The organism is Comamonas squillarum (assembly GCF_025309455.1).
In the GTDB taxonomy this organism is placed as follows: Bacteria; Pseudomonadota; Gammaproteobacteria; order Burkholderiales; family Burkholderiaceae_C; genus Comamonas; species Comamonas squillarum.
The window spans coordinates 170,577-228,247 of the sequence record NZ_CP104377.1 but is presented as its reverse complement, the minus strand read 5'-3'; the positions used below and the strand labels follow the sequence as shown (position 1 = coordinate 228,247).

49 protein-coding genes, 4 tRNA genes and 1 riboswitch (2 of these 54 cut by a window edge) are annotated in these 57,671 nt (G+C 64.5%); of the genes, 27 read left to right on the top strand and 26 right to left on the bottom strand.

The annotated features are described in order from the left end of the window. The 5 genes from cyoC to N4T19_RS01020 all read left to right on the top strand — a co-directional run. Positions 1-395: the 3' portion of a cytochrome o ubiquinol oxidase subunit III gene (cyoC, locus tag N4T19_RS01040; RefSeq protein WP_021026722.1), read on the top strand. It extends 229 nt beyond the left edge of the window; the window shows 395 of its 624 coding nt (coding positions 230-624); the start codon falls outside the window, past its left edge; the stop codon is at positions 393-395. After that, complete coding sequence (gene cyoD / locus N4T19_RS01035; protein ID WP_116925060.1) at positions 396-824, top strand: cytochrome o ubiquinol oxidase subunit IV; 429 nt, start codon at positions 396-398, stop codon at positions 822-824. A 69-nt stretch (positions 825-893) separates the two neighbouring features. Next, the gene (locus N4T19_RS01030; RefSeq protein ID WP_260719210.1) at positions 894-1,649 is read left to right on the top strand and encodes an SURF1 family protein; all 756 of its coding nucleotides are present in this window, start codon (positions 894-896) and stop codon (positions 1,647-1,649) included. Between the two features lie 106 nt (positions 1,650-1,755). Beyond that, positions 1,756-3,114, top strand: a complete 1,359-nt coding sequence (locus N4T19_RS01025) for an ATP-binding protein (RefSeq protein WP_243419264.1) — start codon at positions 1,756-1,758, stop codon at positions 3,112-3,114. Further along, the gene (locus N4T19_RS01020; protein WP_021026719.1) at positions 3,077-3,619 is read left to right on the top strand and encodes a response regulator transcription factor; all 543 of its coding nucleotides are present in this window, start codon (positions 3,077-3,079) and stop codon (positions 3,617-3,619) included. The genes N4T19_RS01025 and N4T19_RS01020 overlap by 38 nt, the downstream gene beginning before the upstream one ends. A gap of 18 nt (positions 3,620-3,637) precedes the next feature. Here the strand turns inward: N4T19_RS01020 and N4T19_RS01015 are convergent, their stop codons facing one another. Then, positions 3,638-4,537 (bottom strand): LysR family transcriptional regulator, encoded by a 900-nt coding sequence (locus tag N4T19_RS01015; protein WP_260719209.1) that lies wholly within the window; start codon positions 4,535-4,537, stop codon positions 3,638-3,640. 167 nt (positions 4,538-4,704) lie between these two features. Between N4T19_RS01015 and N4T19_RS01010 the strand changes: the two genes are divergently transcribed. Together N4T19_RS01010 and N4T19_RS01005 are read left to right on the top strand one after the other, a co-directional pair. Continuing rightward, on the top strand, positions 4,705-5,796 hold the full coding sequence (locus N4T19_RS01010; RefSeq protein WP_116925058.1) for a YeiH family protein: 1,092 nt from the start codon (positions 4,705-4,707) through the stop codon (positions 5,794-5,796). A gap of 118 nt (positions 5,797-5,914) precedes the next feature. Continuing rightward, entirely contained in the window at positions 5,915-7,198 is a 1,284-nt protein-coding gene (locus tag N4T19_RS01005) for an O-acetylhomoserine aminocarboxypropyltransferase/cysteine synthase family protein (protein WP_182345344.1), read from the top strand. Between the two features lie 98 nt (positions 7,199-7,296). Here N4T19_RS01005 and N4T19_RS01000 read toward each other — a convergent pair whose 3' ends face one another. From N4T19_RS01000 to mntP, 3 genes are all read right to left on the bottom strand, one after another. After that, positions 7,297-7,908, bottom strand: a complete 612-nt coding sequence (locus N4T19_RS01000) for an OmpW/AlkL family protein (RefSeq protein ID WP_182345343.1) — start codon at positions 7,906-7,908, stop codon at positions 7,297-7,299. Between the two features lie 288 nt (positions 7,909-8,196). Next, on the bottom strand, positions 8,197-9,192 hold the full coding sequence (locus tag N4T19_RS00995) for a DUF808 domain-containing protein (RefSeq protein ID WP_260719208.1): 996 nt from the start codon (positions 9,190-9,192) through the stop codon (positions 8,197-8,199). 442 nt (positions 9,193-9,634) lie between these two features. Beyond that, on the bottom strand, positions 9,635-10,204 hold the full coding sequence (mntP, locus tag N4T19_RS00990; protein WP_116925055.1) for a manganese efflux pump MntP: 570 nt from the start codon (positions 10,202-10,204) through the stop codon (positions 9,635-9,637). Positions 10,205-10,223: 19 nt separating this feature from the next. Then, a riboswitch (yybP-ykoY riboswitch) is annotated at positions 10,224-10,387 on the bottom strand. 419 nt (positions 10,388-10,806) lie between these two features. On the opposite strand from mntP, the gene N4T19_RS00985 reads away from it, so the two are divergent. Further along, on the top strand, positions 10,807-12,339 hold the full coding sequence (locus N4T19_RS00985) for an NCS1 family nucleobase:cation symporter-1 (RefSeq protein ID WP_260719207.1): 1,533 nt from the start codon (positions 10,807-10,809) through the stop codon (positions 12,337-12,339). A 15-nt stretch (positions 12,340-12,354) separates the two neighbouring features. Next, positions 12,355-13,089: an aspartate/glutamate racemase family protein gene (locus N4T19_RS00980; protein ID WP_021027627.1), complete on the top strand. Its 735-nt coding sequence runs from the start codon at positions 12,355-12,357 to the stop codon at positions 13,087-13,089. An 81-nt stretch (positions 13,090-13,170) separates the two neighbouring features. On the opposite strand, the gene N4T19_RS00975 is transcribed toward N4T19_RS00980, so the two are convergent. The 13 genes from N4T19_RS00975 to N4T19_RS00915 form a co-directional block, all read right to left on the bottom strand. Continuing rightward, complete coding sequence (locus tag N4T19_RS00975) at positions 13,171-14,292, bottom strand: VWA domain-containing protein (protein WP_232539663.1); 1,122 nt, start codon at positions 14,290-14,292, stop codon at positions 13,171-13,173. Positions 14,293-14,408: 116 nt separating this feature from the next. Beyond that, entirely contained in the window at positions 14,409-16,970 is a 2,562-nt protein-coding gene (locus N4T19_RS00970; protein WP_260719206.1) for a DUF5682 family protein, read from the bottom strand. 47 nt (positions 16,971-17,017) lie between these two features. Next, a complete protein-coding gene (locus N4T19_RS00965) occupies positions 17,018-18,100 on the bottom strand; it encodes an ATP-binding protein (RefSeq protein ID WP_260719205.1) in 1,083 nt (360 codons plus the stop codon). Positions 18,101-18,143: 43 nt separating this feature from the next. Further along, entirely contained in the window at positions 18,144-19,865 is a 1,722-nt protein-coding gene (locus N4T19_RS00960) for a DUF5691 domain-containing protein (protein ID WP_260719204.1), read from the bottom strand. Next, positions 19,862-21,274, bottom strand: coding sequence for an SWIM zinc finger family protein (locus N4T19_RS00955; RefSeq protein ID WP_260719203.1), 1,413 nt, complete (start codon positions 21,272-21,274; stop codon positions 19,862-19,864). Before N4T19_RS00955 ends, N4T19_RS00960 begins: the two co-directional genes overlap by 4 nt. Before the next feature lie 127 nt (positions 21,275-21,401). Beyond that, positions 21,402-21,689: a DUF3325 domain-containing protein gene (locus N4T19_RS00950; protein WP_116925050.1), complete on the bottom strand. Its 288-nt coding sequence runs from the start codon at positions 21,687-21,689 to the stop codon at positions 21,402-21,404. Next, on the bottom strand, positions 21,686-23,377 hold the full coding sequence (locus tag N4T19_RS00945) for a PepSY-associated TM helix domain-containing protein (RefSeq protein WP_260719202.1): 1,692 nt from the start codon (positions 23,375-23,377) through the stop codon (positions 21,686-21,688). Before N4T19_RS00945 ends, N4T19_RS00950 begins: the two co-directional genes overlap by 4 nt. Further along, positions 23,374-23,700 (bottom strand): DUF3649 domain-containing protein, encoded by a 327-nt coding sequence (locus N4T19_RS00940; RefSeq protein ID WP_021027639.1) that lies wholly within the window; start codon positions 23,698-23,700, stop codon positions 23,374-23,376. The genes N4T19_RS00945 and N4T19_RS00940 overlap by 4 nt, the downstream gene beginning before the upstream one ends. Then, positions 23,697-24,425 carry a cobalt ABC transporter substrate-binding protein gene (locus tag N4T19_RS00935; RefSeq protein ID WP_182345336.1) on the bottom strand — a complete coding sequence of 243 codons (729 nt, stop codon included), beginning with the start codon at positions 24,423-24,425 and terminating at the stop codon, positions 23,697-23,699. The genes N4T19_RS00940 and N4T19_RS00935 overlap by 4 nt, the downstream gene beginning before the upstream one ends. 117 nt (positions 24,426-24,542) lie before the next feature. Next, positions 24,543-26,888: a TonB-dependent receptor gene (locus N4T19_RS00930; protein ID WP_260719201.1), complete on the bottom strand. Its 2,346-nt coding sequence runs from the start codon at positions 26,886-26,888 to the stop codon at positions 24,543-24,545. A gap of 126 nt (positions 26,889-27,014) precedes the next feature. Next, the gene (locus N4T19_RS00925; RefSeq protein WP_260719200.1) at positions 27,015-28,328 is read right to left on the bottom strand and encodes a sigma-70 family RNA polymerase sigma factor; all 1,314 of its coding nucleotides are present in this window, start codon (positions 28,326-28,328) and stop codon (positions 27,015-27,017) included. 219 nt (positions 28,329-28,547) lie between these two features. Beyond that, positions 28,548-29,348, bottom strand: coding sequence for an anti-sigma factor (locus N4T19_RS00920; protein WP_260719199.1), 801 nt, complete (start codon positions 29,346-29,348; stop codon positions 28,548-28,550). An 18-nt stretch (positions 29,349-29,366) separates the two neighbouring features. Next, on the bottom strand, positions 29,367-29,942 hold the full coding sequence (locus tag N4T19_RS00915; protein WP_260719198.1) for a sigma-70 family RNA polymerase sigma factor: 576 nt from the start codon (positions 29,940-29,942) through the stop codon (positions 29,367-29,369). A 342-nt stretch (positions 29,943-30,284) separates the two neighbouring features. On the opposite strand from N4T19_RS00915, the gene N4T19_RS00910 reads away from it, so the two are divergent. Together N4T19_RS00910 and N4T19_RS00905 are read left to right on the top strand one after the other, a co-directional pair. Next, positions 30,285-31,073: an SDR family NAD(P)-dependent oxidoreductase gene (locus tag N4T19_RS00910; protein ID WP_116925255.1), complete on the top strand. Its 789-nt coding sequence runs from the start codon at positions 30,285-30,287 to the stop codon at positions 31,071-31,073. Between the two features lie 3 nt (positions 31,074-31,076). After that, positions 31,077-31,778 carry a glutathione S-transferase family protein gene (locus tag N4T19_RS00905; RefSeq protein WP_116925044.1) on the top strand — a complete coding sequence of 234 codons (702 nt, stop codon included), beginning with the start codon at positions 31,077-31,079 and terminating at the stop codon, positions 31,776-31,778. A gap of 68 nt (positions 31,779-31,846) precedes the next feature. Here the strand turns inward: N4T19_RS00905 and purL are convergent, their stop codons facing one another. After that, positions 31,847-35,857, bottom strand: coding sequence for a phosphoribosylformylglycinamidine synthase (purL, locus tag N4T19_RS00900; protein WP_260719197.1), 4,011 nt, complete (start codon positions 35,855-35,857; stop codon positions 31,847-31,849). 182 nt (positions 35,858-36,039) lie between these two features. Between purL and map the strand changes: the two genes are divergently transcribed. Then, on the top strand, positions 36,040-36,855 hold the full coding sequence (map, locus tag N4T19_RS00895) for a type I methionyl aminopeptidase (protein WP_021024879.1): 816 nt from the start codon (positions 36,040-36,042) through the stop codon (positions 36,853-36,855). Positions 36,856-37,077: 222 nt separating this feature from the next. Further along, complete coding sequence (locus N4T19_RS00890; RefSeq protein WP_116925041.1) at positions 37,078-39,696, top strand: [protein-PII] uridylyltransferase; 2,619 nt, start codon at positions 37,078-37,080, stop codon at positions 39,694-39,696. A 19-nt stretch (positions 39,697-39,715) separates the two neighbouring features. On the opposite strand, the gene def is transcribed toward N4T19_RS00890, so the two are convergent. Further along, positions 39,716-40,255, bottom strand: a complete 540-nt coding sequence (gene def / locus N4T19_RS00885; protein ID WP_116925040.1) for a peptide deformylase — start codon at positions 40,253-40,255, stop codon at positions 39,716-39,718. Between the two features lie 140 nt (positions 40,256-40,395). On the opposite strand from def, the gene N4T19_RS00880 reads away from it, so the two are divergent. From N4T19_RS00880 to N4T19_RS00845, 8 genes are all read left to right on the top strand, one after another. Beyond that, the gene (locus N4T19_RS00880) at positions 40,396-40,839 is read left to right on the top strand and encodes a YbaN family protein (RefSeq protein WP_260719196.1); all 444 of its coding nucleotides are present in this window, start codon (positions 40,396-40,398) and stop codon (positions 40,837-40,839) included. 75 nt (positions 40,840-40,914) lie between these two features. After that, positions 40,915-40,990, top strand: a tRNA-Asn gene (locus N4T19_RS00875). 46 nt (positions 40,991-41,036) lie between these two features. Then, positions 41,037-41,112, top strand: a tRNA-Asn gene (locus N4T19_RS00870). Between the two features lie 47 nt (positions 41,113-41,159). Then, a tRNA-Asn gene (locus N4T19_RS00865) sits at positions 41,160-41,235 on the top strand. A gap of 49 nt (positions 41,236-41,284) precedes the next feature. Continuing rightward, positions 41,285-41,360 (top strand) — tRNA-Asn (locus N4T19_RS00860). A gap of 132 nt (positions 41,361-41,492) precedes the next feature. Continuing rightward, a complete protein-coding gene (gene aat / locus N4T19_RS00855; RefSeq protein WP_409935143.1) occupies positions 41,493-42,293 on the top strand; it encodes a leucyl/phenylalanyl-tRNA--protein transferase in 801 nt (266 codons plus the stop codon). Further along, on the top strand, positions 42,286-43,044 hold the full coding sequence (locus N4T19_RS00850; protein WP_182345330.1) for an arginyltransferase: 759 nt from the start codon (positions 42,286-42,288) through the stop codon (positions 43,042-43,044). The genes aat and N4T19_RS00850 overlap by 8 nt, the downstream gene beginning before the upstream one ends. Positions 43,045-43,098: 54 nt before the next feature. Next, positions 43,099-43,896, top strand: coding sequence for an IclR family transcriptional regulator (locus N4T19_RS00845; RefSeq protein WP_116925038.1), 798 nt, complete (start codon positions 43,099-43,101; stop codon positions 43,894-43,896). A gap of 69 nt (positions 43,897-43,965) precedes the next feature. Here N4T19_RS00845 and N4T19_RS00840 read toward each other — a convergent pair whose 3' ends face one another. The 7 genes from N4T19_RS00840 to N4T19_RS00810 form a co-directional block, all read right to left on the bottom strand. Then, positions 43,966-45,090 (bottom strand): serine hydrolase, encoded by a 1,125-nt coding sequence (locus N4T19_RS00840; RefSeq protein ID WP_260719195.1) that lies wholly within the window; start codon positions 45,088-45,090, stop codon positions 43,966-43,968. A gap of 117 nt (positions 45,091-45,207) precedes the next feature. After that, complete coding sequence (locus N4T19_RS00835; protein ID WP_021024887.1) at positions 45,208-46,746, bottom strand: 2-isopropylmalate synthase; 1,539 nt, start codon at positions 46,744-46,746, stop codon at positions 45,208-45,210. Positions 46,747-46,889: 143 nt separating this feature from the next. Then, the gene (leuA, locus tag N4T19_RS00830; protein WP_260719194.1) at positions 46,890-48,614 is read right to left on the bottom strand and encodes a 2-isopropylmalate synthase; all 1,725 of its coding nucleotides are present in this window, start codon (positions 48,612-48,614) and stop codon (positions 46,890-46,892) included. Between the two features lie 222 nt (positions 48,615-48,836). Next, the gene (gene pssA / locus N4T19_RS00825) at positions 48,837-49,724 is read right to left on the bottom strand and encodes a CDP-diacylglycerol--serine O-phosphatidyltransferase (RefSeq protein ID WP_116925036.1); all 888 of its coding nucleotides are present in this window, start codon (positions 49,722-49,724) and stop codon (positions 48,837-48,839) included. Positions 49,725-49,930: 206 nt separating this feature from the next. Next, a complete protein-coding gene (gene ilvC, locus N4T19_RS00820) occupies positions 49,931-50,947 on the bottom strand; it encodes a ketol-acid reductoisomerase (protein WP_116925035.1) in 1,017 nt (338 codons plus the stop codon). Positions 50,948-51,300: 353 nt separating this feature from the next. Next, positions 51,301-51,792 (bottom strand): acetolactate synthase small subunit, encoded by a 492-nt coding sequence (gene ilvN / locus N4T19_RS00815; protein WP_021024891.1) that lies wholly within the window; start codon positions 51,790-51,792, stop codon positions 51,301-51,303. A gap of 142 nt (positions 51,793-51,934) precedes the next feature. After that, positions 51,935-53,725 (bottom strand): acetolactate synthase 3 catalytic subunit, encoded by a 1,791-nt coding sequence (locus N4T19_RS00810; protein WP_116925251.1) that lies wholly within the window; start codon positions 53,723-53,725, stop codon positions 51,935-51,937. 305 nt (positions 53,726-54,030) lie between these two features. On the opposite strand from N4T19_RS00810, the gene N4T19_RS00805 reads away from it, so the two are divergent. The 6 genes from N4T19_RS00805 to N4T19_RS00780 form a co-directional block, all read left to right on the top strand. After that, positions 54,031-54,594 (top strand): RNA polymerase sigma factor, encoded by a 564-nt coding sequence (locus tag N4T19_RS00805; protein WP_182345611.1) that lies wholly within the window; start codon positions 54,031-54,033, stop codon positions 54,592-54,594. Next, complete coding sequence (locus tag N4T19_RS00800; protein ID WP_021024894.1) at positions 54,591-55,025, top strand: DUF3619 family protein; 435 nt, start codon at positions 54,591-54,593, stop codon at positions 55,023-55,025. The genes N4T19_RS00805 and N4T19_RS00800 overlap by 4 nt, the downstream gene beginning before the upstream one ends. Further along, complete coding sequence (locus N4T19_RS23255) at positions 55,022-55,957, top strand: DUF3106 domain-containing protein (protein WP_116925033.1); 936 nt, start codon at positions 55,022-55,024, stop codon at positions 55,955-55,957. The genes N4T19_RS00800 and N4T19_RS23255 overlap by 4 nt, the downstream gene beginning before the upstream one ends. 10 nt (positions 55,958-55,967) lie before the next feature. Then, positions 55,968-56,537 (top strand): RDD family protein, encoded by a 570-nt coding sequence (locus N4T19_RS00790; protein WP_260719193.1) that lies wholly within the window; start codon positions 55,968-55,970, stop codon positions 56,535-56,537. Positions 56,538-56,664: 127 nt separating this feature from the next. Then, the gene (locus N4T19_RS00785; protein WP_116925032.1) at positions 56,665-57,111 is read left to right on the top strand and encodes a diacylglycerol kinase; all 447 of its coding nucleotides are present in this window, start codon (positions 56,665-56,667) and stop codon (positions 57,109-57,111) included. Continuing rightward, positions 57,108-57,671: the 5' portion of an LOG family protein gene (locus N4T19_RS00780; RefSeq protein ID WP_116925031.1), read on the top strand. The gene runs 33 nt beyond the window's last position; 564 of the gene's 597 nt are visible here — the first part of the coding sequence; it begins with the start codon at positions 57,108-57,110; its stop codon lies off the right edge, out of view. Before N4T19_RS00785 ends, N4T19_RS00780 begins: the two co-directional genes overlap by 4 nt.

Sequence of the window (57,671 nt, the reverse complement as noted above, 5' to 3'; positions counted from 1 at the left end):
CCTTGCTGCTGCTGTCGTCCATCACCTTCGGCTTTGCCATGCTGGCCAAGCAAAAGGGCTCGGTCAAGGGCACCGTCGTCTGGCTGATCATCACCATGCTGTTTGGCGCCGGTTTCCTGGGCGTGGAACTGTATGAGTTCCACCACCTGATCCATGTGGGCGCTGGCCCGCAGAGCAGCGCTGCGATGTCGGCCTTCTTTGCACTGGTGGGCACCCACGGTCTGCACGTGACCTTTGGTCTGGTGTGGCTGGTGGTGCTGCTGCTGCAAATCGGCAAGCACGGCCTGACCCGTGAGAACAACCGCCGCCTGATGTGCCTGTCGATGTTCTGGCACTTCTTGGACGTGGTCTGGATCGGCGTCTTCTCCTTCGTATATTTGATGGGAGTGCTGTAAATGAGCGCACAACATAACCACGCAGCACACGGCCACGATGACCACGGTCACGACGATGGCCCACACAGCACCTTCTCGGGCTACATGATCGGCTTTTTCCTGTCGATCATCCTGACGGCCATCCCCTTCGCTGTGGTGATGGGCGATGTGTTTGAGAACCGCACCACCACCGTGGTCGTGATCGCCTTCTTCGCGGTCGTGCAGATCATCGTGCACATGGTCTACTTCCTGCACATGAACGGCAAGATCGAAGGCGGCTGGACCCTGATGTCCACCATCTTCACCATCGTGTTCGTGGCCGTGACCCTGGCCGGTACCTTGTGGGTCATGTACCACATGAACACCAACATGATGCCTGGCCACAACCACAACCCGGCCGCCGTGACCCAGCAGCAACCTGCTGCCAGCGAAGGCCACACCAACCACTAAGCTGTTTTGACCAACGAAACGCAACGGAATGCACAGGGCCAGCCCCGGCATTCCGCACTTTTTCAGGCGATGCTCGCAACCGTGGGCATCGCCTTGTTCTTGGGCTTTTGCGCCTTGGGCACCTGGCAGGTCTACCGCCTGCAGTGGAAGCTCGACCTCATCGAGCGGGTCGAGCGCCGGGTGCACAGCGCGCCCCAACCCGTCCCCGCAGTAGCCAGCTGGCCCCAGCTCGACGCCAAGGCGCTGGAATACCAGCCCAGCCAGCTGCAAGGCCAGTGGCTGACGGACAAGACCGTGCTGACCCAGGCCACCACGGCGCTGGGTTCGGGCGCTTGGGTGCTCACGCCGCTGCAGCGTGCCGATGGCAGCCAGGTGCTGGTCAACCGCGGCTTTGTGCCCGACGCCTTGCGCCGTGACTGGGCAGGCGGCCCGCAGCTGACAGCAGCGACGCCCACGAGCGAGGTCAGCGTGACCGGCTTGCTGCGCGCTACCGAGCCCAAGGGCGGCTTTCTGCGCGACAACGACCCGCAAGCCCAGCGCTGGTTCTCGCGCGATGTGCAGGCCATTGCACAGGCGCAGGGCCTGGCGCAGGTGGCACCGTTCTTCATCGACGAAGGCCTGCCCGATGGCAGCGCCGAGCTGGTGGGCGAGCAAAAGCGCAGCAGCGCCAGCGACCTGCAAGGCCAGCAGTGGCCACGCGCAGGGCTCACGCAGGTTCGCTTTGTCAACAACCACCTGGTCTATGCGCTGACCTGGTATGGCCTGGCCCTGATGGTGGTGGGCGCCACCTGGCTGGTTCTTCGCAAACGCAAGGGCGCGCGTTAGCCACGGTGCAGTTACCGGCGCCCGTCGGCGCCGGTAACACTGGCAGGCGCAAGGCCTGCCGACTGCCGCCCATTCCTGCGGCACAGTCCTGCGGCACAATTGCACGGTGCCACTGTCCATCCCCTCCCCGTTTCAGGTCACCCACACCACTGACCGCCAGAACATGCAGCTGCTCATCCAGCTGCGCTGGCTGGCGGTGGTGGGCCAGGTGGTCACCATCTCGCTGGTCCGCTGGGGCTTTGACATCTACCTGCCGCTGTACGAGATGTTTGCCGTGCTGGCCGGCCTGGTCATCACTAACCTGATCTGCGTCTGGTGGCTGCGCTGGCGCCAGCACGACATCTCCTCCAGCGATCTGTTTGTGGCGCTGCTGGCCGATGTGGGGGCGCTCAGCCTGCAGCTCTACCTGAGCGGCGGCGCCAACAACCCCTTCATTACCTTGTTCCTGCTCCAGGTCACCTTGGGGGCGGTGCTGCTCAAGCCGTTCTATGCCTGGGGCATTGTGGTGGTCACCGGCAGCTGCGCGGTGGCGCTGGCCTTTTTCTACCAGCCGCTGCAGATCATGAGCCACCGCAGTGGCGCCATGCATGCGCTGTACCTGCTGGGGCTGCTGATCAGCTTTGGGCTCAATGCGATCTTGCTGGTCTCCTTCATCAACCGCATCATGTCCAACCTGCAGCTGCGCGATGCGCGCCTGGCCGACCTGCGCCAGCGCGCGGCCGAAGAGGAGCACATCGTGCGCATGGGCCTGCTGGCCAGCGGCGCCGCCCATGAGCTGGGCACGCCGCTGTCGACGCTGGCGGTGATTCTGGGCGACTGGCAGCGCATGCCCTCGATCGCGCAAGACAGCGAACTGATGGAGGACCTGCACGAGATGGAGCACCAGGTGCAGCGCTGCAAATCCATCGTCACCGGCGTGCTGCTGTCGGCCGGTGAGACGCGCGGCGACGCGCCGCAGAGCACCACCTTGGTCACCTTCATGGACCGGGTCGCCGCGCAGTGGCAAAGCCACCGCCAGCCCGGCAACTTCGTCTACCGCAAGCAGGTCGCGCGCGATATTCCGATCATCTCGGATACCTCGTTGCAACAGATGATTTTCAATGTGCTGGACAATGCACTAGAGGCCTCACCCGGCTTTGTCCAGCTTGTGGTGGAATGCCCCGCGCAGGACGATGCCCAGCTGGTGCTGCAGGTGACCGACAGCGGCCCGGGTTTCAAGAGCGAGATCCTGGCCCACCTGGGCAAGCCCTACCAGTCCACCAAACAGCGCCCTGGCGGTGGCCTGGGCCTGTTCCTGGTGATGAATGTGGCCCGCTCGCTGGGCGGCCATGTCGAGGCCCGCAACCGCGAACAGCACCTGGGCGGCGGCGCGGCCGTGCGCATCAGCCTGCCGCTGGCCTCCATTGCCCTGGATGACGAACCACACTATGACGCCAACCCAAGAACGCCTCTTACTCCTGGTTGAAGACGATGCCGCCTTTGCCCGCACGCTGCGCCGCTCCTTTGAGCGACGTGGCTACCGCGTGCTCCATGCCAGCAGCGCCGACGAAGTGGCGCAACTCTTGCAGACCGAGCGCCCGCAGTACGCGGTGATGGACTTGAAGCTGGCCGGCCACGCCTCGGGCCTGTCCTGCGTGCAGTTGCTGCATGCGCAAAACCCCGAGGCACTGATTGTGGTGCTGACCGGCTACGCCAGCATTGCCACGGCGGTGGAGGCCATCAAGCTGGGCGCCTGCCACTACCTGGCCAAGCCTTCCAACACCGACGACATCGAGGCGGCCTTCAGCCGGGTCGAAGGCAGCACCGAAGTCGATCTGACCGCCGCCACCACCTCCATCAAGACGCTGGAGTGGGAGAAGATCCACGAGACCCTCGCCGAGACCGGCTTCAACATCTCCGAGACCGCGCGCCGCCTGGGCATGCACCGGCGCACCCTGGCGCGCAAGCTCGACAAGCAGCACGTTCGTTAAGAACCTGCTCAACTGGGCTCAGACAGCGTCCATACAGGCCTGCACCAAGGCCTGCAGCACCGGCGATCGCTGCTTGCCCTGGCGCTGCAGCAGCGAAAACTGGCGCCGCATCGGCGGCAACAGGCTGTGCAGCACGGCCAGCTCGCCGCGCTCGATCCAGGGCTGGGCAATGACGCGTGACAGGCAGCTGATGCCCGCCCCGCGCGCCACCGCCGTGCAAATGGCTTCGGAGCTGCCCAGCACCGCCGCAATCGGCCATTCCCGCAGCTGGGACAGCACGGTAAACTCCACTGCCTCGCGCGTACCCGAGCCCTCTTCACGCAGTAGCCAACGGCAAGCGCCCAGCTGCTGGGCGCTGACAGGGCTGTGGCCGGCAGCGGCCACCAGCGCATGGCCCGGCGCGGCAATCAGCACCAGCTCATCCTCGCGCCAGGGCTGCACCTCCAGCGCCGGCCAGTGGCTCACCCCTTCGATAAAGCCCAGGTCCACACTGGCCTCGCCCACCGCCTCGGCCACCTCGCGCGTATTGCCGATCACCACCTCAAACCGCACCAGCGCATAGCGCTGCATGAAGTCCGCCAGGATGGCCGGCAGCACATGGTTGGCAATCGTGGTGCTGGCCGCCAGCCGCAGCACCACGGGCGCCATCGGCTCGGTCTGCTGCGTGGCCTGCTCCAGCTGCAAGGCCAGCTCCAGCAAGCCTTGCGCTTGCGGCCACAGGCTGCGCCCCAGATCATTGAGCACCAGGCGCTTGCCGCTGCGCGCAAACAGCTGCGCGCCCAGGCCCGCCTCCAGCTGCTGCAAAGCGGCGCTGACCGCTGATTGCGACAGGCCGATGGCCTGGGCCGCAGCGACGGTGCTGCCGCTGTGGGCGATGGCGCAGAAGACCTCCCACTGGCGCAGGCTGAGATGGAGCATATTGATGGCGCACAAGGCGCTTGGGTTGATAAAAAATATCTACCTATTTTATCGGTAGATATTAACCAAACAATTAGTTATACAGATATAAGAATAATTTCTATAGTGATTCCATATCGCCCGGCAGGCCACCGCTTTTGGCCCTGCCAGGGCCTCTGGAACCGCCCATGTCACTCGCCCCCCTCTCCCTCCCCCAACTGCGCAACGGCCACTGGCTCGATGGCGCCAAACGCCTGGCACCGGGCCTGCTGCTGTGTGCGGCCATTGCCTGGCTGGCCAGCACGCTCGCGGCCCTGCCCTGGTTTGGCAGCCATGGGCTGAGCGCGCTCACGCTGGCCATCGTCATCGGCATGCTGGTGGGAAATACTGTCTACGGCTGGGTGCAGGCGCCGGCGGCTGCGGGGGTGGGCCTGTCCAAGCAGCAGCTGCTGCGCCTGGGCATCATCCTCTATGGCCTGCGCCTGACCTTCCAGGACATCGCCGCCGTCGGCGCCAGCGGCGTGCTGATCGATGCGCTGATGCTCGGCAGCACCTTTGTGCTGGCGCAGTGGCTGGGCCAGCGCTGGCTGGGGCTGGATGCCCGCACCAGCATGCTGGTGGGCGCGGGCAGCGCCATCTGCGGCGCAGCGGCCGTGCTGGCCACCGCCCCGGTGGCCAAGGCGCGCGCCGATGATGTGGCGGTCGCCATCGCCACCGTGGTGGTCTTTGGCACCGTGGGCACCTTTTTGTACCCGGTGCTCTACCAGTGGCTCGCGCCCAGCCTGCAGATGAGCGAGTCCGGCTATGGCCTCTGGGTGGGCTCGACCGTGCATGAGGTGGCGCAGGTGGTCGCTGCTGGCGGCGCCATCAGCAGCAGCGCGGCCGACACCGCCGTGGTCGCCAAGATGGTGCGGGTGATGATGCTGGCCCCGTTTCTGATCGCGCTGTCGCTGTGGCTGGCCAGGCGCCCTGGCAGCGCTGCAGCGGTCCGGCAGCCGGCAGCCGGTGGCGCCGTGCAGGCCCGCCAGATCACCATTCCCTGGTTTGCGTTGGGCTTTGTCGCAGTCGCGGGCATCCATTCGCTGGGCGTCATCCCTGCGCAGGCGCTCGCCATCGGTGTGCAGTGGGACAACGCCTTGCTGACGATGGCGATGGCCGGCCTGGGGCTCACCACCCATGTGCGCGCCGTGCGGGCTGCGGGCATCAAGCCCTTGCTGCTGGCCCTGGTGCTGTTTGTCTGGCTGGTGCTGGGCGGGCTGGCGGTCAATACCTGGCTCTGAGGGGGCTCGGGGCTCTGCGGCCTCATAAGCTCATACCCAAAAAATCGTTGGCCCGGCGCGCAAAACTGCTACAACAACCAACGATTCATTCCGCCAAGCACACAAGGATTCCAACACCATGCGCATCGAGACATTGGCCGTTCACGCAGGCTATTCGCCCGACCCCACTACCAAGGCTGCGGCCGTGCCCATCTACCAAACGGTGGCCTACGCCTTTGACAGCGCGCAGCACGGCGCCGACCTGTTTGACCTGAAGGTGCCCGGCAATATCTACACCCGCATCATGAACCCGACCACCGATGTGCTGGAAAAGCGCGTGACCGCGCTCGAAGGCGGCATTGCCGCGCTGGCGCTGGCCTCGGGCATGGCAGCGATCACCGCAGCTATCCAAACGCTGGCCGAAGCGGGCGACAACATCGTCTCGGCCAGCACCTTGTATGGCGGCACCTACAACCTGTTTGCCCATACCTTTCCGCAGCAGGGCATTGAGGTGCGCTTTGCCGATCCACGCGACCCGGCCAGCTTTGGCGCCTTGATCGACAACAAGACCAAGGCCGTGTTCATCGAGTCCATCGGCAACCCCTTGGGCAATGTGACCGATATCCGCGCGCTCGCCGATGTGGCCCACCGCCATGGTGTGCCGCTGATCGTGGACAACACCGTGCCCTCGCCCTATCTGCTGCGCCCCATCGAGCATGGCGCCGACATCGTCGTCCATTCGCTCACCAAGTACCTGGGCGGCCATGGCACCAGCGTGGGCGGCGCCATCGTCGATAGCGGCAAGTTCCCCTGGGCCGAGCACAAGGCGCGCTTCAAGCGCCTCAATGAACCCGATGTGAGCTACCACGGCGTGGTCTACACCGAAGCGCTGGGCCCTGCGGCCTACATCGGCCGCGCGCGCGTCGTGCCGCTGCGCAATATGGGCGCAGCCATTTCGCCGCAGAACGCCTTCCAGATCCTGCAAGGCATCGAGACCCTGGCGCTGCGCATGGACCGCATCTGCGAGAACACGCAAAAGATTGCCGAGACGCTGCAAAAGCACCCCAAGGTGGCCTGGGTGCGCTATGCGGGCCTACCGGACCACCCGGACCATGCCACCTTGCAAAAGCAGTCGGGCGGCCGCGCCTCGGGCATTCTGTCCTTCAGCCTCAATGCCGCAGACGGCGAAGGGCGCGCCGCCGGTGCCCGCTTTCTGGATGCGCTGCAGCTGTTCACCCGCCTGGTCAATATTGGCGATGCCAAATCGCTGGCGACGCACCCGGCTTCGACCACGCACCGCCAGTTGGACAGCGCAGAGCTGGAGAAAGCCGGCGTGAGCGAAGGCATGGTGCGCCTGTCGGTCGGCATCGAGCATGTCGATGACCTGCTGGCCGATCTGGAGCAGGCGCTGGCCAAGGTCTGAGGGGCCGTCGCACGCAAAAAAAGAGCCGCTTTCAACAAGCGGCTCAAACACAGTGCTCTGTGGCTCCTGGATCACCAGGAGCGGGCATGAGGACCTGTTTAGAAGCGGTAGCCCACACCTACACCCAGCAACCAAGGATCCACCTTAAAAGTGCCCACCTTGGTGCCGGCCGAGCGCACATCGGTCTTGATGTAGACCTTCTTCACGTCGACGTTGATCGACCAGTGCTTGTCCAGCATGTAGTCAAAGCCGATCTGCAGCGCCGGGCCAAAGCTGTTCTTCTTGATCGATGGATCGAGCGCGGCCTCAACAGCCGGTGCAAAGTTCACGTTCGAGAAGCGCGTGTAGTTCACACCAGCGCCTAGGTAGGGCTTGAAGGCGCCCATATTGGTGAAGTGGTACTGCGCGAGCAGGCTGGGCGGCAGGTGCTTGAGCGTGCCGATCTTGGCGCCGTCCGAGCGCAGGTCATGCTTTTGCGGGTAGGTCAGCACCAGCTCTGCCGCGATATTGGGCGTGAAGAAGTAGCTCACATCCACTTCGGGAATCGTCTTGTCATTGATCGACAGGCCCAGGCCGGTGGAGTCCTTGTTGGCGCTGTCCAGATGCACGGCGCGCACACGCACTTGCCAGGGGCTTTGCGCCTCTTGCGCCATCGCCGCGCCCGACGCCATTGCATATACAGCTGCCGCTGCCAACATCATTTTTTTCATCGTCATTGCCCTCGCTGCGATCTTGCTCGCATGGATTGAAAAGTAGCTGAACCCAGGCCGCATCTGCATGTCCCCACCCGCGCCAAGCGCCGTATCTGAAGGCGGCAGAGCTGTTTCTGCTGTCCATGTCTGCATCTTCTGCTTAAGCGGGCTGCGCGGCCCTGACCCAGATCAACGAGACAAAACAAGCGATGAAAAAAGGCGGCCCGCTGTTGCGATGCCGCCTTCTGCCTCTTGCTGCGCCGCGCCCGAGGGACGCGGCCAGCAGCCATGCGCTGCTGCTTGCGATCAGTGCCCGCGCAGCTTGTGCCAGGCCTCCACCGCCAGCACCACCAGGCCACCAATGGCTGCGCCAACAGCCACATGCACCAGCGTTGGGGCCAGCAGTGCCACCACGCCACCCATCGGGGCTACGGTGCTCTCCAACCAATGCTCGATCGGGCCCATGCCATGCACCAGCAGGCTGCCACCCACCATGAACATCGCAGCCGTTCCGACAATCGACAGGCCACGCATCAGCCAGGGCGTAAACGCAATCAGGCCCCGGCCCAGGGCCTGGGCTGCGGCACTGGTCTTGCGCATCAGCCACATGCCAACATCGTCCATGCGCACAATGCCGGCGACCAGACCATAGACAAACACGGTGATCGCCAGCGCCACAGCGACCAACACCGCAAACTGCTCGGCAATCGGCTTGCTGGCAACAGTGCCCAGCGCAATCGCCATGATCTCGGCCGACAAGATGAAGTCGGTGCGCACCGCGCCGGCCACCTTGGCCTTTTCATAGGCCACCGGGTCCATGTTCTTCTCGTTGGCCGCTTTGACCGATGAAGGGGCTACGCCCATTTGAGCGGCCTGCGCCGACTCCTTGACGGCATCGTGGGTGTGCTGGGGCTTGTGGAACAGGCTCAGCACCTTCTCCACCCCTTCAAAACACAGAAAAGCGCCACCAATCATCAGCAGCGGTGTGATCAGCCAGGGCGCAAAGGCGCTGATCAACAGCGCGGCCGGCACCAGGATGGCCTTGTTCTTCAGCGAGCCCTTGGCCACGGCCCAGACCACCGGCAACTCCCGGTTGGCCTTGACCCCAGTCACCTGCTCGGCGTTCAGCGCCAGGTCGTCGCCCAGCACCCCCGCGGTCTTCTGCACCGCCACCTTGGTCTGCGTGGCCACATCGTCCAGGATGGCCGTGCTCTTGCCCGCAGCCGTCTTGGTCATCAGCGCCACATCGTCAAGCAAGGTCGCAATATCATCGAGCAACATCAACAAACCAGCACCAGCCATTACGCACTCCCAATCCAAATTCGGTGGCAAATCATAGCGATTTCGCGGTGCAATGCCGTGTCAGACCCTATAAAACGGTGATTTCTACGTTTTGTTGGAGCTTGTTCACAAAACTTTATGCAGGCCTTGTCAACAACTTCAGCGCGCGGCCCGTTGTACACCCATCTACACCAGAAAGGTGAAAGGACTGAAATGACTGAAGTGTTTGCTATTTGGCCTGAAGACGAACGTGACCGTAAGCGTGCTCCTGCCCGCTTCTGATACCAGCGCAGCCTGCAAGCGGTTGAGCCAGAACTAAAAACCCGGCACCCGCAGCAATTGCAAGCCCACTGATCTTTCTCACTTAAGCCCCGCTCTGCGGGGCTTTGTTTTGCCTGTAGCAACGCTCCTACAGCGCAAAACGCAGCCAAGCCCTCTGCCACGCCAGCGGAGGGCTTTGATTTTATACGGCCACCATGTGCTCGTACAGAATCAGCGAGCCAATGGCAATCAGCACGACACCACCCACCGCTTCTGCCCAGCGGCCCGTGATATTGCCCAGAATGCGGCCGACCATCACGCCCAGGGTCACCATCGCAAAGGTGGCAAAACCAATGCTGAGCGCAACGACGGTGATGTTCACATCCAGAAAGGCCAGGCCCACGCCTACCGCCATCGCGTCAATACTGGTGGCAAAGCCCGTGGCGACCAGCAGCCAGAAGCCATGGCGCGCGGGCCGGCTCATCTCGGGCTCATCGGCACTTTGGAAGGCACCCAGCACCATGCGGCCGCCCAGCACCAAGAGCAGCACAAAGGCAATCCAGTGGTCCCAGGCCTTCACATAATCGGCCGCGGCATAGCCCAGCGCCCAGCCCACCAGCGGCGTGATGGCTTCGATGACACCAAAGATCAGGCCGGTGCGCAGCGCCTCGGACCAACGGGGTTTGACAAGGGCAGAGCCTTTGCCAATCGCGGCAGCAAAGGCATCGGTGGACATGGCAAGCGCCAACAGGGAAATGGAAGCAGCGTTCATCGGAGGTTCTTCTAGGACAGTCGGGCATGAGCACAACGGCACGCCACCACTGCCCGACCGAGGTCGTGCTGGCATGCCGATGGTCTCGCCAACCGAAGAACGGATGTCTGCGCCACAGCATGCGAAATGCCGAGTATGTTGACGCAGACGCTTCCAGCGCGGAAGCAGGCTACTCCCCAAGGGAAGCCGCAGTCTAAACGCTGCGCAGCGCTTAGGAGCACATGGCCCCAACCGCGCCAAGTTCTTTAGGAATGGATCGTATTTCCGTCTTGCTGTTGCGGCCTGGACCCAGCAAAACGCCAACCGCTACAAGCCGAAACATGAGCAAGCTCATGTATTGCAGCTCTCCCTTGGCACCCTCTGACAGAGGCAGCCAAGGCGTCTCCCAAGTAACAGCGTGGCACTTCACCCAGGGTTGCCCCTAGTTCATTTTCAGGTGTTTTGTATACACTTAATGTATGCATATGTGCACACAACGCATAGCCATTGAGGCCTGTCTTGTGCTGCACATGCCATGCATGGACCCGCGCACATGACGAGACAAACCCGGCCGCCAGGCCGCTAATAAGGCGCAGCTGGATGCGCCCGATCCAAGGATGTCAATGACCGATCTTGCAGCAGACCAGAACGCAGGCTTTGCCTTCAACCCCGCACAGCAGCGCCCCGCAGCGGCCGGTGCATTGCCCGCCGGCGTATGCCCATCGCTCTACAACAAAGACCTCGCGCCCACCAAGAAAGACAGCCGCTCCTGGGGTGCCTACAGCCTGTTCACGCTCTGGGCCAATGATGTGCACAGCCTGGGCAACTACGCCTTTGCCATCGGCCTGTTTGCGCTGGGCCTGGGTGGCTGGCAGATTCTGACGGCGCTGATGATGGGCGCTGCCTTGCTGTTTGTGCTGCTGACCTTGTCGGGCTTCATGGGCCCCAAGACGGGTGTGCCTTTTCCGGTGATGAGCCGCATCAGCTTTGGCACCCGGGGCGCGCAGATCCCGGCCTTGATCCGGGGCGGTGTCGCGATTGCCTGGTTCGGCATCCAGACCTACCTGGCCTCCAAGGTGCTCGATGTACTGTTGATCACCCTCTTCCCCAGCCTGCAGGTGCTGCTGGCGCACCAGGTGCTGGGCCTGCCGGTGCTCGGCTGGATCAGCTTTAGCCTGCTGTGGGTGGTGCAGACGATGATTGCCTGCTGGGGCATGGAGAGCATCCGCAAGTACGAGGCCTTTGCCGGCCCGGTGATTCTGGTGACCTTTATCGCGCTGGCCGGCTGGGTGCTGTACAGCTCGGGCGGCAAGATCCAGTGGACGGCGCCCAAGCCCAGCACCGGTGCGGCGATGTGGGTGCAGATCATGGGCGCAGCCTCGCTGTGGGTCGCCATCTATGGCACCTTTGTGCTCAATTTCTGTGACTTCACCCGGGGCGCCACCTCACGCAGCGCCGTGGTCAAGGGTAACTTCTGGGGCATCCCCATCAACATGCTGATCTTCGGCCTGATCGTCGTCGTGCTGACCGGCGGCCAGTTGGCGATTGACGGCACGCTGATCCTGAGCCCCACCGACATCGTCGAGAAGATCCCCAACAAGCCCTTGCTGGTGCTCGCCAGCCTGTCGCTGCTGATCCTGACCATCGCCGTCAACCTGATGGCCAACTTTGTCGCACCCGCTCTGGCCCTGGCCAACCTGCTGCCGCGCCAGCTCAACTTCCGCCGCGCGGCCCTCGTCAGCGCCATCCTCGGCTTTGTGATCCTGCCCTGGAACCTCTACGACTCACCGCTGGTGATCCTGTATTTCCTGGGCGGTCTGGGCTCGTTCCTCGGCCCACTGTTTGGCATCGTGATGGCCGACTACTGGCTGATCCGCAAGCAGCGCGTGCATGTGCCGGCGCTCTACAGCGATGACCGCAACGGCCCTTACCATTACGAAAACGGCGTCAACCGCCGCGCCATCCAGGCCCTGGTGCCCTCGGCGCTGATTGCGCTGCTGTTCGCCTTTTTGCCGGCGCTCGAGTCGGTGTCGCATTTCTCCTGGTTTATTGCGGCCGGGCTCGGCGGCCTGTTTTACTGGCTGCTGACCCCCAAGGGCCAGCACTATGAAGACCAGGACGGCGAGGCCATTGCCGTGAACCATGCCCAACATTGAGACGGAGTTTTTTGCATGCGCATTCTGATCGTGAACGTCAACACCACCGAGAGCATGACCGAGGCCATCGGCGCCCAGGCGCGCCGGGCGGCCGCACCGGGCACCGAGATCGTCGCCCTCACCCCGCGCTTTGGCGCAGAATCGGTGGAAGGCAATTTTGAGAGCTACCTCTGCGCCGTTGGCGTGATGGATGCGGTGATGCGCTATGACCAGCCCTTTGATGCCGTCATCCAGGCCGGCTACGGCGAGCATGGCCGCGAAGGCCTGCAAGAGCTGCTGGAAGTGCCCGTCGTCGACATCACCGAGGCGGCGGCATCGACTGCCATGTTCCTGGGCCACAAATACGCCGTGGTCACTACGCTGGACCGCGCTGTGCCCTTGATCGAAGACCGGCTCAAGCTGGCCGGGCTGGATGCGCGCTGCGCCTCGGTGCGCGCCAGCGGCATGGCCGTGCTGGAGCTCGAGAGCCAGCCCGAGCGCGCGGTCGACGCTATCGTGCAGCAGGCGGCCAAGGCCGTTGAAGAAGACCATGCCGAGGTCATCTGCCTGGGCTGCGGCGGCATGGCCGAGCTCGAAGACAAGGTGCGCAGCCGCACCGGCGTGCCCGTGGTCGATGGCGTGGCTGCCGCGGTGACGATCGCCGAATCGCTGGTGCGCCTGGGCCTCAAGACCTCCAAGGTGCGCACCTATGCGCCGCCGCGCGCCAAGCGGATTACCGGCTTTCCGCTGCCCGATTCGCTGGGCCGCTAACCGGACTTCTACCCCACTCTGCTTACTCCAACCGCCCTGCACCGCAGGGCTTTTTTCTGGCTGGATGGCTGCCTGGCAGCCTCATTGGCTGGTCTTGAAGCCCTGGGTTGCCGCCCAGGCCGCGACGTCATCGCGGCGGATCGCAGCGGCCATCAGCTGCGGGAAAGCATCCGGGGTGCAGGCAAAGGACGGCACCCCCAAGGCGGCCAGCTTGGCGGCCAGCGCCGCATCGTAGGCGGGCGCGCCCTCGTCGCTCAGCGCCAGCAAGGTGATGAACTGCACGCCCGACTCCACCAGCTCATTGGCGCGGCGCAGCAGGCCGGATTCCACGCCCCCCTCGTACAGGTCCGAGATCAGCACCAGGATGGTGTTGCGCGGCTCGCTGATCAGGCTTTGGCAGTAGCCCACCGCACCATTGATATCGGTGCCGCCGCCCAGCTGCACGCCAAACAGCACATCGACCGGGTCGTCGAGCTTGTCGGTCAGGTCCACCACGGCCGTGTCAAACACCACCAGCTTGGTGGCGACGGCAGGCAGGCTGGCCATCACCGCACCAAAGATGCTGGAGTAGACGACCGAGTTGGCCATGGAGCCGCTTTGGTCGATGCACAGAATCACCTCGCGCTGCGGGCGGCGCGCCTTGCGGCCGTAGCCGATCAAGGTCTCGGGAACGATGGTTTGGTACTCGGGCTGCCAGTGGCGCAGGTTGGCGCGTATCGTGCGGTTCCAGTCGATCTCGGCATGGCGCGGGCGGCGGTTGCGCTGGCTGCGGTCCAGCGCGCCGGCCACGGCACTGCGCATCGGCTCTTCGAGCTTTTTCATCAGCTCGTCCACCACCTTGCGCACCACCAGGCGCGCGGTGGCCTTGGTGTTTTGCGGGATGACCGAGCCGAGCGAAATCAGGTTGGCCACCAGGTGCACATCGGGCTGCACGTTCTCCAGCATCTCGGGCTGCAGCAGCAACTCGCGCAGCTGCAGGCGCTCCATCGCGTCGCGCTGCATCACCTGCACCACCTGGCTGGGGAAGTACTTGCGGATATCACCGAGCCAGCGCGACACCGAGGGCGACGAATTGCCCCGGCCGCCCTTGCGCGAACCGAGCTGGCTGTCGCCTTCGTAGAGCGCGGCCAGCGCCTGGTCCATCTCCTGCAGGCGTCCTCCCACGGTACCGCAGCTGGCATCGGCCGGGCTGCCCAGCACCATGCGCCAGCGCTGCAAGCGGGTGGTGGGCTGCAGCGCCTCTGCCTCATCAGGCGGCAGGGTTTGTGCATCGTCTTGCGCCAGGCCTGGCGCGGGATGGGCGGCATGGGTCATCGTCATCACTCCAGGGCTTGGTTAGCAGGCGTGGCGGCAGGCGGAATCTGCGCCAGCAACTCGGGCGGCAGCTCCAGCCCCAGCAGGGTGTTGAGCAGCGGCAGCGCCAGCACAGCGCGCGCCTCGTCCCAGGGGGCATCCTCATCGCCCGCCGCCAAGGCGGCAGCAGGCACGGCAGCACCAGCCACCGGCGCGCGCCGGGCCTTGTCGCCCAGGCTCTGGCGCTCATGCTTGCTGAAGTTGGCAAAACTGCGCCGCACCAGCGGCAAGATCTGCGCAAACTGCACCTCACCTAACCCCGCTAGCCAGGCATCGACGGCACCCCAGATGGCCTCGTCGTGCAGCAGCACCAGCGCCTGCTGGTTCAAAAAGCCATCCAGCCAGGCGGCGACATCCAGCGGCGCCGCGCCCAAGGACAGGTTGCGGTTGAACTGCAGCACCACCTCGGCGCTGTCCAGCAGATGCTCATCGAGCAGCAGCCGGCAGGCCATGCCGCGCAGCAAGGCGGCAGCGGCGTCGCCCATCGCCAGGCTGCGCAGCGCAGCGCGCCAGGCGTCGACTGCGGCCTGGGCTTGCGCATCATTGCCACGCAGGCGCAGCGCCTCGTGCGCGGCCAGCACCTTGCCCTTCATCGCAGCGGCCGCGTCTTCGTCCATCGCCATGCAGGCCACCGGCAAGCCAATGGCGGCGCGCAGCACCAGCGAATCGATGACCGTGGCCAGCAAGGCGGTATCGGTTTGGCGCACGCTGCCGTAGCGGTACACATTGGCCAGCGGCGGCAGCGCCTGCAGCAGCTGGGCTACATCGCCGGTGGTGGCCGCGCGCTCGGCCAGGGTGGCGATCAGCGATTCGACCAGTTGCGGCAGATTGGCCAGCAGCGCGTCGTCAATCGCCTGCGCAATCTCGGGCAAGGGCGTATCGGGCGGGAGGCTGGCGCGCAGGCGCGCGGTGGCGGCCTGCGCCACGGTGGCGCCATGCACGCTGGCCTCGATGATGCGCACGGCCAGCTCCGGCTCCCACTGCATCTGCCAGCTCTCGCGGAAGGTGCCACGGTTGCGCTGCGCATCGGCCGCGCGCGTGCCCCAGCCAATGCCCAACAAGCGCAGGCGGTGCAGAAAATGGCTGCGCGCCAGGTCGGTCTCCTTGCGCAGGTCCAGCGCCAGCAGTTTGCTCGCCGCCTCGGGCTTCATGCGCAGCGATTTCTGCTGCTGCTCAATATCGCGCTGCAGCGGCACCTGCGGCACATCGGCGGGCACCGTGCCCAGCACATGGCCGACGGTGAGCTCGTCGTCGATCAGGTTCAGCGGTGCGGTCTCGCCCATGCAGACCACCGTGACGATGGCCTCGTTGATCTCCTGCAGCCCCGGTATCGGCTGGCCGCGCATGGCAGCCAGCCCTTCGGCCAAACGGGTGGCCTCGATGATGTGGGCGCTGGAGCAGTCCAGGTCCTTGTCGCGCAGCAGCCGCGCCACGCGGGTCAGCCAGCCTGCGGTGCGCAAGGTGGCGGCATCGCGGGCGCTGCGTGCAGGTACGGCCAGGCCTTCTGCTGCATGCTGTGACAAGGCCGCATCGGCCCGGTAGCACTGCCAGAGATGCGCGTACCAGCCCGGCGAGGTGACGCCTGCGCCATAGCCGCTGCGGCTGGCCAGGTTGCGGTAGGTCCAGGGCGCCCAGGTCGCCAGCACCTTGGCCTTGGGCAAGCCCTTGAGCACGGCGCTGTCGGCCTTGGTGGTGGTGCTTTGCTGCAGCGCCGGCACATGCCAGGCGCCGCAGACCACCGCAATGCGCTGGTAGCCGGCCTTGACTGCCTCACGGATGCACTGGCGCATATGCGCCTCCCGCTGGGCCTCGCGCAGCACATAGTGGGGGCCGCGCCAGGCCTCGCCGTCGTCGCCCAGTTCGCTGCGCACTGCCGTCATGGCCTCGTTGATGCTGCTGAACAGCGCTTCGCTGTCACCCCGCTCTTCCACCAAGCGGTTCCACCAGCTCTCGCCATCCTCAAAGCCGGCCGCATGGGCGAGCCAGTCGAGCGGGTCGCGCATCGGTGGCTGCTTGCTCTCAATCGGTTCGCCGACGTCGCTGTCCATATCCACCACCGGGGCTGTGTCGGCGCTGGTCTCGGCGGCATCGGCTGGCGCCTCGTCCGCTGCCTCCAGCGCATCGTCCTCGCCCTCTTCCCCGTCCACATCCTGCGCGGGCTCCGGCTTTTTCAACGCCTGGCGCTGCGCCCAGTCCTGGGCCATCGCATGGGTTTGGGGCAGGTCGATAAAGCGCGTGGCCACGCCCTGCTCGCTCGCCCATTGCAGCGCCTGCCATTCGGGCGAGAACTCGGCAAAGGGGTAGAACGCGGCCTGGCTGGGCTCGTCTTGCATGTACACCAGCATGGCGACAGGCGGGCGCAGCTCGGCACTGCGCAGCATCGGCAGCAGGGCCTCGCCTTCGGGCGGGCCTTCCACCAGCAGGCAGTCGGGCTGCAGTTGCGCCAGCGCTTGCACCAGGCTGCGCGCACAGCCCGGGCCGTGGTGGCGAATGCCAAAGAAATGGACGTTGTCAGCAGAAGTGGCCATGGGCTCGGTCAGCGTTGTCGGGGCAGAAGAAAAACGGCGCCAGCGGCTTAGATTTGCTCGCGGCAGGCGCGGTACAGGTCTTTCCACTCTGCGCGCTCCTTCACCACCGTCTCCAGGTATTCCTTCCAGACCACGCTGTCCTGCACCGGGTCCTTGATGACGGCGCCCAAGAGGCCCGAGGCGACATCATGCGCACGCAGCACGCCATCGCCAAAATGGCCGGCCAGCGCCATGCCGCTGTTGATCACCGAGATCGCTTCAGCGGTCGACAAGGTGGAGCTGGGCGACTTGATGCGCACAGTTTTGCCGTCTTCGGTCTGGCCATTGCGCAGCTCGCGGAAGATCTGCACCACGCGGCGCACTTCTTCGAGCGCCGGTGCCTCGGCAGGCAGCTGCAGCGCGCGGCTTTGCTCGCCCACGCGCTTGGTGACGATCTTCACCTCCTCATCCTGCGAGGCAGGCACGGGCAGCACGACGGTGTTGAAGCGGCGCTTCAAGGCGCTGGAGAGCTCGTTGACGCCCTTGTCGCGGTTGTTGGCCGTGGCGATCACCGAGAAGCCGGCGACGGCCTGGAACTCGGTCGAGAGCTCGGGCACCGGCAAGGTCTTTTCGGACAGCACGGTGATCAAGGTGTCCTGCACATCGGCGGGGATGCGGGTCAGCTCTTCGATGCGGGCGATCTTGCCCAGCTTCATCGCATGCACCAGCGGGCTGGGGACCAGCGCCTTTTCCGAGGGGCCATGGGCCAGCAGCTGGGCATAGTTCCAGCCGTAGCGCAGTTGCTCTTCGCTGGTGCCGGCCGTGCCCTGGATCAGCATGGTCGAGTCGCCACTCACGGCCGCTGCCAGGTGCTCGGACACCCAGGACTTGGCCGTACCAGGCACGCCGTACAGCAGCAGTGCGCGGTCGGTGGCCAGGGTCGATACCGCGATCTCCATCAGGCGTGGGCTGCCGATGTACTTGGCGCTCACTTCAAAACCATTGCTCAGCGTGCCGCCCATCAGGTACTGCAGCACGGCCCAGGGCGAGAGCTTCCAGTTGGGCGGGCGCGGGCGGTCATCGGCCTTTTGCAGGGCATCCAGTTCTTCGGCAAATTGCTGCTCGGCATGCTGGCGTAGTACTTGGCTCATGGTGTGCTTCCGGTAGAGATCAAAAGGTTCGTGGTGGGCGCCATCAGGCGGGCTGGGCCGCTTGCAGCGCCAGGCGCAGATCGACAATGCGGTTGAGTTGGGCGAGCACCTGCTCGTCGTCCCAGGGACGCAGGCGCGAGCGCTCCAGGCGCGCTTGCTGCTCCTGCTTGAGTCTGGCGATGTCGGCCTCGGTACTGCCTTCGGGCACCACCAACGCAGCGGCGTCGTCGGGCGCCGTGGGCTCGGCAGGCGCTAGCGCCCGTGGCGCGCGCCACAGCTGCGCAAAGCGCTCCAGGTCGCCCACCTGCAGGCGGCGTGCGCAGGCCAGCACGGCATGGTCGGCCTGCCAGCTGTGCCAGTTGCCTGCAGGCTGGCGCGCTTGCAAGGTGCTGAGCAAGGCCTCGAGCAACCAGCGCGACATTGCAGGCGAGAGCAACTCTGCGCGCCCCATGCCTTCGTCGATGCGGTGGATGGCCTCGATAAAGGCACTCTTGCCCAGCTTGGCCTGCAACTGCGCCAGCCACTGGGTTTCGCGCTCTTCGGCGCTGAGCTCAGCCATCAGCAGCGGCAGCACATCGCTGCTGCGCGAATCGCTCTCCATGCTCTGGATCAGCGGCAGCCAGCGCACATCGCGCTGCGCACGCAAAGCCGCAATCCAGCCCTGGCGCAGCGCGCCCTTCCAGTCGCTGCGCCGGCTCCATTCCCAGAGCTGCTCGGGCGTCTTGCCCAGATGCTGCTGCCAGAAATCGAGGGGCGTGAGCTCCACCAGCTGCTGCAGCCACCAGGCGCGATGGCCCTTGATATAGGCAGGCGGCTGCAAGGTGACGCCGTCGCGCTCCCAGTCCTTGTGGCCTTCTTGGGGCGGCTCAATCTGCCACTCGCCGTTGGCATCCTGGCTCAGCATGGCCTGGAGCGCCGCGCCCATGCGCTGGCTGTGCGGGCTTTGCGGCAGGCGTGCGAGCAGGCTGGCGGCTGATTCGCGCACCTCCTTGCTGCGGTCGCCCAGCAGCTTTTCCAGCAAGGCCTCGTCGTGGGCCGACAGGCCGCGCGCCAGGCTCTGCACCATCGGTGCACGCTCGCGGGCGCTCAGCTCCTTGAGGCTGGCCTCCAGCCGCGCGCGGGCGCCTGCCGGATCGGTGGCGCGCTGCTGCTGCAGCAAGGCCACACGCTGCTCGAGCGAGCCTTCCTGCCAGATCTGCTCGGCATCGGCCGTCTCCTGCACGCCATGCGCATAGGCCCACTGCGGGTTCTGGGCGGCCAGCCAGCGGCCGCGCTCGCCCAGCACCGGCGTGAGCCACTGGCGCAGCTCCACCGATTGGCGGCCCTGGTGCAGCGCATCCACCAGCAGCGCATAGGGCAGGCGCTGGCCGGCCTCGTCCAGGCTGGCCAAGGCCAGCGCCAGCAGCTCGGGCGCATTGCCCTGCAGCACTTCGCCGAGCAGCCGCAACAGTGGCTCGCCCTGCGGCGCCGGGCGCGATTCTTGGGCCGGTGGCGGCAAGGCTGCGGCGCCGGCCGCCGCAGCCAGCTGCGGCTGCGATGCACCGGGCTGCCAGCCCACGCGCTCCAGCACGGCAGCAACGGCGGTGGCGCGCAGCACTTGCTCGGCCTGGCTGCCCGCCGGCTGCATCAAGGCCGCCTGCAGGGCCTGCTGGCTGGCCGGCGCCGTGCGGTCGATGCCCTGGGTAAAGAGGGCTGGCAGCGCCAGCCGCTCGGCGCCCACCAGCGCCGATTGCTGCAACGCAGCCCAAAGATTTGCATGGCTCACAGCACGTCACCCCGGTTCTGCCAGATGTTGGTCCATGGCGCCTGGCCATCGCCGGCCTGCCAGGCACTGAGCAGGCGCCAGCGCCCTTGCTGCTGGCCGCCCTCCCATTCGCCAAACAGCGCCATCGGCGCGCCGCCACCGAGCGCCTGCAATTGCCAGGCCTGGTCATCGGCTAAGGCCAGCGGCACCAGCGCGGCGGCCTCGGCACCTTGCGGCCAGACCGCATACCACTGGCCAGCGCTGGTCTGCAAACGCGCCTGGCCGCACCACAGCGGCTGCACCGGCTGCAAGGGGTTGGCGGCCATGCGCCGGCTCAGCTGCGCCAAGGCATCGCGCCATGCTGCCTCGCCCAAAGGCGCGCCGGCGCCAGGCGCCAGCAACTCGATATCAGCACCCGCAATCGCGCGCAGCGGCGCCTGACCGGGGTAGAAATGCAGGCTGCCCCGGTAGCTTTGCGCCGGCACCCAGGCGGTCTCAAAACCCCGGCCGCCTTGCGCATAATCGAGCAGCCAGGCAATGCGCCCGCTGTGCAGGCCTTGCAGCCATACGCGGCGCTCCAGCAAGCGGCCTTCGCGCTCAATCTGGCGCAGGCCTACCACCAGCCAGTCATCAGCCACCACCTGGCCCCGCGCCTGCACCTCGGCCTTGTCCAGGGCCCAGCCCAGCGCGGCCATCACATCGGCACGGGTCTCGGCGCCGAGCGCATCGCGGCGTGCCACGGCATCGGCCAGCAACTGCCAGTGGCCCAGCTGCACCAGCAGGTCACGCGACCATTGCGGGTGGCTGTCCACCAGCTCCCAGGCCTCCTTGATGCGGGCGGCCATGCCGCTAGCCTGCGCATCGACCATGCGCGCGGCCATGGTGTTCCAGTGCTGGCGCGCCTGCTGGTCGCCCGAGAGATTGGCCAGGCCGTTGCGCAGCATGTCCTGCATCCACAGCTGCAGCTCCTGCATGCCGGCGGCCACCTTGTCCCAGCGCTTGTCCTCGCGCTTGGCCTGCTGCTTGGCCAGCGTCTCGGGATCGGGCGGAGGGGCTGCCGCAATGGCGGCGGCCTTGGCTTCTTTTTTCTCGGCTTTTTCAGCGCGGCTGTCCAGCCAGGCGCTGACCCAGGCGGGCGGCTCGGCATTGTCGGCCACCTGACCGGCCGCACGCAGCAGCATCAGCGCCAGGCCATGTTTGCAGGGGAATTTGCGGCTCGGGCAAGAGCACTTGAAGGACGGCCCACTCAGATCGACCTGGGTCTGGTAGGGCTTGGAGCCGCTGCCCTGGCATTCGCCCCAGGCTGCCGTTGCGTTGCAGCCCAGACTGGGCCATTTGCTGGGGTTCTTCAACCCTTGTGCCGCCTTGGTGGAAGAGGCATCCGGTGACAGCGCCACCACCTCGGCTTCGGTTGCTAAGACACGTGACAAACCGCCTCCCCGTCCATTCAATCTGTTAGTAATCCGCTTTATAGATTTATTTCTAGCGGCATCGCACGATTGTAGGCAGGGTGCAAGACGAAATGATGCAAGACAGGCCTCCGACCCGCCTGGCGTCTCACTTTTTTACAGATTTGCGGCGTTCCCAGGCCACCATCGTGAGGATGACGATGGCGGCGCTGAGCGAGATATGGCCGCACCAGGTCACCAGGCCCAGCGACCAGCCCTTGAGCCCCACGGCTATCGCCAGCGAGGCCAGCAGCGCCAGCCAGCCGGCCAGGCGCAGGCCCCGGGTTTGGCCAGCTGGTAGTTCACGGCCCAACAGGTCGAGCTGGTGGCGGTCCATGGCCAGCGCCAGCAGTGCAAACGCTGGCAGCGACACCAGCTGAATGGCAAGGTGATTCATGGTCGGGCCTCCTGCAGATCGGTGGCAATGGCAGCGTTGGCGGCCACCGCGCCCGTGTCAGCATCTCGGGCGGCAGGCGCTTGCCGTGGCGCTGCCTGGCGCTGCGGCTTGCGCTTGGGTTGGTGACGCCAGGTGCGCACCGCCAGCCAGGCATGCAGCGCAGCGAGCGCCAGCAAGGTCAGTTCCAGCCCGCTGAACACCCAGTCACCCTCGATCAGGCTGCGCCACAGCGGGCGGTCGGTGGTCAGCACATTGAGGACCGGCAGCAAGGCCAGCGCCGCGCAACCGGCCCAGAGCAGTTCCACCCAGGCGCGCTTGGCAGGCCGCAGCATGGCCCAGACCAGGCTGGCACCCCAGAGGATGAAGAACCAGTGGATCTCCCAGTCACTGCGTTTTTCCATGCCCAGCGGCAGCAGGCGGTTGGCCCAGAGCATGGCGGCCATGCCGATGCTCAGGCCCGCAATCGCAGCAATGTTCAGGCGCTCCACCAGCCAGAAGCCAAAGTAAGGCTTGTCCGGATGGGGCAGCTTGGTGCGGCGCTTGACGGTCCACATCACCAGGCCGGTGCCGACCATGGCCGTGCCTGCCAGGCTGGTGAGAAAGTAGAGCCAGCGCACGGTGGTATCGCCAAAGCGGCCCAGGTGCAAGGCATAGAGCACGCCACGCGTCTCGGCCGCCGCGCCGACCTGGTCCTTGACCTCCAGCAGCTTGCCCGTGCTGCCCTCGAACAGCATGTATTTGGGGCTGATCGACACGCGCTCGAAATCGCCATAGGTGACGATGACGCGCGCCGAGGCATCGCCTGCGTTGTTGACGGTGACGCGGCCAATACGGTCCTCGCCCCAGCGCTGCTGGGCCTGGCGCACCATATCGCCCAAGGGGGCCAGCGGCGCGGCCTCGCCACTGGGTTTGCCGGCGGGGATAAAGGTGCTCAACTCACTTTGCATGGCCTGGCGCTCGGCCTGGGTCTTGAAGGCAGCGCTGCTGGCCCAGGGCATGGTCATCGCCATCAGCGTGACCAGGCCGGTGTAGGTGATCATCGCGTGGAAAGGCAGCCCAAAGACCGACAGCGCATTGTGCGCATCGAGCCAGGAGCGCTGGCCCTTGCCCCAGCGGAAGGTGAAGAAGTCGACAAAGATCTTCTTGTGGGTGATCACGCCGCTGACAATGGCCACCAGCATGAACATGGCGCAAAAACTCGCCAGCCAGCGCGCCCAGAGCACGGGCATGTAGTGGAACTGAAAATGGAAACGGTAGAAGAACTCACCGCCCACGGTCTCGCGGCCGGCCACCTTCTGGCCGGTCTGCGGATCGAACACCGCGCTGCCAAAGCCGCGCTCGCCCTTTTCGGGCTTGGCAATGCGCCAGAACGCGCTCACGACGTTGTTGCGCGCATCGGGCATGGCCAGGCTCCACTGGTTGCTGCCAGGGGCCACTTGCTCCAGCACCTGCGCCACACGCGGGGCCACCTCGGCGGCATCGGGCACCACGGCCTGGTGGGCCAGCTCGGGCCGCATCCACTGCGAAATCTCTTCCTTGAAGTAGCTCACCGTGCCGGTGAGAAACATCGCATACAGAATCCAGCCCACCAGCAGCCCGGCCCAGATATGCAGGTCGGACATGGTCTGGCGGATGCCGCGCACGGCTGGCTTGCTCGGTTTGCTATCTTTTTTATCAATGGCAGTCATGCCGGAGTCACTCCATTCCATACCGGCCAGGCGGCCAGCAGCAGCGGTATTGCGGCCAGCAGCAGCCCCACCCAGGCACGGGTGGCCGAACGCACGGCAAACACCCAGATCACCGCGCCGGTGTAGACCAGAAAGCTGGCCATTGTGCCGGCGAGCACCGCCTGGGGTTTGGCCATGGGCAAGGCCAGCACCGCCACGCTGGCCACCGCCGCCAGCGCATAGCCGCCGCCAATGGCGGCAACGATGCGCGAGAGCAGCGGGCCAACCCGGCAGGCCTTGGCCAGCGCGGCGCGCAAGGCGCCGCTCAGCGCCTGGCTGGTCATTTGGCCGGGTTAGGCGTTGCCACGGGGCCAGCCGCCACAGGGGCCACGCCGTCCGGCTTCACATAGGTGACCGAGGTCACATAGCTCACGCCGTCGTACTTCTCGCCAGCGCGCTCGCCGGGCGTGCGGTCGTTGTGCTTGATCTCGGCCACATACTGGCCTTGCCATGGCAGGTCGAAATGCACCAGGCCTTGGGCATCGGTGTGGCCCTCTTTCATCCAGCCCGATTGGGTGACCAGCGCGACCTGGGTCTTGGCCAGCGGCTGGCCCTTGAACGTGGCCTTGAACTCACCGTCCTTGCCGGTCGGGGTCAGGTCCAGTGCCAGCTTGGGCTTTTGCGCGGCAAAGCCGGTGACCAGGCGTGCAGCGGGGTGGTACCAGTTGGTGACATCCTTGCCATCACGCTTGAACTTGGACAGCGGGTAGTTCGCGTCCTCCGCCACGATGGATTCGCCCGCCTGAACGCTGAAAGGCAGCGCAAAGCCATTGGCGGTCTTGTTGCCGGCAGCGGCCTTCTCTTCGCCCTTGGCGTTGATCAGCACGCCCTGGGGCTTGCCAAAATGGTCCAGCAGACCGGGGGACGCTTCGCGCAGGTTGTCGCCAAACTCGCCAAAGCGCAGCACCACGGCGTTGTCTGCACCGGCGGGCTCGAGCCAGACCTGGTGGGCTTGGGCGGACATGGCCAGCACGGCCAGGCTCAGGGCAGACAGGGATTTCTTCAACATATGCTCTCTCTCCTATTTTGATAAACATGCTGCAGGCGCCTTGTGCGCTCCCGCAGCCCACTCCCCAGAACCGGTGGGTGGTCTCTACGCCACTGTGCGGAGACCACCCGCAGGTTCTCAAAAATCAACCGCTGCCGACAGCACCACGGTACGCGGCGCGCTCAAGGTCAGGTAGTTGTTGCCGCTGATCAACCAGACGTTCTTGCCCGTCAGGTTCTCGACATTGGCACGCAGCACCACCGCCTTGCCGCTGACCTGGGTGCGGTAGCGCGCGCCCACGTCAAAGCGGGTCCAGCCCGAAAGCTTGAGGGTGTTGGCATTGCTGGCCCAGGCCGAGCCGGTACGGATCACACGGCCGTTGACCGACAGACCCTGCACGCCGGGCACATCCCAGTCGGCACCCAGGTTGGCATTGAGCTTGGGCACGCCGTAGGCATCGTTGCCCTGGTACTGCGCCGCCTTGGTGACCTTGGCGCGGTTGAAGGTGAGGCCACCCATCAAGCGCAAACCGCGCTGCAGCTCGCCATAGGCGGCCAGCTCCAGGCCCCGGTTGCGCTGCTCACCATCAAAGCTGTAGATGTTGGTGGTCGGGTCGGTCATGCTGTTGGGGCGGCTGATCTGGAACAGGCTGGCCGTCGTCATGAAGCGGCCCCAGTCCACCTTCACGCCCGCTTCGTACTGCTTGGACTTGAACGGAGGAAACACCTCGCCGGCATTGACCGCCGTGTTGGGCGCAGTGGCACCGCGCGAGAGTCCGGCCGTGTAGTTGCCGTAGAGCGAGATCTGGTCATTGGCCTTGACCACCAGGCCGACCAGCGGCGTGGTCGCGCTCTTGGCGTAGCGGCTGGTCTGCGCGCCGCTGGCGGTGCTGAAGTTGCGCAGGTCCACCGTCTGGCGGCGCAGGCCCAGCGTCAGCAGCAGGCGGTCATCGGCCAAGGCCAAGGTGTCCGTCACCGCAATGCCGTAGTTGTGCGCCTTGGAGGCCTTGTTGGGCTCGGTGCGCGCGCCTTCGACCGGTGGCAAGGGCGAGGGATTGTAGATGTTCGAGGGCGACGTGGTCAGACCCGCCACATAGGCGTTGCCGGATTCCTGGCGCAGATCGGTAGCGCTGACCACCAGCGAGTGCTTGATGCCCGCGGTCGCGAACTTGGCACGCAGCCCCACATCGGCGCTGCTGGTCTCGCTGTAGGAGTCATAGAAGCTGCTGCGCACCGTGAAGTCGCCGGCCGCATTCATCGACGTGGTGGTGGTCGGGAAGATCTGCTGGGCCTTTCCCTTGCGGTAGCCGATGCCGGCAAACGCCGTGACCTGGTCGTTCAGATCGACCTCCAGGCGCGAGGCGATGACCTTGTCGTCCAGCGACAGATCGGTATCGGGGAACCAGTTGCTACGCGAATTGGGTGGCTTGGGCAAGGACGTGAGCGCCGGGTTGAAGCCGATCTGCGGGCGGAAATCTTCCATCTCTTCGCGCTGCGCATAGGCGTCGAGCGACCAGCGCAGGTTGCTGCCCCGGTAGTCGACCGCGATCGCGCCGACGCCCAGCTTCTGGTCGCCACCACGGATGCTGGCCTCGCCACCGCGCGCTGCGCCATTGACGCGCACGCCCCACTCCTTGTTCTCGCCAAAGCGGCGCGAGATATCGACGCTGCTGCCAAACTGCGCGCGGCCCAGGTACTGCAGGCCCACGCGGTTGAGCGGATCATCGCCCGCGCGCTTGGTCTGCACATTGATGGCGCCGCCAATGCTGCCGCCCGGAGGCATGCCGCCCACCATCGCGCCCGGGCCCTTGAGCAGCTCGGCACGCTCCAGAATCTCGGCCGGCACGCGGCTGGCCGAAGTCAGGCCATAGAGGCCGTTGAGGCCCACATCGCCACCGCTGATGCCAAAGCCGCGCACCTGGATGTCTTCGCTAAAGCCCTGCGAGGCGGTGGTCAGGCGCACCGAGGCGTCGTTGGCCAGCACCTCACCCAAGGTGCGTGCCTGCTGGTCGGCCACCGCTTCTGCGGTGTAGGCCACGGTGGAGAAAGGTGTGTCCATCACATCCTGGTCGCCCAGCATGCCAATGCGGCTGCCGCGCGCCTGCTTGCCACCGGCATAGGCCTCGGGGCGGTCGCCGGCGCGGGTGGCGGGTGCCGTCACCACCACCGGGTTCAAGGCCACTTCACCCGCGGTCTGGCCGTTGTCGATGACCAGGGTTGTGCCTTCGATGCGGGCCACCAGGCTGGTGTTGCGCAGCAGCTGGCGCACGGCATCCTGGGCGCTCATGCTGCCCTTGACGGCGGCGCCGGGGCGCCCTTGCACCAGCGCCGGTGGCGCCATCAGTTGCAGGCCGGCCTGGCGGGCCAGCTGGGCCAGCGCGCTGTCGAGCGGCTGGGCAGAAATATCAAAATCAGCGGCCGAGGCCGCGCCGGCCAAGGCGGCAATGGCCAGGGCAATCAGGTGGCGTTTGCAGGGGTGCGACATAGCGTTGGGTACTTTCCTCATGTGGTTCACAAGAGGTAATACGAACGAGACGCAGTTTTCCCTCAACGCCAGCGCAAGTATTTTTAAATGACCGTCTGCCGGCCCATAGTGCATGCGCGCCATCGCTCAACTCTGCGCCTTGCGCCGTGCAATCGTGATGCGGCGCGCTGTGCCCTGGCCTTCTTCGCGCACCACCACTGGCAGGCTGCGCGGCAGCAGTTGCAGCCAGGCGCGGGCATCGGCAATGCGCACCCGGCCAAAAATCGTCAAATGCTCGGCATCGGGTGCCACCTGCAGGGGCACGGGGCAGTATCGGGCCAGGCGCTGCACCGCCAGGCCCAGCGGCTCGTGGCGGAAATCCAGCCAGCCATTGCGCCAGGCCGCCACCTCTTCCGCGCTGCTGTCGCGCCGGGGCGGCTGGCCTGGCTGCCAGTCCAGGCTCTGGCTGCCCGTCAGCTCCCAGCCATCGCCGGCATCGGCCAGATCGGCATCGCTGCCGCGCTCTTGCACGCGCACCCGGCCCTCTTCCACGGCTACGCGTAGCCCACCCTGGTTATCGAGGGCCACTTCAAACCGGGTGCCCAGCACGGTGATGCGGGCCGGGCCGGCATCGACGATAAAGGGCGCATCGGCATTGCGCGCCACGCTGAAGAAGGCCGCGCCATGGTGCATTTGCACATAGCGGCGGCTGCCGTAGTAACGCACATCCAGGCGGGTCTGCGCATCCAGCGCAATGCTGCTGCCATCGGGCAGGGCCTGGTTCAGCTGGCGGCCGGTAGCGGTGCCCAGCTGGATCTGCCAGGTCACCACCTGGCTTTGGTACAAGCGCCAGGCCAGGCTGCCGCTGGCGCCCAGGCCTGCCACACCGAGCAAGGCAGACAGCGCGCGGCGCCGGCCCTTGCGTGGCAGCGCCTGCACGACGCCATCGCCGCGCCATTCGTGCAGGGCCGCTTCAATCGCATCCATGGCGCGCATGATCTCTCGCTCCACTGTCTTGACCGAGACGCCATGCGCAGCGGCAATCGCCGCCTGCGATTCGCCATCGAGCCGGTCGGCCAGGAACATGCGGCGGCAGCGCTCTGGCAAGGCGGCAATGGCGGCATCGACCGCCACCAGCGCCTCGCGCTGCAGGCTGGCCTCGGCCACATCCTGGCCCAGCGCCTGCACACCGGCGCTGCTGTCATGGAAGCTGCTGTCAAAGCGCTCGGAGCTGCGCGCGGCCCGGCGCAGGTGGTCGATCACCAGATGCTCGGCCACCGTGTACAGATAGGCGCGTGGCGCCGGGTGCTGGCTTTGCGCCATGGGCCCCGCTTCCACTACGCGCAGCCACGCGTCATGCACGATGTCCTGCGCCGATTGGCGGCTGCCGGTACGGCGTGCCACAAAGGCGATCAGCTCGCGATAGCTATCGCGAAAGGCTTCCAACGGGAGGGCGGACATGGCGGGGACGGGCGAGCAGTAAAGAGGACAAGGCGCGCTAGTATATTACGAATGAGAATAGATCTCATTTGTTATATAAATTCTCTTTGAAAACAGGGTGTTAAATCGCCCGCCCGTGGAGGCGGTTACTGCTGCCAGCGCAAGCATTTCCCGCGATGGAACACGCCATAAAAACGCCCTGTACCGCCAGGTTCAGGGCGTGGGAGCGGGAAAATCAGCTTACAAATCGCGCTTGATCAAAGCCCCGCTGAACAGCACCGGCCCGGTCGGACCCGTCTCGCTGGGCACGCCGCCCTTGGGCTCCAGGCTGACCGCCAGCGCGGGGACAGCCTGCACTTGGGCCAGCTGGGCCTGCAGTTGCGCCAGGCGCCCTTCGCCCATGACGCCCAGCGACTGCGGTGCGCCCTGCGCGGGCAAGGCCCACAGCTGCAGTGACCGGTCGGCGGCCTCCTGGTAGCCGCCCACGCGCTGCAGCACCAGCTGGCCCTGCCGGGCGTCAAAGGTCACCAGCATGGAAGCCTGCGCCTTGCCATCGGCCAGCACCGCGACATACTGCACCTGGGGGGCGGCCTGCAACGCGGTTTGGGTCTTTTGCAGCTTCGTCTGCAAGGCGGCCAGCTGCTGGCCTGCGCTGCGTTGCAGGCTTTGCTGCGCATACAGGCCAACGGCGACGGCAGCGACGGTGGCCACGGCGCCAGTCAGCGCCAGCGAGCGCCACCAGGCCAGCGCCTTGGGGCTGCGGGCGTTGGCAGCAGCGCGCTGCCGCTCCAGCGCTATTCCAGCTTGGTCGGCATCGACCAGGTTCTGGATGCGGGTCCAGACGGCGGCATCGGGTTGCACGGGCGACTGCAGCTCGGACAGCGCCGACCAACGGCCCTGCCACAGCATGGCGGCCGAGCGCACCTGCGGGTGGGTGCGGGCCATCTGCTCAAAGCGGCGGCGGGCGCCGGCGCGCAAGGTGCCCAGCGCATAGGCCGCAGCGAGCCGGTCGAGCAGTTCAGGGTGTTGTACCAGATTCATCAGAGCACTCCTTTGCGCCTACACGTGGCGGGCCATGCACTTGCGCAGCTGCTCCAGACTGCGGCGCATCCAGGTTTTAACGGTGCCCAGCGGCAGCTGGAAGTGGCTGGCCAGCTCGCTGTGGCTCAAATCTCGCAAATAGGCCAGGCTCACCACCTGGCGCTGGGCCTGCTGCAGCCGCTCCATGCATTGGTGCAACACCGTCGCCTGCTCGCTGGCTTCCACCGATTGCATGGGGCCTTGTGCATCGTCACCCTGCGGCAAGTCATCCATGTCATCGACCAGCGCATGCTGGTCCAGCCGCTCGGCCTTGCGCCGGCGCAGAAAATCCAGTGCCCTGCTGCGCACGAGCATCCCCATCCAGGCCAGCGGCGGGCTGAGCGAATCGCGGTAGCTGCCGGCATGGCGCCAGATGGCGACAAAGCTGTCCTGCAGCACATCCTCGGCCCAGGCTTGGTTGCCCAGAATGCGCAGCGCCAGGCCATACAGCCGGGACGCGGTCTCGTCGTACAAAAGCCGGAGCGCCTTGTCCTCGCGGGCGGCTATGCGGTCTAACAAAAGCATCAGTTCAGTGTCAGTGGTAGGTGTGCGCATGCCAGCATTGTGGAGCCAAGCCTGCGCAGCCGGTGTATCCGTTGTATTACTGCCAAGCAGCAAGCGCCTCGGGCAAACCCTTCAATCTCTTAGCGGTCAGCGGTCGCTCACGTCCAAAACTTTCATGCATCTGGCCGCTATACGCAGCAAGCCCTCCATTGGATGCAAAAAACGATGCAAAAAAATAATCGGCGCATTGAATCCAAATCTCTTGCTGGTGCGTAGTGCTAAGCGTAGACCTTGCCCAGACAGGGTCGGACAACCGGAACACCCTATGACAACCGCCACCACCACCATCGCCTACCAGCCATCGTGCCCATGCGCCAGCGCCAGGAGGCAGCCATGCCACTGAACACCCCCATTGCGCGCTGGTACGGCTTGCGTGTCTGGCTGGTGGGCGCCAGCTCGGGCATCGGTCTGGCGCTGGCCGAGCAGCTGCATGCCGCAGGCGCGCGCGTGATCGTGTCCGCGCGCCGGCAGGAGGTGTTGGACAGCTTCGCCGAGCAGCACCCGGGCTGTCTGCCGCTGCCGCTGGATGTCACGGACCGCGACGCGGTCGTCAGCGCCGTGCAGCAGCTGCTGGAGGACGGGCCGCTGGACCTGGTCTGCTACTGCGCAGGCGAGCGGCAGACCATGCGGGCCGATGACCTGGACCTCAACAGCTTGCTGCAGCACCGCGAGGTCAATCTGACCGGGGCCTTGCATTTGATCGCGGCCGTCACGCCCCACCTGCTGGCAGCGGCGCGCGCCGGGCGCCAACCGCATCTGAGCCTGGTGGCCAGTGTGGCCGGCCTGCGGGGTCTGCCGGGCAACCTGGCCTATGGGCCCAGCCAGGCGGCACTCATCAACCTGGCCGAGACCTTGCAACTCGAGCTGGTGCCTCAGGGCGTAGGCGTCAGCCTGGCCGTGCTCAAGCCCGGCCTGAGCGATGCCTTCTTCACCGAGCCTCACCCCGCCAGCCTGCCAGTCTGGCCGCAGCCAGAGCAGGCGGCCAGCGCGATGCTTAAGGGCTGGGCCCGGGGCCACTTTCTGCTGGGCGTGCCCTGGCGCTCCCGGCTGAGCTGGCGCCCCGGCTACAAATCGACGGCATCCGGTCTGGTGGCCTGGGTGCGCCGCTTGCAAGGAAACTGAAGCATGCTGACCCTTCACCACCTGGAAACCTCACGCTCGCAGCGCGTGCTGTGGCTGCTCGAAGAGCTGAACCTGCCCTATGCGCTGGAGACCTACCCGCGCGATGCCAAGACGCGCCTAGCGCCGCCGGCGCTCAAGCGCATCCACCCGCTGGGCCTCTCACCCATCCTCTGCGACCGGGGCCTGGTGATTGCAGAATCCGGCGCCATCATCGAGTACCTGGCCGAGCGCTATGGCGCCTGGGCGCCGCCCGACATGGCCCACCTCGATCCGCCGCGCAGCAGCCCCGAGCACCTGCAGTGCCGCTACTGGATGCATTTTGCCGAGGGCTCGCTGATGAACTGGCTGCTGCTGCAGCTGGTGTTTGACAGCATCGCGGCCAAGCGCTTGCCGCTGCTGCTGCGCCCCGTCGTGCGCCCGGTGCTGCGCGGCCTGCGCCAGCAGGTGCACAAGCAGCTGATCGCGCCGCACATGGAGGCGGCGATGGCCTATATGAACCACCACTTGGCTCACCAGCCCTGGTTTGCCGGCGATCACCTGACGATGGCCGATTTTCAGATGGGCTTTGCCGTCGAGGCCGCGCTGGCGCGCTGCGCCAATGCCGCCGACTGGCCGCATCTGCATGCCTACCGCCAGCGCATGCAGGCCCGCGAAGCCTACCAGCGCGCCATTGCCAAGGGCGGCCCGGTGGTGATGAAGCTCTGAGCCACTGAACCGCGGCGCATGAAAAAAGGCCCTGCAGTGCAGGGCCTTCGTCATGGGCGTTGCGCAGATCAGCCCAGCCAGTGGCGGGCATTGCGCCAGACGCGCATCCAGGGGCTGTGGGCCGAACGGTCGCCGTCGGTCCAGCTCATCTGCACGTTGCGGAACACGCGCTCGGGGTGCGGCATCATCGCGGTAAAGCGGCCATCGGCGGTGGTCACAGCGGTCAGGCCGCCGGCCGAGCCGTTCGGGTTGAACGGGTACTGCTCGGTCGCCTGGCCGTGGTTGTCCACATAGCGCATCGCGGCGATCACCGCATCGGCGTTGCCACGGAAGCGGAAGTTGGCATAGCCTTCGCCATGGGCCACGGCGATCGGCAGGCGCGAGCCAGCCATGCCTTGCAGGAACAGGCTGGGCGAGTCCAGCACTTCGACCATCGACAGGCGCGCCTCGAAGCGGTTGCTCTGGTTTTGCGTAAAGCGTGGCCAGTCTTGCGCACCGGGGATGATATCGGCCAGTTCGGCAAACATCTGGCAGCCATTGCAGACGCCCAGGCCGAACGTGTCCTTGCGGCTGAAGAAGGCCTGGAACTGCTCGGACAGCGGCTCGTTGAAGGTGATGGAGCGGGCCCAGCCAATGCCGGCGCCCAGGGTGTCACCATAGCTGAAGCCGCCGCAGGCGACGATACCGGCAAAGTCACGCAGCTGGGCACGGCCCGTCTGCAGGTCGGTCATGTGCACGTCCACCGCTTCAAAGCCGGCTTCGCCAAAGGCGTAGGCCATCTCCACGTGGGAGTTGACGCCCTGCTCGCGCAGCACCGCCACGCGGGGCTTGGCTGCCACGTTCACATAGGGGGCTGCCACCACCTCTTGCGGGTCGAAGGTCAGGTGCACATGCATGCCCGGGTCAGACGGCACACCTACCGAAGCGTGCTCGCTGTCGGCACAAGCGGGGTTGTCGCGCTGCTGGGCAATCTTCCAGCTCACGGCATCCCAGACCTGGTGCAGATCGCTCAGGCTGGCGCCAAACACCTTCTTGGCATCGCGCCAGACCTGCAGCTCGCCCTTGCCCATGTCCATGCTGGACGAGGCCGGACGCGTCTTGCCCACGATGTGGCTGCAGGTGGACAGGCCGTGCTCGCGCAGCGTCTGCAGCACCTCGGCGCTGTCGCTGGTCTTGACCTGCAGCACCACGCCCAGCTCTTCGTTGAACAGCGCGCGCAAAGTCAGGTCTTCGCGGCGGCCCGATACCTGGGCGCCCCAGTTCTTGCCTTCGCCGCTGTCCATGCGGCTGTCGGAGATGCCATCGCCTTCGGTGATCAGCATGTCCACATTCAGTGCCACGCCGACATGGCCGGCAAAGGCCATTTCGGCCACGGTGGCCAGCAGGCCGCCGTCGCCCTTGTCGTGGTAGGCCAGGATCTTGCCCTGGGCGCGCAGCGCGTTGACGGCGTCAACGAGTGCAATCAGGTCCTTGGCCTCGTCCAGGTCCGGCGTTTCATTGCCGCTTTGGCCCAGCACCTGGCCCAGGATCGAGCCACCCATGCGCATCTTGCCGCGCGACAGATCAACCAGCACCAAGGTGGTGTCGGGCTCGTTGGCGTCCAGCTGGGGCGTCAAGGTGCTGCGCACATCATCGATGGAGGCAAAGCCGGTGATGATCAGGCTGACGGGCGAGGTGACCTTCTTGGTCTGGCCGCCCTCGCTCCACTGCGTGCACATCGACAGGCTGTCCTTGCCCACGGGGATGGAGATGTTCAGCTGCGGGCACAGCTCCATGCCCACGGCCTTGACGGTGGCGTACAGGTCGGCGTCTTCCCCGGGCTCGCCGCAGGCGGCCATCCAGTTGGCCGACATCTTGACCTTGGACAGAGCAATGGGCGCTGCCAGCATATTGGTGATGGCCTCGGCCACCGCCATGCGGCCCGAGGCGGGAGCATTGATCGCGGCCAGTGGCGTGCGCTCGCCCATCGCCATCGCTTCGCCCTTGAAGCCCTGGAAATCGGCCAGGGTCACGGCCACGTCGGCCACCGGCACCTGCCAGGGGCCGACCATCTGGTCGCGGTGGGTCAGGCCGCCGACGGCGCGGTCACCAATGGTGACCAGGAAGCGCTTGGAGGCCACCGTGGGGTGGGCCAACACGTCGATCACGGCCTTTTCCAGCGGCACGCCGGTCAGGTCGATGGCCGGCAGGCTGCGCGCCACAGTCTGCACATCCTTGTGCATCTTGGGCGGCTTGCCCAGCAGCACGTCCATCGGCATATCGACCGGGAATTTCTGGTCGTCCGCAGTGGCGGCCGGGTCTTCGAGCACCAGCTGGCGCTCTTCGGTCGCCGTGCCGATGACGGCAAACGGGCAGCGCTCGCGCTCGCAAAACGCCGTGAACTGCGCCAGCGATTCGGGCGCAATCGCCATCACATAGCGCTCCTGGCTTTCGTTGGACCAGATTTCCTTCGGAGCCAGGCCCGATTCTTCGAGGTTGACCTTGCGCAGGTCAAAGCGGGCGCCACGGCCGGCGTCATTGGTCAGCTCGGGAAAAGCGTTGGACAGGCCACCGGCGCCCACGTCGTGGATCGCCAGGATGGGGTTGGCCGCGCCCTGCTGCCAGCAGTGGTTGATGACCTCTTGCGCACGGCGCTCGATCTCGGGGTTGCCGCGCTGCACCGAGTCAAAGTCCAGCTCGGCCGCGTTGGTGCCGCTGGCCATGGAGCTGGCAGCACCCCCGCCCATGCCGATGCGCATGCCCGGGCCGCCCAGCTGGATCAGCAAGGTGCCAGCGGGGAAGAGGATCTTCTGGGTCTGCTCGGCATCGATCACGCCCAGGCCACCAGCAATCATGATGGGCTTGTGGTAGCCACGGGTGATGTCACCGACTTGCTGCTCGTACTCGCGGAAGTAGCCAGTCAGGTTGGGGCGACCGAATTCGTTGTTGAACGCGGCGCCGCCCAGCGGGCCTTCGATCATGATCTGCAGCGGGCTGGCGATGTGCTCGGGCTTGCCGACCTCGCTGCCCCAGAGCTTGGAGACGGTGAAACCAGTGAGGCCCGCCTTGGGCTTGGAGCCCCGGCCGGTCGCGCCTTCGTCACGGATCTCACCGCCCGCGCCGGTGGAGGCGCCGGGGAAAGGCGAGATGGCTGTGGGGTGGTTGTGGGTCTCGACCTTCATCAGCACATGGCTGGTGGCGCTGTGCTTTTGGTAACTGGGCACCGTCACGGCATCGGCCTGGGTGTTGAACGGCGCGACAAAACGCTCCACCTGGTGGCCTTCCATGATGGAGGCATTGTCCGAATAGGCGACGACGGTGTGCTGGGGCGATACCGCCTCGGTGTGGCGGATCATGCCAAACAGGCTCTTGTCCTGCGCCACGCCATCGATGGTGAACTTGGCGTTGAAGATCTTGTGGCGGCAGTGCTCGGAGTTCGCCTGGGCAAACATCATCAGCTCGACATCGCTGGGGTTGCGCGCCAGGCCCTTGAAGGCGTTTTCCAGGTACTCGATCTCGTCGTCGGCCAGCGCCAGGCCCCATTGCTTGTTAGCTTTTTCCAGCGCGCTGCGGCCGCCGCCCAGCACATCGACAAATTCCATCGGCTGGGCTTGCAGTGCGGAGAACAGCTGCTCGGCTTCGGCGCGGGTGGCGAAGACCGACTCGGTCATGCGGTCGTGCAGCAGCGCGGCGATCTGTGCGGTCTGCTCGGCGCTCAGCTCGGGCTTGCCGCCCAGCAGGCCGGCCTTGAGCTCGATCCGGTACTCGGTCAGGCGCTCGATGCGGAACAGTGCCAGGCCGCAGTTGCGGGCAATGTCGGTGGCCTTGGAAGCCCAGGGCGAGATGGTGCCCATGCGCGGGGTGACGATGAAGGCCAGGCCATCGCTGCCGCCTTCATAGGGGTCGCCATAGGTCAGCAGGGCCGCTACGCGCTCGGCCTGGGCACCCGCCAGGGGCTGCTCGGTGGCCACCAGATGCACAAAACGGGCAGCAATGCCCGTTATCTTTGGATGGATCGCCGTCAATGCGGTCTGCAGTTGTTGGGCGCGGAAGGAGCTGAGGGCGTTACCGCCTGGTAGCTGAGTCAGGTGCAGTGTCACGTGGCAGCCTATGTGGACTAGGAGGATGGGAAGAAAGCACGCATGCGCCTTGCCCACTGCTACGGGCGGACCGTGGCAGCACCATGACAAGGGCGGGATAACCCGGGATTCTACTGTGCCGCGCCAGGACACGTAGCCGCATGGACAACAGGCCAATGGCAGCAGTGGGATAATCGTGGGCTATGACGATCAAAATCAATACCGAAGACGATATTGCGCAGATGCGCATCGCAGGCCGCCTGGCCTCGGAGGTCTTGGACTACATCACCCCCCACATCCAACCGGGTATCACCACCAAGCAAATCGATCTGCTGTGCGCCGAGGCGATGGAAAAGCAAGGCACCAAATCGGCCTGCCTGGGCTACCAGCCGCCAGGCATGACGCCCTACCCGGCCTATGTCTGCACGTCGGTCAACCATGTGGTCTGCCACGGCATCCCCAATGACAAACCGCTCAAGAAGGGCGACATCGTCAATGTGGACGTGACCATCATCACGCCCGAAGGCTATTTTGGTGACAACAGCCGCATGTTCGTGATCGGCGAAGGCACGATTGCGGGCAAGCGCCTGTGCCAGCTGACCTTTGAAGCCATGTGGCATGGCATCGTGCAGGTCAAGAATGGCGCCCACCTGGGCGATATCGGCCATGCGATCCAGAAGTTTGCCGAAGGCCAGGGCCTGTCGGTCGTGCGCGAGTATTGCGGCCACGGCATCGGCAAGGTGTTCCACGACGAGCCCCAGGTGCTGCATTACGGCCGCCCGGGCACCGGCGTCGAGCTCAAGACCGGCATGATCTTCACGATCGAGCCCATGCTCAACCTGGGCAAGAAGGACATCAAGGACCTGGGCAATGACGGCTGGACCGTCATCACCAAGGACCACAGCCTCTCGGCCCAGTGGGAAGTCGAAGTGCTGGTGACCGACACCGGCTATGAAGTGCTGACCTGGTCGGAGGGCTCGCCCACGCCGCCCAGCTTTGTGACCAGCACCAAGTGCTGATCGGGCGCTGATACTGCACCGATAAATCGCTGCGCGCGTGCCGGGCCTGCCCGGCACCAGCCCACACCAAGGCGGCACTGCAACCAGCATGCCGCCTTCGTCATTTCTGGCAGTCCCGCCTCCGCCATGCCCCCATTTGGTGCGTAGTGGCATGAAATGTGCTTACTCGCTGCTGCTGTTGATTGCTATGGCACACTGCCAACGACAGCATAGTTAGGCACCATGAACGATCCTCGCATTCCGCAGCTGCGCGAGCAGTACCAGGCGCAACGCAGCGCCCTGTTTGATGACATCATGGCCGGGGGCAGCAGCACCCGGGGCATACAGACCCAGCTGCGCAAGCTCTCGCAGCTGGCCGATGGGCTGCTGCGCGACCTCTGGCACCTGGCCGGCCTGCCCGGCCGCCTGAACCTGGTGGGGGTGGGCGGCTTTGGCCGGGGCAAGCTGTTTCCCTATTCCGATATCGATGTGCTGCTGCTGCTGCCCGAAGGCACCGATCCGGAGCAGGACATTGAATTGCGCACCGCGATCGAGCAGTTCATCGGCTCGTGCTGGGACGCCGGGCTGGAAATTGGCTCGAGCGTGCGCACCATCAGCCAGTGCATCAGCGAAGCCCAGGCCGATGTGACGGTGCAGACGGCGCTGCTGGAGTCGCGCCGCATCATCGGCTCGCCCCGCCTCTACCACCTGTTCCAGGCGGCGCTGGCCCAGTCCATCAAGCCCGATGCCTTTGTCGTGGCCAAGGTGCTGGAGATGCAGCAGCGCCACAACAAGTACGAAAACACCGTCTATGCGCTCGAGCCCAATTGCAAGGAGTCGCCCGGCGGCCTGCGCGATCTGCAACTGATCCTGTGGCTGGGCCGTGCTACCGGTCTGGGCAGCCGCTGGAAGGAGCTGGCCGACAAGGGGCTGGCCACCGTCTACGAGGTGCGCAACCTGCAGCGCAACGAGGACCTGATCTGCCTCATCCGCGCGCGGCTGCACATTGTGGCCCGGCGCCGTGAGGACCGGCTGGTGTTCGACCTGCAAACGCCGGTGGCCGAGTCCTTTGGCTTCAAGACCATCACGCCAGCTGGCCAGCGCTTTCCCAAGCGCGCCAGCGAGGAGCTGATGAAGCGCTACTACTGGGCTGCCAAGGCGGTGGCCCAGCTCACGCAGATCCTGATGCTGAACATGGACGAGCGCCTGCACCCGGGCAACCACACCTTGCGCCGCATCGATGACGAGTTCTACGACAAGGCCGGCCTCATTGAGGTGGCCGACGACGAGGTCTACCAGCGCAACCCGCATGCGATCTTGCGCACCTTCTTGCTCTACGAGACCGAGCCGGGCTTGAAGGACCTGTCGGCCCGTACCTTCCGCGCGCTCTACCATGCGCGCCAGCTGATGGATGCCCAGTTCCGTCGTGACCCGGTCAACCGCGCCACCTTCATGCAGATTCTGCAGCAGCCCCATGGCATCACCCATGCGATGCGGCTGCTCAACCAGACCTCGGTGCTGGGCCGCTACCTCTGGCCGTTCCGCCGCATCGTGGGCCAGATGCAGCACGACCTGTTCCATGTCTACACGGTGGACCAGCACATCCTGATGGTGCTGCGCAATGTGCGGCGCTTTTTCATGGCCGAGCATGCGCATGAGTACCCGTTCTGCTCCCAGCTGGCCGCTGGCTGGGACAAGCCCTGGATTCTGTACCTGGCCGCCCTCTTCCACGACATCGGCAAGGGCCGGGGTGGCGACCATTCGGAGATCGGCGCGCTGGAAGTCAAGCGTTTTTGCCGCGACCACCAGATTGCCAAGGAAGACCGGCAGCTGGTCGAGTTTCTGGTGCGCGAGCACCTGACGATGAGCCAGGTCGCGCAAAAGCAGGATACGTCCGACCCCGAGGTGATCACCGCCTTTGCCCAGCGCATGGGCAATGAGCGCCGGCTCACCGCCCTCTACCTGCTCACCGTCGCCGATATCCGTGGCACCAGCCCCAAGGTCTGGAATGCCTGGAAAGGCAAGCTGCTCGAAGACCTGTACCGCTCGACGCTGCGCGTGCTGGGTGGGCGGGCGCCCGATGTGGCCGCTCAGGTGGAAATCCGCAAGCGCGAAGCGCTGGTGCTGCTGGCGCTGTCGGCACAGCCCCATGAATCACAAAAAGCGCTGTGGGATACGCTGGGCCTCGATTATTTTCTGCGCCACGAGGCCGCCGATATCGCCTGGCACACGCGCCACCTGTCACGCGCCGTGGGCAGCAAGGCCACCTTGGTGCGCGCGCGCCAGTCGCTGGCCGGCGAAGGCCTGCAGGTGATGGTGTATGCGCCCGACCAGCCCGATCTGTTTGCCCGCATCTGCAGCTATTTTGACCAGGCGGGCTTTTCGATTCTGGACGCGCGCGTGCACACCGCCCTTAACCGCTATGCGCTTGATACCTTCCAGGTGGTGGCGACCGATGCACCGCAAAGCTACCGCGAGCTGATCAACCTGGTCGAGAGCGAGCTCACCCGCGTGCTGGTGGCCGCCCAGCCGCTGCCCGAGCCCGCGCAGCGCCGCGTCTCGCGCCGGGTCAAGAGCTTTCCGGTGGCGCCGCGCGTGCTGCTGCGCCCCGATGACAAGGGTCAGCGCTGGCTGCTGTCCATCTCGGCGGCAGACCGCGCAGGCCTGCTCTACACCGTGGCACGCATCCTGGCCCGCCACCAGCTGAGTGTCGAGCTGGCCAAGATCAGCACCTTGGGCGAGCGCGTGGAAGACAGCTTTTTGCTGCAGGGCCCGGAGCTGCAGAACAATGTGAGCCAGATCGCGATCGAGACCGAGCTGCTCTGGGCACTGGCCGCGACGGGCAGCGGCGCGGCCGGTTGACCGTTAAGGCGAACCCGGCTCAGTCGTCCTCGGCCGCGCTGATGCCGGGAAACAAAATCTCGGTAAAACCGAACTGGCTGAAATCGCGCACCCGCATCGGGTAGAGCTTGCCCCAGAGGTGGTCGCATTCATGCTGCACCACGCGGGCATGGAAGCCTTCGGCCTCGCGGTCAATCGGGTCGCCATACTGGTCAAAGCCGGTGTAGCGGATCTTGCGCCAGCGCGGCACCATGCCGCGCAGCCCCGGCACCGACAGGCACCCCTCCCAGTCGTCTTCTTCCTCGTCCGACAAGGGCGTGATCACCGGGTTGATCAGCACCGTGGGCGGCACCAGCGGGCGGTCCGGGTAGCGCGGGTTGCGCTCGGGCGAGCCAAAGAACACCACCTGCAGATCCACCCCGATCTGCGGCGCAGCCAGGCCCGCGCCGTTGGCGTCGCGCATGGTGTCGAGCAGATCCTGCACGAGCTGGTGCAGCGCATCGGTGTCAAATTCGGTCACGGGCTGCGCGGTGCGCAGCAAACGGGCATCGCCCATTTTCAAGATTGGATAGATCGCCATGCCGGCATGGTAGCGCAGCGCGCAAGCCCGTCTGGCGCCTTTTGCCACCCAAAGCACCGGCGCAGCAGCGCAGCAAGATGCCCACCACCCTTGCCCAGCATCAAGACACTGTTATGCGGCGCGATGCACAATGCTGGACCATGAACGAGCCCGGAGCCTCTTCCACCGCGCTGCAAGACGTGCAGACACCGGCTTACTGCCCCATCCGCAGTCCGGTCTTGCGCTGGCTGCTGCTGTTGGCGGCTGTGGCCTGCCTGGCGATGGGCATCGTCGGCATTTTTGTGCCGGGGCTGCCGACCACGGTCTTTGTGCTGATGGCCGGGGCCTGCGCGGCGCGCAGCTCGCCGCGCCTGCATGCCTGGCTGTGGCACCACCGGCTGTTTGGCGGCATGCTGCGCAACTGGGCGGCGGGCGGTTTTGTCAGCCGCAAGGCCAAGTGGAGCGCCAGCATCACGATGGCGGTATGCGCAGTCATCATGCTGCTGGTGCCAGCGCCCGGCTGGGCCAAGCTGTTGTCGATTGGCTGCATGGCCTGCGTGCTGGCCTGGCTGTGGTGCCGGCCCGAGCCCCCGGCACCGCAATGAGCCCAGCCCTGCGCGGCAAAAAATGACCTCGTCCGTTTTTCAGGTCAAAAATTCGTTCTATAATCGCAGTCTTGTTCCTCAATAGCTCAGTTGGTAGAGCGCCGGACTGTTAATCCGTAGGTCCCTGGTTCGAGCCCAGGTTGAGGAGCCAAAGAATTTTTCGGCTTTGCAATCGAACAAAGCCTGTTGACCGATATTCCTCAATAGCTCAGTTGGTAGAGCGCCGGACTGTTAATCCGTAGGTCCCTGGTTCGAGCCCAGGTTGAGGAGCCATCACTTATCTGCCCTGCAATCGTTCAGGGCATTGACCAAAAATTTGTTCCTCAATAGCTCAGTTGGTAGAGCGCCGGACTGTTAATCCGTAGGTCCCTGGTTCGAGCCCAGGTTGAGGAGCCAAAGAATTTTTTTTGGCTTTGCAATCGCACAAAGCCTGTTCACTGTTTATTCCTCAATAGCTCAGTTGGTAGAGCGCCGGACTGTTAATCCGTAGGTCCCTGGTTCGAGCCCAGGTTGAGGAGCCATTCAAAAAGCCTGCACCACCGTGCAGGCTTTTTTGTTTTTTGCGGCCGCAGCCCAGCAACCGGGAGCGAACTGCCGTATTTGTCACCCCTGGGTACCACGGGCGGCCAGCAGCGCCCCATTTGGCCGCTACCATGGCAGGCAACACCATGAGCGCCAACCACCACACGCCCCCGCTAGCCTGGCTGCAAGCCGATGACGACTTTCCACCCGTGGACATGGCCTGGGGGCCCCACACCCCGCACCCGGGCCTGCTGGCCGCTGGCGGCGTGCTCGACAGCGCCCATCTGCAGCAGGCCTACCGCCAGGGCATCTTCCCCTGGTTCAGCGAGGGCTCACCCATTCTGTGGTGGTCTACCGATCCGCGCATGGTGCTGCAACCGGCCCACTTCCGCCTGCACCGCTCGCTCAAGCAGGCGATACGCAAGTTTGCGCAGGATCCCAGCAGCGAGCTGCGCATCGACAGCGACTTTGCCGCCGTGATCGCTGCCTGCGGCCAGCAGGACCGCCCGGGCCAGGATGGCACCTGGATCGTCAACGACATCCAGGCCGCCTACACCCAGCTGCACCGGGATGGCTTTGCCCACAGCGTGGAGCTGTGGCAAGGCGGCCAGCTGGTGGCCGGCCTGTATTGCGTGGCCATTGGGCGCGCGGTGTTTGGCGAATCGATGTTCACCACCGTGCCCAATGGCTCCAAGATCGCACTGGCCGCGCTGGTGCAGATCTGCCGGCGCGAGCAGGTGCCGATGATCGACTGCCAGCAAAACACCGGGCATCTGGCCTTCATGGGCGCTGCCGAAGTGCCGCGCAGCCGGTTTTTAGAGAATGTGCGCACGCAAATAGCGCTGCCCCCTATGCGCTGGGAGTTTGCATCTGGCGATGGGACTGACATAATCCCACTATCTGAAATGACATCTCCGCATCCGGATGAGTAGGCTGAACGAACTACCGCTGCACAGCTTGCAGTTTTATGCGACAGCGCCCTACCCATGCAGCTATCTCGAAGCGCGCATGGCGCGCTCTCAGGTAGCCACGCCCAGCCACGCCATCCAGAACGATGTCTACTCCGAGTTGATCCAGCAGGGCTTTCGCCGCAGCGGCCTGTTCACCTACCGCCCCTATTGCGATGGCTGCCAGGCATGCGTGCCCTTGCGCGTGCGGGTGCAGGACTTCAAACCCAAGCGCCACCAGCGCCGCGCGCGCAAGCAGCACCAGGCGCTGGACGTGCGGGTGCTGCCGCTGGGCTTTTTGCGTGAGCACTACGCGCTCTACCTGCGCTACCAGTCGGCGCGCCATACCGGTGGCGGCATGGATGAGGACAGCGTCGAGCAGTATTCGCAGTTCATGCTGCAAAGCCGGGTCAACAGCCGCCTGGTGGAGTTTCGCGAGCCCGCGCAGGGCCAGCAGCCCGGCACCCTGAAGATGGTCTCGATCATCGACATCCTCAACGACGGCCTGTCGGCCGTCTACACCTTTTACGAGCCCGAGGCCCACACCAGCTACGGCACCTACAACGTGCTCTGGCAGATTGATCAGTGCCGGGCCATGGGCCTGCCCTACCTGTACCTGGGCTACTGGATTGCCGCCAGCCCCAAGATGCAATACAAGGCCGATTACCAGCCCTATGAGGTCTATATCGACCAGCGCTGGCAACCGGGCCAGCTCGCCAACCATTGCGCCCCTTGATCGCTCCGATCAAGCGGCCACCTCTCTTTTTGTTATTTGAGCGCCAGTCTACGCATGACCAAACCAATACATGACACCGTCACCAAGCCCAGCGTGCAAGTGCTAGAGCGCATGTTCACGCTGCTGGACGTCCTGGCCACGCGCGAGGAAGCGGTGTCACTCAAGGAGCTGAGCGAGATCACGGGCCTGCACCCGTCGACGACGCACCGCATCTTGAACGACCTGACCATTGGCCGCTTTGTGGACCGCCCCGAGTCGGGCAGCTACCGCCTGGGCATGCGCCTTCTGGAGCTGGGCAACCTGGTCAAGGCGCGCATCAATGTGCGCGAAGTGGCCCTGCTGCCGATGCGGCGGCTGCACCTGGCCACGCAGCAGGCCATCAATCTGAGCATGCGCCAGGGCGATGAGATCGTCTATGTGGAGCGCAGCTTCAGCGAGCGCTCGGGCATGCAGGTGGTGCGCGCCATCGGCGGCCATGCGCCGCTGCACCTGACCTCGACCGGCAAGCTCTTTTTGGCCAACGACGAGCCCGAGCGCGTACGCGCCTACGCGATGCGCACGGGCCTGGCGGGCAACACCAAGAACAGCATCACCAATTTGGCGGTACTCGAGCGCGAGCTGTCCAAGACCCGCCAGTACGGCGTGGCGCGCGACAACGAGGAGCTGGAGCTGGGCGTGCGCTGCATGGCAGCGGGCATCTATGACGACCAGGGGCGCCTGGTCGCTGGCCTGTCGGTGTCCGCCCCTGCCGACCGGCTCGAAGACGCCTGGACCACGCGCCTGCAGGCCACGGCTAGCGAGATCTCGTCCGCGCTGGGCTTTGACGAGCACCGCCAGCCCAACGCACGCTGAGCCCGGGCAGGCCATCAACCGCACGCAAAAAAACCTGCCGAGGCAGGTTTTTTTGTGGGCGCAGCGCGCTCAGTGCTTGGCCAGCAGCTGCGTGCCCGAGCCTTCCACCCAGTGGCGCACGCGCTCGGCATCGGCCAGGCGACCGAACTTGCCCGCCGAATCCAGGAACACCATGATGAGCTTGCGGCCGGCCACCTGGGCCTGCATCACCAGGCAGCGGCCTGCCTCGGAGATATAGCCGGTCTTTTGCAGGCCGATATTCCACTCGGGACTGTGCACCAGGCGGTTGGTATTGTTGAACTGCAGCATGCGCTCACCCACTTCGACCTGGTAGGACGGCGAAGTGGTCAGATCGCGCAGCAGCGGATCGGAGTGCGCCACATTGACCAAGGTGGCCAAGTCAAAGGCGCTGGACTGGTTGGAGCTCGACAAGCCGGTGGGCTCGACATAGCGGGTATCGGCCATGCCCAGCATCTTGGCCTTCATGTTCATCATGCCGACAAAGGTCTGCAGGCCACCAGGGTAGGTGCGGCCCAGCGCATGGGCGGCACGGTTTTCGCTGGACATCAGTGCCAGGTGCAGCAATTCGCCGCGCATCAAGGTGGTGCCCACACGCAGACGCGAGCTGCTGTGCTTTTCGGTGTCCACATCGTCCTGGGTGATGGTGATCATCTCGTCCATCGGCAGCTGGGCCTGGGAGATGATCAGGCCGGTCATCAGCTTGGTGAGCGAGGCGATCGGCAGCACGGCATGGTCGTTCTTGGACAGCAGCACTTCATGGGTGTCCTGGTCCAGCACCAGAGCGACGCTGGATTTGAGTGCCAGCGGATCGGTCACATCATGCAGGCCGGCCATCTGGCCGAAGGACTGGCGCTCGGGAATGATGACGGCAGCGGCAACGGCAGCGCGCCCTGCTTGGCGCCCTGCCTTGGCCAGCGTGGTCTTGCCCTTGGGGGCTTTGCCGGCGACCTTTTTGGACGATGGCGCAGCCGCTTGCTTTTGGCGGCCATTGCGCTCGCCCTTGGAGGCCACGGCGGCAGGCTTTTTGCTAGCCTTGGCCTGCACATGGGCCTTGGGAGCGGACTTGTTCTTGGCGCTGGCCTGCACGCTAGGAGCGGACAAACCAAAGGCCAGGGTACAAATTGCAAACAAATGTGAAAAACGACGCAAAACACTGCGATGACGTAGCGCCATTATTCTGCTCCCTACAAATACGATAGCTGACAGCGGAAACTTGAATTTAAAAAATCGCGCAAATTCATTAACTTACGCGATTCTTCAATTATTTAAGTGAAATTATATTCCGAAGTCTCAACCTTGTGCAGCTACTCGCTCCGTAGGATTTTGTAACTTGTTTAGCGCAGCGATGTAAGCCTTCGCTGACGCCACCACAATATCAGGGTCTGCGCCTACACCGTTGACCACGCGCCCACCCATCTGCAAGCGCACGGTCACCTCGCCCTGGCTCTCGGTCGAGCCGCTGATCGCATTGACCGCATACAGCACCATCTCGGCGCCGCTGCGCGCCTGCGACTCAATTGCCTTCATCGAGGCATCGACCGGGCCGTTGCCGGTAGACTCGCCGCGCACCTCCTGGCCATGGGCAATCAACACCACGCTGGCCTTGGGCTGCTCGCCCGTTTCGCTCGATTGCGACAACGAGACAAAGCGGTAGGTTTCGGCCTGCGCCTCGGCGCCTTCCATGTGCACCAGTGCGAGGATGTCTTCGTCAAAAATTTCGCTCTTGCGGTCGGCCAGGTCCTTGAAACGGGCAAAGGCGGCATTGATCTCGCTTTCGCTGTCCATCACCACACCCAGCTCCTGCAGGCGCTGCTTGAAGGCGTTGCGGCCCGAGAGCTTGCCCAGCACGATCTTGTTGGCGCTCCAGCCCACATCTTCGGCACGCATGATTTCGTAGGTGTCGCGCGCCTTGAGCACGCCATCCTGGTGGATGCCGGAGGCATGCGCAAAGGCATTGGCGCCCACCACGGCCTTGTTGGGCTGCACCACAAAGCCGGTGGTCTGGCTCACCAGGCGGCTGGCGGCCACGATGTGCTGCGCGTCGATGTTGACATCGAGGCCAAAGTAGTCGCGCCGCGTCTTGACGGCCATGACCACCTCTTCGAGTGAGCAGTTACCCGCGCGCTCGCCCAGGCCGTTGATCGTGCACTCCACCTGGCGTGCACCACCGATCTTGACGCCGGCCAGCGAGTTGGCGACAGCCATGCCCAGGTCGTTGTGGCAGTGCACCGACCAGATGGCCTTGTCGCTGTTGGGAATGCGCTCGCGCAGGTTCAGAATGAACTGGCCATAGAGCTCAGGGATCGCGTAGCCGACGGTGTCGGGCACGTTGATGGTCGTGGCGCCTTCGGCAATCACGGCCTCGATCACGCGGCAGAGAAAATCAGGGTCGCTGCGGTAGCCGTCTTCCGGGCTGAACTCAATATCGCCCACCAGGTTACGGGCAAAGCGCACCGACATCTTGGCCTGCTCGAACACCTCATCGGGCGACATGCGCAGCTTTTTCTCCATGTGCAGCGGGCTGGTCGCAATGAAGGTGTGGATACGCGCGCGGTTGGCGGGCTTCAAGGCCTCGGCGGCGCGGGCGATGTCGCGGTCGTTGGCGCGGGCCAGCGAGCAGATGGTCGAGTCCTTGATGATGGAGGCGATGCTCTGGACACAATCGAAGTCACCGTTGGAGCTGGCGGCAAAACCGGCCTCGATGACGTCCACCTTGAGGCGTTCGAGTTGGCGCGCAATGCGCAGCTTTTCGTCCTTGGTCATCGAGGCGCCGGGCGACTGCTCGCCATCGCGCAAGGTGGTATCAAAAATAATCAGTTGGTCGCTCATCGTGTGTTCTCCATGGCATTGGTCCTGCGCTGCCACCGTGGGTGAGTGGATTGTCTAAAACAGGCTGCAGGAGAGCGATCACTTCACTCTGCTGCAGCCTGCTTCAACCGCGCTACAGTTTACGTGCTTTGCTCCGCCTGTGGTTAGGCGGTAGCCACTTGTACAGCCGCTTGTGGCGCTGCCGTTTGCACGCTGGCGACAGCACCGCTACGTGCTACCGCACTCATCACCGCGCGGAAAGCCGCCTGGGTGCTGTTGCTGTCCATGCCCACGCCGTACAGGCTCTGGCTGTCGCCCACGCGCAGCTCGATATAGGCAGCGGCCGTGGCATTGGCGCCCTTGTCGCCGCGGGCATCGCTGGCAGCCACTGCATGCTCGCTGTAGTCCAGCAAACGAACGGGGATACCGATGGCGCTGCTGACCGCTTGCACAAAGGCATCGATCGGGCCATTGCCGTGGCCGGCGATGCTGACGGCCTGGCCGGCCCACTGCACCTTGCCGCTGATGCGCACGTCATCGCTGTCGTTCGATTCCACGCGGTACTGGGCCAGCGCATGGTTGGCGCCCAGCTGGTACTCGCGCTCGAAGATCTGCCACAGGTCCTTGGCGGTGAACTCGGTGCCCGCCGTGTCCATCGCGCGCTGCACCACCTGGCTGAACTCGATCTGCAAGCGGCGTGGCATCGCCAGGCCATAGGCTTCTTCGAGCAGGTAGGAGATGCCGCCCTTGCCCGACTGGCTGTTGACGCGGATTACCGCTTCATAGCTGCGGCCCAGGTCCTTGGGGTCGATAGGCAGGTAAGGAATTTCCCAGATATCGGCATCCTGGCGGGCCGCAAAGGCTTTCTTGATCGCATCCTGGTGCGAGCCCGAGAACGAGGTGTAGACCAGGTCGCCGGCATAGGGGTGGCGCGCCGGCACGGGCAGTTGGTTGCAGTACTCGACTTCAGCGCGGATCGCGTCGATGTCCGAGAAATCGAGCTGGGGCGATACACCCTGCACATACATGTTCAAGGCCACATTGACGATGTCGAGGTTGCCGGTGCGCTCGCCATTGCCAAACAGGCAGCCTTCGACGCGGTGGGCGCCGGCCATCAACGCCAACTCGGCGCTGGCCGTGCCGGTGCCGCGGTCGTTGTGTGGGTGCACAGACAACACCACCTCAGGGCGGTTGGCAAACTGGCGCACCATCCACTCGATCTGGTCGGCAAACACGTTGGGGGTGGCGTTCTCCACCGTCGTGGGCAGGTTCAGGATGATGTCGCGGCCTGGGCCCCAGGCGGCAATCGCCGTCTCGCAGGCCTGCAGGGACACCTCAAGCTCAGCGAGCGAGAAGGTCTCGGGCGAGTACTGCAAGACCCATTCGGTGCCGGGCTGCGCATCGGTCAAGGTCTTGAGGTGGGTGACCTGGTCTTTGACCAGGGCCATCACCTCGGGCACGCTCATGCCGAATACCACCTTGCGCCAGACCGGGGCCACCGCGTTGTAGATGTGGACAATGGCGCGCGGCGCGCCTTGCAAGGCCTCGACCGTGCGCGTGATCAGCTCAGGCCGGGCGGGGGTCATCACCTGGATGGTGACGTCGGCGGGAATGCGCTTTTCCTCGATCAACTGGCGCACAAAGTCGAACTCGATCTGCGAGGACGCGGGAAAACCGACTTCGATTTCCTTGAAGCCAATCTTGACCAGCATGTCGAACATGCGCAGCTTGCGTGCCAGGTCCATGGGCTCGATCAGCGCCTGGTTGCCATCGCGCAGATCGGTGGACAGCCAGATGGGTGCCTGGGTGATCTGGGCATCAGGCCAGGTGCGGTCACGCAACGCAATGGCTGGAAAAGCGCGGTACTTGCTGGAAGGTTGGGTCAACATGGTTGTCTGGTCTTTCTCATCGGAACAAAAAGTTCGGGGTTGGAAACCAGCAACCTGCTAAAAACAGAATCGGCCCGTTGCTGGTGCAAACGGGCCGAGGTGTAGGGGTGAAAAACTGCGCGCTACTCTACCTGCCCGTTGGACATGCTAGTAGTAGAGCTAGGGACAGGTTTTGCATGGCAATCACTCTAACACAGGTTTGGGCTGGTGTCTGCAAAAAACTCAATCGTGGTGCAAGCCGCGCTCTTCGGGCTCGTCGGTCGAGGTCGCCACGATCGAGACATGCTGGCCCTTGAAGCGGCGCCAGGCATAGATCACATAGCCCGAGAGCGAATAGACCACAAAGATCAGGAACAGCATCGTGGCCGGCTCGATGCTGACCACCGCCAGCAGCAGCACCACCACCACCAGGGAGATGAAGGGCACGCTCTTGGCAGCGCCTGCATCCTTGAAGCTGTAGTACGGGATATTGGTGACCATGGTCAGACCCGCCAGCAAGGTGATGGCAAACATGATCCAGGACAGGTCATCGCGGCTGGCCGGGTAGCCGCCAAACAGCGCAATCACCTGGCCAAAAATCGGCACATCGCGGTGCGATACCAAAAGCGCGCTGGTCAGCCAGATAAAGCCTGCCACCAAGGCCGCAGCAGCGGGCGACGGCATGCCCTGGAAGTAGCGCTTGTCCACCACGCCTGTGTTCACATTGAAACGCGCCAGGCGCAGCGCTGCGCAGGAGCAATAGACAAAGGCTGCGATCCAGCCCCAGCGGCCCAGCGGGCGCAGCGCCCATTCATAGGCAATCAGTGCGGGAGCGGCGCCAAAGGACACCATGTCCGAGAGCGAATCCATCTGCTCGCCAAAGGCGCTTTGCGTGTGCGTCATGCGCGCCACGCGGCCGTCGAGGCTATCGAGCACCATCGCGCAGAACACGCCGACAGCGGCCGCCTCGAAACGGCCATTCATGGCCATCACGATCGAGTAAAAACCGCCAAACAAGGCGGCCAAGGTGAACGAGTTGGGCAGCACATAGATGCCCTTGCGCCACTTGCGCTGCGCAGGCGGCAGTGCATGCGCTGCGGCCTTGGGCTTGGTTTCGTTTTCGTCCAGCATTCAATCCACTCCAGCGCCAGCTATATCTGCGCAATCAGCTACTTATTTTATAGTTTCCAGCGGGTTCTGGCCCCGCCGGGCTTGGGCTACAGTGTAGCTTTTCGCCAGCGCGGCCCCGCCGGCCATGCCCATGAAAAAAGGACTGCCAAAGCAGTCCTTTGCACATCACCTCGGCGCCGCAACAGGGCTGCGGCAGCCGCCGGGATTTAGTTGCGGGTCTGGTCGACCAGCTTGTTCTTGGCGATCCAAGGCATCATGGCGCGCAGCTGACCACCGACTTGCTCGATCTGGTGATCGGCGGTGTTGCGGCGGCGGGCGGTCATCGATGGGTAGCTCAGACGGCCTTCCTGGATGAACATCTTGGCGTAGTCGCCGTTCTGGATGCGCTTCAGAGCGTTGCGCATGGCCTTGCGCGACTCTTCATTGATCACCTCAGGGCCGGTCACGTACTCGCCGTATTCGGCGTTGTTCGAGATCGAGTAGTTCATGTTGGCGATGCCGCCTTCGTAGATCAGGTCCACGATCAGCTTGAGCTCGTGCAGGCACTCGAAGTAGGCCATTTCAGGCGCGTAGCCGGCTTCCACCAAGGTCTCGAAGCCCATCTTGATCAGCTCGACCGCGCCGCCGCACAGAACGGCTTGCTCGCCGAACAGGTCGGTTTCGGTTTCTTCCTTGAAGTTGGTCTCGATGATGCCGGCCTTGCCGCCACCATTGGCCATCGCGTAGGACAGGGCCAGGTCACGGGCCTTGCCAGACTTGTCCTGGTGCACAGCGATCAGGTGGGGCACGCCGCCGCCTTGGCTGTAGGTGTTGCGCACGGTGTGGCCTGGGGCCTTGGGCGCCACCATCCACACGTCCAGATCGGCGCGGGGCACGACCTGGTTGTAGTGCACGTTGAAGCCGTGCGCAAACACCAGCGAAGCGCCTTGCTTGATGTTGTCCTTGACGTTGTCGCTGTAGACCTTGGCGATGTCTTCATCAGGCAGCAAGATCATGACCACGTCAGCGGCCTTGACGGCATCGTTGACTTCCATCACGGTCAGGCCGGCCTTCTCGGCCTTGGGCCAGGAAGCGCCAGACTTGCGCAGACCGACGATGACCTTCACGCCACTGTCGTTGAGGTTCTGCGCGTGCGCATGGCCTTGCGAGCCGTAGCCGATGATGGCGACGGTCTTGCCTTTGATGAGGGACAGGTCACAGTCCTTGTCGTAAAAAACTTTCATGCTTCGCTCCGTTGGTATCAGTCAAAAATTCAGAAATTCAAACAAACATTCTCAAGAATCTGCATCGTCAGGGGGCCTTGCCGCAGGTCCTGAAGCCAGCAAATAAGCTCCCGCTACAAAAGCGCCCAATCCTACTATGAGTACTAGCCAGGGGTTGGTGCGCCTCGAAGCGTTTTCGTCGGGCTCGCCAAAGATGCCATCACACAAGCGCTGCTGTGTGAAAAGGTCCTGGGACAGACTGCAATCAGGGTCGTCCGTCTGCACCCAGGCCACCACCAGCACAAGCCCCACCAGCAGCAGCACCACCCCCACCGCCTGGCGGGCATGGCGTCGCAGCCGGTGACACCAGCGCATTACACGCGCAAGATGCGTTCACCGCGACCGATGCCGCTGGCACCGGTACGCACGGTCTCGAGGATGGCCGACCGGTCGATCGCGCTCAGGAAGGCATCGTTCTTGGCCTGGTCGCCGGTCACCTCGATGGTGTAGCTCTTCTCGGTCACATCGATGATGCGACCACGGAAGATGTCGGCCATGCGCTTCATCTCCTCGCGCTCCTTGCCGACGGCCCGCACCTTGATCATCATCAGCTCGCGCTCGGTGTAGGCGCCTTCGGTCAGATCAACCACCTTGACCACCTCAATGAGACGGTTGAGGTGCTTGGTGATCTGCTCGATGACGTCGTCCGAGCCGGTGGTGGTGATGGTCATGCGCGACAGCGAGGCATCCTCGGTGGGTGCCACGGTGAGCGACTCGATGTTGTAGCCACGGGCCGAAAACAGGCCCACCACGCGCGACAGGGCGCCTGGTTCGTTCTCCAGGAGAACCGCAATGATGTGTTTCATAAGAACAGATTCCTCTTTTCGCTACCCTCCCCCAACGCCGGTAAGCGCTGGGCTCGGTAGACAATAGATTCGTCAGAAAGGGAAAACCCAAGGACAGGCTGGACGCGCGCTTGCCGCAAGGCGCGCCAAGCCAGAAAGGCGTTTACAGATCGTCCGCGCCCAGCAGCATCTCGGTGATGCCCTTGCCGGCCTGGACCATCGGGAAGACGTTCTCGGTCGGATCGGTGCGGAAATCGAGGAACACGCTCTTGCGCTCTTCGCGGGCAATGCGCCGCGCCTCACGCAGCGCGGGCTCCACATCCTCGGGCTTCTCGATCAGAATGCCCGCATGGCCATAGGCTTCGGCCAGCTTGACGAAGTCAGGCAGCGAATCCATGTAGCTGTGGCTGTAGCGGCCCGAGTATTCGATCTCTTGCCACTGGCGCACCATGCCCAAGAAGCGGTTGTTGAGCGCGCAGATGATGATCGGCGTCTCGTACTGGCGGCAGGTGGCCAGCTCCTGGATGTTCATCTGCACCGAGCCTTCGCCGGTGATGCAGAACACCTCGGCATCGGGCTTGGCCAGCTTGATGCCCATCGCATAGGGAATGCCCACACCCATGGTGCCCAGACCGCCCGAGTTGATCCAGCGGCGCGACTCCTCAAAACGGTAGTACTGCGCAGCCCACATCTGGTGCTGGCCCACGTCCGAGGTCACATAGCAGTCCGCATCGCGGGTCATCTGCCACAGCGTCTCGACCACGAACTGGGGCTTGATCACCTCCTTGTTGCCACGGTCATAGCGCAGGCAATCGCGGCTGCGCCAGTCTTCGATGGTCTTCCACCAGTTTTGCAGCGCCTCGGCATCGGGGCTGGCCACGCTCTCGCGCACCATCGCGATCAGCTCGGTCAGCACTTCCTTGCAGTCGCCCACGATGGGCACATCCACCTTGACGCGCTTGGAGATCGACGAGGGGTCGATGTCGACATGGATGATCTTGCGCTCCACCGACATGAAGTGCTTGGGGTTGCCGATCACCCGGTCATCAAAGCGCGCACCGACGGCCAGCAGCACATCGCAGTTCTGCATCGCGTTGTTGGCTTCGATCGTGCCGTGCATGCCCAGCATGCCCAGGAATTTCTTGTCGCTGGCCGGGTAGGCGCCCAGGCCCAGCAAGGTGTGGGTCACCGGGTAGCCCAGCAGGTCCACCAGGGTGCGCAGCTCTTGCTCGGCGCCGCTCAGCAGCACACCGCCACCGGTATAGATATAGGGGCGCTTGGCCGACAGCAGCAGCTGCAAGGCCTTGCGGATCTGGCCGCTGTGACCCTTCTTGACCGGGTTGTAGGAGCGCATCTCGACCGTCGAGGGATAGCCGCTGTAGGCCACCTTCTTGAAGGACACGTCCTTGGGAATATCGATCACCACGGGGCCAGGGCGGCCCGTGCGTGCGATATGAAACGCTTTTTTCATCGTCAGCGCCAGGTCGCGCACATCCTTGACCAGGAAGTTGTGCTTGACGATGGGGCGCGTGATACCGACGGTATCGCATTCCTGGAACGCATCCGAGCCAATGGCGGTCGTGGATGTCTGACCGGAGATCACGACGATGGGGATGCTGTCTGTGTAAGCAGTGGCAATACCGGTGACGGCATTCGTCAGGCCGGGGCCGGAGGTGACCAGGGCCACGCCCACTTCACCGGTGGCGCGGGCAAAACCGTCTGCCGCATGCACTGCTGCCTGTTCATGGCGAACCAGCACATGGTTGATGGTGTCTTGCTTGTAGAGCGCGTCGTAGATGTAGAGAACTGCACCGCCGGGGTAGCCCCACAGCTGCTTGACGCCTTCGGCCTGCAGTGCCTTGACCAGCACTTCAGCACCCATGAGTTCTTGGGATTTCTGCGCGGACTGATGCGCCGCTTGCGCCGAGTTCTGCTCGGCCTTGGACATTTCCATGATCAACCTTTGTGAATTTCTCTAACGAAAAACCTCTGGTGCTCCTCACCCAGCTCTTGTGGAGCCTGCTTGGAACTTGAGGCCAACGGACATGGGCGAGATGCTTGCGACGCCGGACCGTGACCCTTTTGCTTTTTGATGCTTGTACATTATCGCACTGCAGCATTGCTTTGCGACAAGCTACGGATTTTTTTTCGATAGGATGCGATAATCTAAGGCTTGATGCGGTGTTTTTTGCCACACTTGGTTTATTTACCCGGGTAAAAAGCGAGAAATCTCTGAATAACCACGGTGTTGGGTACGATTTGGCCACAGAACGAGAACTGTCCGACTTTCTGAAAAGCGTTGAAAAGCGAGCTTTCAAGCGCTCGCTTTTTCATGTGCGCGACCAGGAAGCAGCGCTCGACATCGTGCAGGACAGCATGATGAAGCTGGCCGAGCACTATGGGGACAAGCCGCCCAACGAGCTGCCGATGCTGTTCCAGCGCATCCTGTCCAACAGCACGCTCGACTGGTTTCGCCGGCAAAAGACGCGCAACGCGCTCTTTACGACGATGAGCGACTTCGAAGGCCCGGATGACGAGGGGGAATTCAACCTCCTCGATATCTACAACGCCGACAATGGAGAGGCCGAGCAGAGTGCCGAGGACCACACCAACCGCAAACAAACCCTTGCATTAATAGAAAAAGAGATACAACAGTTGCCAGCGCGTCAACGCGAAGCGTTTCTGATGCGTTATTGGGAAGAGATGGACATCGCAGAGACTGCAGCAGCCATGGGTTGCTCAGAGGGAAGTGTAAAAACCCACTGCTTTCGCGCCATCCAAACCTTGAGTAAAGTGCTTAAGGCCAAAGGAATCGTGCTATGAACCGCTCAAACACCGCCCAAACCGTTGTCAATGCTGAAATTTTTGCCCGCCGCGTCACCGCTCGGCTGAGCGAAGCCGAGGCTGATCTCGACTACGACATCAGCGAACGTTTGCGAGCGGCCCGCGAGCGCGCGCTGTCCCGCCGCAAGGTGGTGGCTGTGCCCGCTATTGCACGCCAGCCCCAGCAGGAAGCTGCACCTTCTGGCAAACGCAACTGGTGGCGCGCCGTGGTGTCGGCCGTTCCGCTGAGCGCGATGGTGGCCGGCCTGGCTTTCTTCAATGGTGTTCAGGCGGACGAAGGCGCCAGCGAAATGGCAGAGTACGATGCCACCTTGCTGGCTGACGAGCTGCCGCCAAGCGCCTATACTGATCCTGGTTTTACCCAGTTTCTGAAGATTGCTGCCCAAAAGCAGCCCACTGACAAGCGTTGAGACACGATTACGATAACGACGAGGTAGCCGGCAGCACGCCCGCCCCTTCGAGCATCCCCGCCCTGGCAGCCAGTATTTTGCTGGCTGCTTTTGCTGTTGTGGGCATCTACGCCGGCAACAAGGCCGCCAATATCTACGGCAGCGCCGCCAGCGATCTGGTGAGCGCCAACAGCGTCACGCGCTCGAGCAGCCCGCGCAATGAAGGCCCGAGCTGGGAGGCGCTCGATGACGACCAGCGCACCGTGCTGGCGCCGCTCGAAGAGCAGTGGAACTGGCTGACCACCCAGCAAAAAAGCCGCTGGACGATGATCGCCGACAGCTTTGACGATTTCTCCCCCGAAGAGCAGCTGCGCATTGCCGAGCACATGAAGGAATGGGCCAAGTTCAGCCTCTCCGACCAAAGCCAGGCCCGGCTCAACTACTCGAACATCAGCAGCCTGTCGGCCGAGGAAAAACGCAAGCTCTGGGAAGACTACCAGGCACTCAGCGCCCGTGAGCGCAAGCGCCTGGCCCAGGGCGGCGTGCTCTACCACGGTGGCGTGGCGCTCGCGCCCCGCCCCACCGCCCGCAGCACCGGGCGCCTGGTCAAGGTGCCCGCTGCCGCCATCAACCCCAACCGCGCCAACCCGCCCAAAATCCTGCCGCCGCCCGAGATCCGTGTGCAGTCGCGCGGCATGGTGACGCCAGTCGAAGTAGGCCCCCTCAGCGGGCCAGCCCCGGCCGCCAACGGCGCAGCGCACGCCCCAGCCCCCGCGCTACCCCCGGCGCCGTCCCCCGCCTTGCCGCCTGCCCCGGTGGTGGAGACCGCCCCGGTGCAAATGCCCGCGCCTGTTACCTCCTCGCCGCTGCCCCCGCTCGATGCCCCCAGCCGGCCACCGGCGGGCGAATCGCAGTCGCGCAACAGCGACAGCCCGGTGCACCCGCCGACCTGATACTGTCCGCATGCAGACCACTTCCAGCACAACAGCGCTGCCTTCCGGCCCTCTCGCCACCAGCGCCCTGTTGCGCGCACCGCGCCTGGCGCGGCGCATGGCCTGCTGGTTGTACGAGGGCATGCTGATGTTTGGCGTGGTCTTCATGTCGGGCTACCTCTACAGCTCGCTGAGCCAGACCCGCAATGCGATGGACAACCGCCATGGCCTGCAGCTGTTCCTGTTCATCATCTTTGGCATCTACTTCACCTGGTTCTGGCACAAGGGCCAGACCCTGGCGATGAAGACCTGGCAGATCCGCATCGTTGACCGCCATGGCCAGCCGCTGACCCAGGGCCGCGCGTTGCTGCGCTATGTCTGCAGCTGGCTGTGGTTTCTGCCGCCGCTGGTTGTCAGCATGCCCTTTAGCCTGCCGGTGGGCGAAATCGTCGTGCTGCTGAGCGGCTGGATCGTGCTCTGGGCGCTGGCCAGCCGGCTGCACCCGCTGCAGCAGTTCTGGCACGATGCGATCGCGGGTACCCGCCTGGTCAGCGCCGAGCGCCCTGCGCCCAAAAACACGGCGCCTGATCGGTCGGGCTAGATGGACCCTTGTTGCGCCAGCGCTGCTGGGCGCAAGCGCCACGCAGCGCGCCGATCAAATGCTGCAGTGCAATAATATGCTTTGTGTCGCCCGCGCTGTGCCATGATGGGCGACTACCACGCTCCCTATGAACCAGCCCGATCCCCGCCCCCCCACCGAGCCCGCCGCGCCAGCGCACAGCCTGGCCGACATCCACGCCGCCAACCCGCAAAAAAGCCGCACGGGCCTGGCCCGCGTCTGGCATGCCGCAGGCTACTCGCTGCAAGGCCTGCGGGCCGGCTGGGGCGAAAAGGCCTTCCGCCTGGAGGCCATGCTCGCGCTGCTGATGCTGCCTGCCTCCATCTGGCTGGCACGCGACTGGCGCGATTGGGCCTTGCTGATCACCCCGGTTTTTCTGGTGCTGATCGCCGAGCTGCTCAATACTGGCATCGAGATGGCGATGGACCGCTTTGGCCCCCAGTGGCATGCACTGGCCAAGAAGGCCAAGGACATGGGCAGTGCCGCCGTGTTCCTGGCGCTGGTGCTGTGCGCGGCGGTGTGGCTGCCTGCCTTGTATGAAAGATTGCTGAAATGACCAACTCCCCAAGCTTTTCGATGTGTGTTTACTGCGGCTCGCGCCCCGGCAAGACCGACGCCTTTGGCCAGGCCGCCCAGGCCGTGGGCCACTGGATCGGCAGCCATGGCGGCCAGCTGGTCTATGGCGGCGGCAAATCCGGCCTGATGGGCACGGTGGCCCGCGCCACGCGCGAGGCCGGCGGCCGCGTGGTCGGCGTGATCCCCAAGGCCCTGGTGGACCGCGAGCTGGCCAATGAGCTCTGCGACGAGCTGCACGTGGTCACCACGATGCACGAGCGCAAGGCCATGATGGCCGAGCGCAGCAATGCCTTCATCGCCATCCCTGGCGGCATCGGCACCTTTGAAGAGCTGTATGAAATCTGGACCTGGCGCCAGTTGGGCTACCACGACAAGCCCATCGGCATTCTCAACGCCCATGGCTACTACGACGGCATGCTGCAGTTCCTGCAGCAGTGCGTGGGCCAGGGCTTTATGGACGACTGGCAGATGGGCCTGATCAAGAGTGGCGATGACCATACCGCGCTGCTCGCACAACTGGTCGAAGAAGCCGGCCTGTCG

Coding starts and splice junctions, on each gene's coding strand:
- N4T19_RS00890 (WP_116925041.1), top strand. CDS start 37,078: ATGAACGATCCTCGCATTCCGCAGCTGCGCGAGCAGTACCAGGCGCAA.
- N4T19_RS00925 (WP_260719200.1), bottom strand. CDS start 28,328: ATGTCCGCCCTCCCGTTGGAAGCCTTTCGCGATAGCTATCGCGAGCTG.
- N4T19_RS01030 (WP_260719210.1), top strand. CDS start 894: ATGCTCGCAACCGTGGGCATCGCCTTGTTCTTGGGCTTTTGCGCCTTG.
- N4T19_RS00905 (WP_116925044.1), top strand. CDS start 31,077: ATGCTGACCCTTCACCACCTGGAAACCTCACGCTCGCAGCGCGTGCTG.
- N4T19_RS00935 (WP_182345336.1), bottom strand. CDS start 24,425: ATGTTGAAGAAATCCCTGTCTGCCCTGAGCCTGGCCGTGCTGGCCATG.
- N4T19_RS00790 (WP_260719193.1), top strand. CDS start 55,968: ATGCAGACCACTTCCAGCACAACAGCGCTGCCTTCCGGCCCTCTCGCC.
- N4T19_RS00970 (WP_260719206.1), bottom strand. CDS start 16,970: ATGGCCACTTCTGCTGACAACGTCCATTTCTTTGGCATTCGCCACCAC.
- N4T19_RS01015 (WP_260719209.1), bottom strand. CDS start 4,537: ATGCTCCATCTCAGCCTGCGCCAGTGGGAGGTCTTCTGCGCCATCGCC.
- N4T19_RS00995 (WP_260719208.1), bottom strand. CDS start 9,192: ATGGCTGGTGCTGGTTTGTTGATGTTGCTCGATGATATTGCGACCTTG.
- N4T19_RS00930 (WP_260719201.1), bottom strand. CDS start 26,888: ATGTCGCACCCCTGCAAACGCCACCTGATTGCCCTGGCCATTGCCGCC.
- N4T19_RS00810 (WP_116925251.1), bottom strand. CDS start 53,725: ATGGAAATGTCCAAGGCCGAGCAGAACTCGGCGCAAGCGGCGCATCAG.
- N4T19_RS00785 (WP_116925032.1), top strand. CDS start 56,665: ATGAACCAGCCCGATCCCCGCCCCCCCACCGAGCCCGCCGCGCCAGCG.
- map (WP_021024879.1), top strand. CDS start 36,040: ATGACGATCAAAATCAATACCGAAGACGATATTGCGCAGATGCGCATC.
- N4T19_RS00840 (WP_260719195.1), bottom strand. CDS start 45,090: ATGGCGCTACGTCATCGCAGTGTTTTGCGTCGTTTTTCACATTTGTTT.
- mntP (WP_116925055.1), bottom strand. CDS start 10,204: ATGAACGCTGCTTCCATTTCCCTGTTGGCGCTTGCCATGTCCACCGAT.
- N4T19_RS00850 (WP_182345330.1), top strand. CDS start 42,286: ATGAGTAGGCTGAACGAACTACCGCTGCACAGCTTGCAGTTTTATGCG.
- ilvC (WP_116925035.1), bottom strand. CDS start 50,947: ATGAAAGTTTTTTACGACAAGGACTGTGACCTGTCCCTCATCAAAGGC.
- N4T19_RS00910 (WP_116925255.1), top strand. CDS start 30,285: ATGCCACTGAACACCCCCATTGCGCGCTGGTACGGCTTGCGTGTCTGG.
- cyoD (WP_116925060.1), top strand. CDS start 396: ATGAGCGCACAACATAACCACGCAGCACACGGCCACGATGACCACGGT.
- N4T19_RS01005 (WP_182345344.1), top strand. CDS start 5,915: ATGCGCATCGAGACATTGGCCGTTCACGCAGGCTATTCGCCCGACCCC.
- N4T19_RS00950 (WP_116925050.1), bottom strand. CDS start 21,689: ATGAATCACCTTGCCATTCAGCTGGTGTCGCTGCCAGCGTTTGCACTG.
- N4T19_RS00915 (WP_260719198.1), bottom strand. CDS start 29,942: ATGCGCACACCTACCACTGACACTGAACTGATGCTTTTGTTAGACCGC.
- pssA (WP_116925036.1), bottom strand. CDS start 49,724: ATGCTGGACGAAAACGAAACCAAGCCCAAGGCCGCAGCGCATGCACTG.
- N4T19_RS00945 (WP_260719202.1), bottom strand. CDS start 23,377: ATGACTGCCATTGATAAAAAAGATAGCAAACCGAGCAAGCCAGCCGTG.
- N4T19_RS00800 (WP_021024894.1), top strand. CDS start 54,591: ATGAACCGCTCAAACACCGCCCAAACCGTTGTCAATGCTGAAATTTTT.
- N4T19_RS00985 (WP_260719207.1), top strand. CDS start 10,807: ATGACCGATCTTGCAGCAGACCAGAACGCAGGCTTTGCCTTCAACCCC.
- N4T19_RS01000 (WP_182345343.1), bottom strand. CDS start 7,908: ATGAAAAAAATGATGTTGGCAGCGGCAGCTGTATATGCAATGGCGTCG.
- ilvN (WP_021024891.1), bottom strand. CDS start 51,792: ATGAAACACATCATTGCGGTTCTCCTGGAGAACGAACCAGGCGCCCTG.
- N4T19_RS00835 (WP_021024887.1), bottom strand. CDS start 46,746: ATGAGCGACCAACTGATTATTTTTGATACCACCTTGCGCGATGGCGAG.
- N4T19_RS00975 (WP_232539663.1), bottom strand. CDS start 14,292: ATGGTGCTGGGCAGCCCGGCCGATGCCAGCTGCGGTACCGTGGGAGGA.
- aat (WP_409935143.1), top strand. CDS start 41,493: ATGGCAGGCAACACCATGAGCGCCAACCACCACACGCCCCCGCTAGCC.
- N4T19_RS00965 (WP_260719205.1), bottom strand. CDS start 18,100: ATGAGCCAAGTACTACGCCAGCATGCCGAGCAGCAATTTGCCGAAGAA.
- N4T19_RS00980 (WP_021027627.1), top strand. CDS start 12,355: ATGCGCATTCTGATCGTGAACGTCAACACCACCGAGAGCATGACCGAG.
- def (WP_116925040.1), bottom strand. CDS start 40,255: ATGGCGATCTATCCAATCTTGAAAATGGGCGATGCCCGTTTGCTGCGC.
- N4T19_RS00920 (WP_260719199.1), bottom strand. CDS start 29,348: ATGAATCTGGTACAACACCCTGAACTGCTCGACCGGCTCGCTGCGGCC.
- N4T19_RS00940 (WP_021027639.1), bottom strand. CDS start 23,700: ATGACCAGCCAGGCGCTGAGCGGCGCCTTGCGCGCCGCGCTGGCCAAG.
- N4T19_RS01010 (WP_116925058.1), top strand. CDS start 4,705: ATGTCACTCGCCCCCCTCTCCCTCCCCCAACTGCGCAACGGCCACTGG.
- N4T19_RS01020 (WP_021026719.1), top strand. CDS start 3,077: ATGACGCCAACCCAAGAACGCCTCTTACTCCTGGTTGAAGACGATGCC.
- leuA (WP_260719194.1), bottom strand. CDS start 48,614: ATGTTGACCCAACCTTCCAGCAAGTACCGCGCTTTTCCAGCCATTGCG.
- N4T19_RS00880 (WP_260719196.1), top strand. CDS start 40,396: ATGAACGAGCCCGGAGCCTCTTCCACCGCGCTGCAAGACGTGCAGACA.
- N4T19_RS00845 (WP_116925038.1), top strand. CDS start 43,099: ATGACCAAACCAATACATGACACCGTCACCAAGCCCAGCGTGCAAGTG.